Genomic DNA, 54,992 nt, shown 5'->3' on the forward strand with positions numbered 1-54,992 from the left:
GTCTTATTGCATCATAAATATAAGGATATACAAGGCCAAATGGCATAAGTAAGGAGTGCTCTTAAGAGAGCACCCCAACATTTGACTTAGAACCAGTTTTGAAAATCTAACGCCCCTTTAATGCGGTAAGATTCATCATCACGAAATGTCCCTTCTGAATCCGCGATATCAATCATTGCCTTGAATTCTTCTTTTGAAAAAGAATATTGTTGCTTTTCACCTTTTGATAATACTTTTGTAATCGTATCAGTTAGCCAATTTAAGATAACCGTAATGGGTTTAAAAATGATTACAGCTGCTTTAATCACAGGATAAACAAGATAAGAGACTCGATCTGGAAATGTAGCTGCCACGGATTTAGGAATCACTTCAGCGACAATAATAATCGTAATCGTTAAAATGGCTGTCGCTATCGCAACATCAAACCCATATTGGATCGCCATGGTTGTAACAAGTGTTGGCAAGATAATATTTGAAATATTGTTACCGATTAAGATTGCCGTAATAAATTCATTCGGCTTCTGCACCAGTTTTAATAATTTTTCGGACTTTTTATCTCCTTCTTGGGCTTGTGTTTGCAATTTCATTCGATTCGTTGCTGTAAGAGCCGTTTCACTCCCAGAAAAGAAAAATGAAACAAAAATTAATGCAATGATTGCGAAAATCAATAGTTGCGCCTCCTTATGTATCATCAAACTGATGTATCTATTCCCCAAATAGATACACTCATAACACGATTAACTCCTAAAGTTTTGAAATAAATTCATAATTTTATTTCAAAACCTATCTCAGTTATCTCATAAACCTTGTTATTTATGAAATAACTTGATGCAATTATCTCATAAATAAGACCACTTTTTTCAAAATTTTTGTGAACAAACATTAATTAACTAATTTTTTGTAAAGTGGAAAGAAAACAGCAAAAGCAATTAAGCCTGTTATCAAAAAAACTAAGACTTTTGACATAATAGTTGGTTCACCAAACATTAATTCCCATACATTTTCAGAGAAAAAGCTAACGTTCAACCATTCAAAAATTCCTTTTATAAATATTCCTGTCATCACACTTAATACAACCAATAGTGCAAATCCTGATTTTTTCACCCCAACCACACTCCATCAATGAAATATTTATTTCTTAGAATTTTGCCGTTTTGCTCCTAATTAATCTCTTAACACTATTTCGTCTTCAGGCGCTTTAATCCCTCTTAATTGATAAAATTTTAAAGATTTCCTCTTACCTATTTAATTTTTTGAAACGTCATTCACATTATAGCCCGGGAAATAACCCTGCCTACTATTCGCTAACTTATTAAAATTTAATACATAATAAAAGCTTGGCACAATGCCAAGCTTTTACTCTCATACACTTACTATTTTGCGATTAAGACGGGTACATTTGATTCGTTAGCCACTTTATTACTGACACTTCCCATCACAAGTTGACGAAGACCACTAATACCACGGTTTCCTATAACAATTAAATCCATTTTCTGATCATCTGCATATTGGACAAGCGTTTTAGCGGGATCACCTACTAATGTTTCATAATTGACTTCTTTAATATCATCAGAAACCTTGGTAGCTACTTCATCCAGTAGCTTTTGAGCTTCACTACCAATCGATTCTTTGTTTGCGGTTGGGTTAAAGTCACCGAATTGGACATATGGCACATAATTGGTCGTATTATGCATCATAGACGCTCCGTGTGAGAAAACAGGTTCTGAATTCATCGTTGCTTTCGTTCGTGTATTTTGATCATGAACGTATACGACGTTCAAGGAAGCGTTATGCGCTTTTGCTAAACTTTCTGCTTGACGAATTGCTTTCATACTATCGCTAGAACCGTCATACGCAACTAGTATCTTTTCATAATCATGATTCATACTATTCAACTCCTTCTAAAGGGTTCTACTTTATGTATATCCTTTGCCGACGACGCTTAAACATTCTAGATCACATGTTCTATCGTTTTATAATACAACATCAACGATCACTGCTCACACTGAACACATCACAAGATTTATAGGAATTTGTTGTGTTACGCTTATTAAGTAATGTATTTATGAAAGGATGAAATATTCATGGTAAGAACCGCTCTAATCACTGGCGCAAGTGGTGGCATTGGTTATGAACTCGCTAAACTTATGGCAAATGATTTTAACCTTATTCTAGTCGCAAGAAGCGAAAATAAACTAGAAGAAGTTAAAGCAGAATTAAGCCCACACACCAATGTGACGATTATTCCATTTGACCTTGCCAAACCCCAAGCTGCAAAAGCTCTTTATGATCGTGTTCATCAAGATGGGCATCATGTGGATACCTTAGTGAACAATGCTGGATTTGGAATAGAAGACTTATTCCTCGAGACTGATCTTGACCGTCTTAATCAAATGTTACAACTTAATATGGTCGCGCTTACTAATTTAACGTATTATTTCGGACAGGATATGGTACATTCTCAATATGGAAGAATTTTAAATATCGGCTCCATCGCTTCCTTTGTCCCTACCCCAGCGATGAGTGCGTATGCAGCAACGAAAGCTTATGTCTTATCATTATCTGAATCTCTTAACACCGAACTTCAGAAAAAAGGCGATCTATCCGTCACCGCTCTATGTCCTGGACCAACCGCAACGAATTTTGCTAACGAAGCCAATATGCAATCCATGGGAGAATCATTTAACGATATAGCAATGTCACCCGAAAGAGTTGCTTCAATCGGTTATCATGCCCTTTTCAAAAAGAAAAATGTATCAGTCCCTGGCAAACGATATAAATTCCTGATTGCATTTACGCGTATTCTATCTCGAAAAATGGTTCAGCGGCTCCTAGCAAAATCATTAAAATAAAACATTAATCACCCTACGCTATTAATCATTAGCGTAGGGTTTTCTATTGAACATTCTATTTATTTAATTTCCGCTATCTTTTATTAAATTTCTGGTCGAATTTATCTCATAAATCAACTTGATTATTTAATAACTAAACATTTATCTCATAAATCAGAGAATTTATTTCATAAATAAGCGTACTAATCTCATAAATTAAAGGATTTATCTAATAAAGATTCTGACCATATAAAAAGGAGAGGATCTCTCCCCTCCTTTCACTTTTATCCTTCTAATTGTTTTAGCGCTTCACGATTAAAGGCTGGTAAATCATCAGGTGTTCGGCTCGTTACAAATTTACCATCGACTACGACCTCTTCATCTACTACTTTAGCCCCTGCGTTACGTAAGTCATTGCGCACTGACACAAAACTTGTTAGTGTCTTGCCTTTTAGTTCATCAGTATCAACTAGGAACTGTGGTGCATGACAAATCGCAAACACTGGCTTGTCTGATTCAAAGAATTGACGTGCAAATGTCGCGTTCTTTTCATCAATACGTAATAAATCAGGTGAAAAACCGCCTGGAACTAATAATGCATCATAGTCACTTGGGTTAACGTCATCAACCCCATAATCAAGCGTCATTTCTTGGCCGTTTTTGCCTTTGATCGTTTCACCTTTTCCTTTGCCAATCAAATCAACTTGATGTCCAGCATCTCGTAATTTTTCTGCTGGATCCGTTAATTCAATTTCTTCTACCATATCTGTTAGTAATGCTGCTACTTTTTTACCCATAAATTAATGACCTCCTTTTTGAATGTCACATTCTTTGGTATACCCAATCAACAACTAGTCTTAAACCTACTCATCAAAAAATTCCCCGACATTGTTTGACATTATATCCGACTATGTTATTATAAACTTTGTAAAGAAAAAATTTAACGTTTTTAACAACTAAAAGGATGGTGATTTATGGCAAACTATTTATCGACGTATTGACACGTCATACCTAATGTTGAACAAACATTCAGAATCATGTATGCTAATCAACATTGGTTGTAATCACTTTGCCAACATAACATCAACTTTATTTTTAACAATCTGAGGAGGAACAACACATATGCGTTTCAACAAAAAAGCATTACTACTTATCCTTACAGGAATGGTTTTAATCGTCCTAGCAGCATGTGGCGGCGGGGAATCATCTGAAGGATCAGACCAATCAGAAGGTAATAACGAAGAATCAAATGAAGAATCAAATAGTGAAGGTAGCGAATCTAGCGAAAGTGATGTCAATCAAGAAACGATTGAAATGGGCCAAATCAACTGGGCTGAAAACATCGCTGTGACAAACATGTGGAAAGTTATCTTAGAAGAGCAAGGCTACAATATTGAGCTTGTTAACTTAGACATGGGACCGACAATGGAAGCTCTAGCTAATGACGAATTAGACTTAGGACTAGAAGTTTGGTTACCTGTTCAAGACGCTAACTATTTAGATCAATATGAAGATCAAGTTTTCTTCTCTGAAGCAACTTGGTATGATAACGCAAAAGTAGGTCTTGTTGTACCTGAATATATGGAAGACATTAATAGTATTGAAGATTTAAATGAAAATGCTGAGAAATTCGATGGTGAAATTACTGGCTTCGATTCTGGTGCTGGTACCATGGAAGTAACTGAAGAAATGATCAAAGAATACGGTTTAAACTTTGAACTTATGCCAAGTTCTGAGCCTGCTATGATCGCAGCAATCGATAAAGCAATTAAAAATGAAGAACCGATTGTGGCACCACTTTGGAATCCACATAGTATTTTCGCCAAACATGATCTGAAATATTTAGAAGATCCAAAAGAAACTTATGGTGGCGTTGAGAAAATTCACTTTGCAACACGTCAAGGATTCGGAGATGAATATCCGCAATTCACTCAATGGTTGAAGAACTGGAAGATGAATGATACGCAAATTGGTGAGCTAATGTCAGCTGTACAAAATGCTGAAGAGCCAATTGAAGGTGCTCGTACATGGGTAGAAAACAACCAAGAATTAGTTAACGAATGGATCGAACAATAAACGATTAAAAAGCTTGGACCTATTAAACAGGTCCAAGCTTTTTTCGTTTATTTCGTCACTAAAACAGGACAATGAGCATCATTCGAGACTTTGTGACTGATACTACCCATGACTATTCGTTTTAATCCACCTAGACCTCTATTACCAATCACAATCAAATCAATATCATTTTCCTCAGAGTATTGGATAATACGTCGTTCAGGCGGCCCTGTTAATACATCAAACCTTACATCAATATCTTTTGACACTTCAGACTTAGCTTGTTCCATGACACGATCAGCTAATCTTTCGCCATCATCGTAAGAATTCATTTGAGATTTGTTCGGAATGTTTTTCTCAGGATCATTAAGCGCTTCATTATCATATGGAGTTGGATGATTATACGGGTCATGTCCTTCAACAAATACTAAGTATAAACGGGCATCGCTTTGTTTAACGATTCCTTCTGCAATCTGCAGTGCCTTTTGACTGTCAGGAGAACCATCATACGCCAATAAAACATGATTGAATAAAGTTTTCATTACAACAACCTCCTCTTAATTTTCAAAGCATTTCTCCTATGCTTCCAATTTAGCTTAAGAACTAAACTGTCTTTCGGAGGATCTGAGTGAAATAATTGGTCAGAGCATAAGTCAATTATGAACAAGATCTCTATATCATATAATGGTTCATTCATCCTCTCATTATTCATATACACCTTTTTCGCCCCAACTAAACCTATTGTCCTAATAAGTCATGTAATCGTCACAAATAAAAAGCCGCAGCTATTATTAGCTACGACTCATTAGGTTAACTTTGTTCGTATTGATTCACTTCATATAGATCGATTAATTCTATTTCTGGATGACGATCCTTAAACAAGTTTAACGAAAATTCATTTTTGAATAACACGACCGGATTATTTTCCCGATCACGGACAAGCGTGCTTCGGCTGTCAAAAATGGATTCATCAACCTGATCAGGTCTCAACCATCTCGGTACTCGCTCTCCAATGTCCTCTAACATGACTTCTGAATTATACTCATTTTGCATGCGATATTGGAACACGTCAAACTGTAATTGACCGACTGCACCAATAATAAATGACTCTGTATGATACTTCTTGAATAACTGAATAGCGCCTTCTTGAACAAGTTGTTCAATCCCTTTATAAAACTGTTTCGACTTCATTACATTTTTCGCCGTCACCGTCTTATATAATTCAGGTGGGAATTGAGGTAGTTCGTCAAACTCGAACAGCGTCTTGCTTTCAGTAATCGTATCACCAATATGATACACATTCGGATCGTAGATGCCAATAATATCACCAGCATAGGCTTCTTCAATCGTTCCCCGCTGTGAGGCGACAAATTGTTGTGACTGATTTAGATTGATCGTCTTACCTGTTCGCGATAGCTTCACACTCATATCACGGGTGAACTTCCCTGAACAGATACGGACGAACGCGATTCTGTCACGATGATTCGGATTCATGTTAGCTTGAATTTTAAAGATAAATCCAGAAAACTCTTCCTCTGTCGGCTGAATAACGCCATCTGTTGTTTGGCGAGAACCTGGTGCTGGGGCCATTTCGATAAATGAATCAAGAAATGTTTCTACACCGAATGGCGCAAGCGCACTACCGAAGAAAACAGGTGTCTGCTCACCAGCAAGAACTGAATCAAGGGAAAAATTTTCGCCTGCTTCATCTAATAACGCAACTTCATCCTGAGCCATCTGAAACTCTTCTCGCTGACGTAACTCTGCATACTCATCTGCCTCTAATTTATCATATGGCACGCGCTCTTCCTCACCATTTTGTAAATAACGGACGAATTCATTTGATTGACGGTCAAATGTCCCTAAGAAGCGTTTACCCATGCCTGCTGGATAATTCATTGGATACGTTTCTATCTCTAAGACTTCTTCAATCTCTTCCATTAAATCAAGCGGTTCACGGCCTTCACGGTCAACCTTATTGAAAAAGGTGAAAATCGGAATCCCTCGCATACGACAAACTTTAAACAGTTTCTTTGTCTGCGCCTCGATCCCTTTCGTTGAGTCGATAACCATGACCACGCTATCAACAGCGGTAAGTGTACGGTACGTGTCCTCACTGAAGTCTTCGTGACCTGGTGTATCTAAAATATTAACTTCATAACCTTCATAAGGAAAGTTCATCACACTTGATGTCACGGAAATTCCACGTTGTTTTTCTATTTCCATCCAATCAGATGTCGCGAATTTGCCTGACTTCTTTCCTTTTACAGTACCAGCTTCCCGAATTAGATTACCGAAAAGCAACATCGTTTCTGTTAACGTTGTTTTACCTGCATCAGGATGCGAAATAATTGCAAATGTCTTACGCTTTTGTACTTCTTCTTGTATCGACATATATTAACCCTTTCTATCTTAACTTAGCCTTTCATATCCTAACATAAACAAATAACTCATTGTAGTGAAAAATCCCGAACGACTTCCTCCAACAATACTAAACCTTGCCTACAAAGAAAGCCCCTCCAATATTGGAGAGGCTTAAAAACAATATTATTCAGTATACATAATTGGTGAACCAGGACCTAATTCAAGACCTAGTAACATCCAAACGATTAACATTAATGTCCAAATCACTAAATATGCGATTGAATAAGGGAACATAACAGAAATCAAAGTACCAATACCCATATTCTTAACATATTTCTGTGCAAAGGCAATAATAATCGCAAAATAAGTCATCAGTGGTGTAATAATATTTGTTGATGAGTCAGCAATACGATAAGCCATTTGTGTTAGTTCTGGTGAATAGCCAAGTTCCATTAAAATTGGAACGAATACAGGCGCTAACATAGCCCATTTGGCTGACGCACTACCGATAAATAAGTTAATAAAGCCGACAACTAGGATAAATCCTATAATTAATGGAATTCCAGTAAAGTTGGCGGATTCTAGAAATTCAGCACCATAGACACCTAATACAAGTCCCATGTTCGTTTCATTAAAGTAAGAAACGAACTGACCTGCTGTAAATGCTAAGACAATGAACATTCCCATGGACGCCATTGTATCTGATAATTGATCAGCAACGTCTTTATCATTCTTAATTTCTTTTGTCACGATTCCGTACACTAAACCTGGAATAAAGAACAGAATCATAATGATCGGTACCAGTGAATCCATAAATGGCGACTGAATGATGTCACCATTATCCGCACGCAGTGGAGCATCTGGTAATAATACAAGTAACGCAAAGCCGATTGACGTTACTAGAAGGGAAATTCCAGCCCAGATTAGACCTTTCACTTCAATCTTCTGTAAGTTTGTTAACTCCTCGCGATATTCGCCTTTATATTCTCCTAGGCGAGGTTCAACAATTTTTTCAGTGACAAACCAACCAACGAGTGTTAATAAGAATACTGACACAACAATGAAGTAATAGTTCATTGCAATATTCATTGTATCTGCATAGTCTGGATTAACAATAGAAGCTGCTTCAATCGTAATCTCACCTAGCATCGCATCAGTAGCAGATAAGAACAGGTTAGCACTAAAACCAGCAGATACACCTGCGAAAGCTGCAGCCAGTCCTGCTAGTGGATGACGACCTAACGCTGCGAAAATAAGAGCGCCTAATGGTGGTAGAACAACATAACCAGCATCAGAAGCCACACTTGACATAATACCAGCGAATACTAAACCGCCCGTAATTAAGAAATTAGGGACAGACATAACAAAGCCACGTAATGCAGCACTGATTAAGCCTGAACGTTCAGCAACACCAATTCCTAGCATGGTAGCTAGTACAACGCCTAGAGGCGCGAATCCGATAAAGTTTTCGACCATACTACCGAATAAATAGCGTATGCCTTCTTTATCTAATAAATTATTGACGGTAACTTCACTACCGTCACCAGGGTGTTCTACTGAAATTCCAAGCGATGACACAATCGCCGAAATAACAACAACTAGAACAGCTAAGATCGCAAATAACGTAATCGGATGAGGTAGTTTATTACCGACACGTTCAATGCCATCCAAAAACTTTTGGAAAATACCACGACGTTTTTGTTCCATGATGTATAACCTTCCTTTGTGTAGTAATTTAATAATATTTAGACAATTATAGCCTTTAGACAAAAGTCATTATATATGAGAAGTTTGGTGATTAAAAGAGGAAATATAATTGTCCCAATAGAGTTAAAATTAGTAATATTATTGTCTGCGTTGTGGCTATTTTTTGCTTTTCCTCGCTTCTAGGGGTTACACTATAGCTATAGTCGTAAAAGGAGTGAGAGTATGAGTCAGAAATTGGAAGGTAAAGTCGCTTACATTACGGGGGCAAGCCAAGGAATTGGACGCGCTACAGCCATTGCTTTAGCACAAGAAGGTGTCCATGTTGGTCTAATTGCTCGACAAGAAAGCAAACTTAATGATGTTGCTAAAGAAATTGAACAATATGGCGTTAACGCAGAGATTGGCATTGTTGATGTTTCTGACTTAGAAGCTGTCGAACAAACCATCAAAAACCTTGTTTCTAGGCTAGGTACACCTGATATTCTCATTAATAATGCAGGCATGGCAATGAGTGGTAACTTCTTAGAAACTTCACCAGAAGACTGGCGACGTGTTTTCGATGTTAATGTCTTTGGTATGTATCATGTAACTCGTTCAGTCCTACCATACATGATGGAACAAGAACGTGGCGATATAATCAATATTTCATCAAGTAGTGGATTAAAAGGAACAGCTGGCACTTCTGCTTATAGCGCTTCTAAATTTGCTGTCCAAGGTATGTCAGAATCGCTTATGCAGGAAGTAAGACCTTATAATATTCGAGTGTTTACTATGAATCCAAGCTTAGTCGCAACAGAACTACCGTTTGGTGAGCAATTGGATGAGAAAAATGATCCTGAAAAATTCATTCAACCTGAGGATTTAGCTGAATACATGTTAGCTCAACTCAAACTAAACCAACGCATGTTTATCAAACAATCACTTCAATGGGCAACCAATCCATTCTAACTAACAATCCCCGCTTGTAAGAACAAGCGGGGATTAATTTAGGTTTCAATTAACTCAACGTGGAAGTCACCTACATTACCTTCTACATATAAATTTGTAAATGACGTATAATAACGATGAATCGTAGCATGTTGATCGATTCCCTCACTAGGAATCTTAACTCGAAAATCATTTTCATAAAACAAAACCGTTATATCATGATAATCTTCATGTGTGACTTGGAAATCAAGTTTAATTAATTGTTTGCCTTGATGTTGCGTCACTTCACATTGATCAACATCGATAAAGACATCATTAATATCGACTTGCATAATTGATCCTCCTTCTATAAAACGATGTATTAATCATAGCTCAACATAAACAAAACCGTAAAATTATGTGTTTTGAATTTATATTATGGTGAATGAGATCAAAAAAGCTGACGTTCTAGTTAACGCCAGCTTTCTATCATTATTATCTGGTTAATTCTGCACATGACCCGATTACTTCTAGAACCTTATCATTGTGCATAACAGGCTTCAATTGCATGATAAAAGAAATTCCATTTAGCGTTGATTCAAAGTGTACATCCTCACCATGCCATGCTGACTCATAATAATAAGCAATCATCTTAGCTTTTTCTATCGGTAAAAAGTCATATAATGTATAACCAACCACTTCTTCTGACTTATAGCCGAACTTTCGCATCAATTCTCCTTCACATAAAGTGTGCACATATCCACTTTGGGTTTTAATATATTTAAAAGTCATGCCTAATTGACGCTCAAGTGTATTCTTCAAATCATCTTGAGCCGCTTTTAATTCGGCTTCCATTTGTTTCTTCCTCGTAATATCTCGAGAAACGACCACAATTTGTTCGACACTTCCATCTTCACTGAAAACAGGACTTCCATGGGCTTCTATCCAAATAATTTTACCGTTATTCACATTTAGCCGAAGTTCCGTTGATTGCGCTACCTTCTCATCAAAAACTTGATCAAATACATCATATGTATGACCGACATCCTCTGGGGCGATAAACGACATAATATTTTGTTGTAAGATAACTTCTTGTTTAATTTGAAAAGCATCTTCATTTGAAGGTGAAGCGTAATCGATGCTCCCCCCTCGATTCACTACCACAACTAAATCTGACATGTTCTCGGTAATGAGTCGATATTTCTTTTCGCTCTCGATTAACTTTTGTTCTAGTTCTTTTTGCCTTGACATATCTTTGATGACACTATACACTCCGACGATTCGTTCTCCTAATAACATTGGAAAACAAACCGCATTTGTCGGAACATAATGACCATTACTATGTATTAAATCTAACTCGACTGCTTCAGGTGTTTCACCGTTTAGTACTTCCTTAAAATGTCGCATTGCTTTAAATTGATCGGAGTCTCGAATGAAGGCAGCTAAATGTGAATCCATAACGTCTTCCTGCTTAAGACCAAGCATATGTTGGATGGTCGGATTTACACTAATGATATTCCCCTCTAAACTGAACGAACAAACAAGATCGGGGTTCTGCTCAAATAGTGATTTAAAGCGGTGGTCATTCATTTGAGCGGACTTAACATTTATATGTTTTTCTAATCGATAAATGAGCTCTTTAGAATAGGATTCTGTTTGTTTAATCAATGCTTGATAGTCATCAAGTGACATCGGCTTACTAAACAAAAACCCTTGTGCTACGTCGCAGGAATGTAAAGATAAAAACGTCACAACCTCTTCCGTTTCTACACCTTCTGCTACTACTTCTAAATCTAAATTATGAGATAGCTCAATCATATTTTTAACGACAGTTGATTCTTTTTGGCTATAAGGTATATCTTGCATAAATGACCGATCAATCTTAACCGTTGTAATTGGAAGATCGCGAATGTATCTGATCGTAGAATTGCCCTTACCAAAATCATCGACGGCGATTCGGATTCCAGTACGCTTTATTTCTTTTAACGTTTCAATCGTATGATCGATATGATTCAACATCACATTTTCAGTGATTTCAATTTCTAACAGATTCGGATCTAATCCAGTCTCATTTAACGTATCAAGAATCAATTGGTATAATTCTGTTGATTCAAAGTCAAGCGGTGAAATATTAACGGACATAACAGTCTTAGGAAAACCTTGATCATGCCAGGCCTTATTTTGCCGACAAGCCTCACCTAAGACCCATTTGGTTATATCGGTTATAGTCCCACTCTGTTCCGCTAATGGGATGAAGTCAGCTGGTGAAATCCATCCGTATTCTGGATGATTCCAGCGAATGAGAGCTTCAACTCCTACTACGTGACCTGTATTCAAACTTAATTTCGGCTGGTAGACAAGCGTGAATTGCCCTTGTTCAATAGCATGTTGGAGATGATCTTGTTCTAGTGATAAATTAAGCAATCCTGTCACCTCAAATTCCACGACACTGACTTAATCAAATTTATGAAACATAGTTTAGTTATAATCTACATTCATTATTAAGACTTTAGCCGTGTACAATTTAGCAAACTTAAAATTGGTAAGACCAATAATGATAGGACGAAACGATTAAAAACTACTAGTTATTAGTCAACATTATACCAATATTCGACAAAAATAAAAATAGATATCCTATAATCTATTCAATTTTTTACAATTATTTAAGCTTAACAGGTACTGTAGCTTCTTCTTCAGCTAGATCATCATGAATCACAACCTTACCTTCTCCTGGCGTCATGGTTGAAGTGATCGTAAGATTGAGTTCAATCCCAGTCCATTCTCGTTCATTTGTCGGTTGTGTAAACCAATCTTCCTCAATTTGAGTTTCTTCTATCGTATTTCCATCAGCATCTATTAACTCTATTCTTACAGAACCAGCCGCTTCGTAACGGATCATGCCTTGGATAGAAAATGTATCGCTAATGCTTGCCCCTTCCTGCGGCGTTTGAAGTTGAAAATTCTCCGTTCTAGCTATTTGATCAGAAGAATTAGTTGATTCAGTAGGTTCATCATTACTTTCACTAAAGTTGTCCTGTACTGTTTCTTCGTCCTGGCGTTCCTGTTGTAATTCTCTAGTTTTCTTTTCAAGTTCCTCCTGAAGCTTTTCTATTTGTTCATTTTGATCCTGTACTTGCTCCGTTAATTGTTCAACTTGCGCTTCATGATTTGGTTCCTCATTGTTTTGGCAAGCCACAAGTATGATACTTAGACTTATTAAAGAAACCCATTGTTTCAACTACTCATCCTTCCCTTCTCGATGTTTAATTAAATCTGTAATATAAACCACAGCGCCAATCATACCAATGAACCAGAAGATTAAACTAATAATTTGATATTGATTAAGCCATAAGGTGAAAATACTTTCAATCACGACAAATAAAATAGCTCCAATAATAAATGTATATAGCCCAATTCGTCCATATTGACTCGTCGGTTTTAATCGTTCAAACATATTTAGTCTCCTTACATCTCTTCTGAATAAAACTAGATTAATTAATAGTATTATATAGCAAAATATCGCCTAGCCATTATTATCTTCAATTTCGACGAGCTGGGATTGATTGAACTTTTCAGGCGTGATGAATTTTTCGCCGAACACAATTTCAGCTAAATTCGTCACAAATCCTACGCTGCCCACCACATAGACCTCATCCGTGTCAGGCTCCCAGTATGCATTGATATTGATCATATCTGGTTCTCCATTAGCTGTTTCATATTCTTCATCTAAACTCAACGCTCGAACAGACGAGCCATTATGCTTAATTTGATAAATTTCTTGTTCTTCAAATGGAATTGTGAATGTGTAATCACCAAACTCAAAAGCCGCTTCACCATCACCTTCAATCGCCTTGGTGTCCTCCATATGCCTTAATTCTGTTAACGTAATTGCCATTGAACCTGTTACATCAGACTGCTCTAAGTCCAAATTCAATTTACTGGCTAAGGCTGTTTCAAAGTCCGCTTGATCTTGATTATGTTCCAATAATAGGTTTTCATTAATTTCAGCACCAAATTGCCACCCTGTATTATTTACATCAGTTAAAACATTAAGCGGGTCCGAATAAGCATCTACAATGGTTAAGCTCCCCCAAACTAATCCAAATGAAAGCGAAAAAATAGTAAGTATACGATAAACCATAACTGTAACTCCTCTTTTAAATTCCGAATTAACTTCTATTGTAACAAGTTTTATATTCAAATGGGGAGGGTTTAAGTCGTTTAATCTTATACAAAAAACCACTTTAAACTCTATCGTTTAAAGTGGTTATCAATCTAATTATTCACTCAAGGCATTCGTAATGGCACGAGCGTTAACTTCCATCATTTCGTAGTAAGTGTCAATTGAGCTATCGATTGGTAAGCCATCTGTATACAATCCTTGGTCATAGATTGGCACACCTGAATCATGTGATACTGACTCCATATGCACTGGATTAGCCGTCGATTCTAAGAACACATAAGGTGCTGAAGTGGTTTGTAAACGATCAACTAAATCAGCTACCTGACGTGGTGTACCTTCTGAGTGCGAGTTCAACTCCCAAATACCTGCAGTTTCGTAACCATAAGCATCCCCAAAATATACAAAGGCGTTTTCACTTAATACAACGGTGCGTTGATCTTCAGGAACAGATTCGGTTTGAGCTTGAATATTTTCATCTAAAATATCTAGTTTTTCTTTATAAATAGCAGCATTTGATACATAGGTCGGAGCATTTTCCGGATCTATTTTAGTCAAGTGCTCGACAGTCTTATCGACATATAATTTAACATTATCTGGATCCAACCAAGCATGAGGGTCATGGACACCTTCAGAGACCTCAATCGGTTCAACCTCTTCAGTTAATTCAACAATTGGTGTATCAGAAACATTCTCAACAAGAGATGAAATCCATTGTTCTAGATTTAATCCATTAACAAAAAAGACATCCGATTCACTGACGCTTCGTAGATCACTTGGTACTGGCTCATACTCATGAGGATCTCCTCCGTTTGGAACGATGTGATCAACTTCTGCCTTATCACCTGCAACATTCTTCACTATATCTGCCAAAATAGAAAAACTTACTGTAATACGAATCTGATCCTCATCACTTTTTTCTGCTTGATCTGGTGGTGAGCAAGCTGTAAACACCATCATTAATAAGGCCATTAAAACTATTATAATTTTACGTTTTACCATAACGATCACCATTATGATGCATGTTGTGCTGAACGGTCGCGAAACCAACGCACAACAAGCCCTTGTTTTGGTGAGAAGAAGAACGCAAGCATAAACATAATAGTTGCCACTATAACCATAGATGCCCCAGTTGCTACATCATAAATATAGGAATAGAAAACACCTGTAACAGCAGAAATAACACCGAATGTGGCTGATAACACCAACATAACAGGTAATCGATCAGTTAATAAATAAGCTGTTGAACCAGGCGTGATTAGCATTGCGACAACCAAAATAATACCAACTGTGTTAAGTGAAGCCACTGTCACAAGTGATAACACAAACATAAGCAAGTAATGAATTAATTTGGTTGGTACACCAATTGCTTTCGCCATCGTTGGATCAAATGTACTAACTAGTAGTTGTTTATAAAACAAGAAGACGAACGCAATAACAGCAATCGTGATTCCAAACGTCATCCACAAATCACCGACAGATACGGCAAGAACATTACCAAACAAGATATGCCAAATGTCCACTTCCATACTTCCAATAGCGGTAATTAAAATAACCCCTATCGCAAACATACCTGACAATAAAATGCCAATGGCTGAGTCATCTTTGATTTTACTATTTTGCGATATATAACCTATTCCAAGTGCTGTTAAAACACCTGTTATGACCGCGCCGATAAAAAAACTGACACCAACCATATAAGCAATCACAACACCAGGTAACACAGCGTGCGAAATGGCGTCTCCCATGAGTGCCATTCCACGCAAGATAATAAAACACCCAACAATCCCGCAAACAATTCCGACTAGAATGCCTGCCATAAGCGCATTTTGTAAAAACGGATAGTTCGCTACTCCTGATATGAAAAATTGTATATTTTCCATTATTTAACCACCACCATATCATCATTATTATTTCCTTTAATAGTGGCGACTTGCCCTTCATAGGCTTCGCTAATCAATTGAGGTGAAAACACATCCTGAAGTTGACCAAATCCAACTAACCGTTGATTCAGTAACATCAAACGATCAAAATACTCTTCTACTTTACTTAAATCATGATGAACAATAAATAAAGTCTTACCTTGATTACGAATTTGGCGCAATAAATCGATAATAATCTGTTCAGATGTTAAATCAATACCTGCAAATGGTTCATCTAAAAATAATAAGTCAGCTTCTTGGGCTAATGCTCGCGCAATGAACACCCGCTGTTGCTGACCACCGGATAATTCACCAATTTGTCTTTTACGATATGACTCCATCCCTACTTGGCGCAAGCTTTCAATCGCTTTTTCGCGATCTTGTTTACCAGGACGTTGCCACCATTTCATATGTGGATAACGCCCCATAATCACTACATCTTCTACTAATATAGGAAAATCAAAATCAATCATATTACGTTGTGGCACATATGCAATATCTGAACGGACCTCATCAATAGGTTGATCAAACACACGAATGGTTCCCTGATTCACACTCACCATTCCCATAATAGCTTTCATCAACGTCGATTTCCCTGCACCATTCGGCCCGATAATCCCAATTATTTCTTCTTTAGGGGCTTGAAATGATACATCTTTTAATGCCCATTCACCATGATAAGCCACTGATAAATGGTTAATATCTACTGAACTACTCATTATACTTGCCTCCTTTGGCGTTAAATCATTTATTTTGTATACATGCACAATTTTTTACCTAGGGCAAATTCTTAATATATTATAATGCTGAAAAGGTAAAAATAGCAACCATTTTGCACAAATTTTTTCTGGCAATTTTGAAAGCTTGACACAAAAAAACAGCTTGTTCTTAAGTTGATTGTAATCCTATCAACCGAGAACAAGCTGTGGTTTTTTGATTAATTTTTAAAACTGACATAGGTTATAATATACGATTTATTTCGATTGCATCCCAACACAATTATTTTGACTGTTTCATTTTATTCCACAAATTATATGCTACAATATAACCAATCAAGCCACCAATAAGCATACCGATCCACCAAGACCAATCAAACTCCTCTGTGAAAACACCCCAGATAAGAAAAACAGCCGTAAATCCAATTAAAATACCTAATAGAACTGTGTGCTTCATCATATCACCCCATTCGTTTAGAATATGATCATAATAATCTTTCAATAAGATATATAGCTGATAGTGCATTTTTACTTTGTAAGTTTCACTTAACAATTCACCAATAAATACCAGTTATTTATTGGTGGTTGATGCTATGAACGATATTGATCTAGGAGGAATTAAAATGGACCTTTTAACACGCTTTCTCACAGCGATCTTATCAGCCGTTATTTTTTCAATTGGAACGACCTTATGGTTAACTGATTGGGTTAATCCCTTTTGGATGGAGGCATTTATTGTAGGGGTATATGCCTTGGGTTCTCTACTCATTGCCGGAATTCCTTACTCGTATTTAGCCGATTGGATTATGTCGAGACTAAATCGGTCTACTTACTGGGGGAATCTATTACTCTATGCACTCGGCGGTTTGATCACGAATCCTTTTTTACTACTTTTAATGATCGATCAAGGTTTTGTTTTTGATGCTAGAATATTCGCAGTTTTAGGTGTAATTGCAGCTCTCATTTTCTATCATGTAAAAATCAGCCTAACGTGGGCTATGGGAAAATTAGGTTCTGAATAATAACTTGTCACTCTAAAGAACGACTTCACCCCATCATTTATCGTCTCATCCTTGTTCCTTTGGATCGAAATCAACTTGAGATAACACAGTCTGCTGTCCTAATAAATGGCGCGAGATTTCCGCTCCAATAAATGGTCCGCTTGTCATACCAGATGCCCCCAGTCCATTTGCCACGTAAATTGATGGGTTGTGAGGTAAAAAGCCATAAACAGGCCTATTATGATTGGTTTGCGGTCTAAAGCCGACTTTAGCATCAATAAAATGCGCTTCCTTTAAACCAGGCGCAAATTTGAATGCAGCTTTTAAAATCTCATGAATACTCGATGCATCAACTGTCGGGTTAAAATCATGATTATCACGATGTTCAGCCCCGACTGAGACGATTCCGTTTTTAAAACCTACGATATACTTATTATTCGGAAGCATCACGACAGGCCAGTCTTCCGTTTGATACCCAGGTAGTTGAAGCTGGACGATTTGTGTTTTCGTCGACTTAATATCTAAATGATTTTCAGACTTATTCAAGAATGAAGATGCCCATGCGCCGTTCGTAATAATCAGTTGATCAGCCTCAATTCTTTGACCATTAACTGTTACTGTAGCCCCATCATTGTTAAGGATTGCTTCACCTTTGATGATATCTGCTCCATGAATTTCAGCACCGTTTAATAGCGCATCACGAAAAACAGCTCCATTGACACGTCCGCCACCGGAAATTTTTATACCGCCCATATTTCTAGTCATGACAGGCGTTGATTCGGCTACAACTTCTTCTGATAATTGCTGGACATCTCCTATTTCTGGAGCGTCTTTTTTCCTCGCAATCGTGTCATCCACCATCTTCGCCAATTTATCTTCACTTTTATGTAAATGAATGGATTCGACTTGTTTGTAACTCGTATCTTGAATACCGAGAGTGTTTAATTCAGCGTTAAGCTCTTGATAATAGGCTGCACCATGCTTTAATAATTGATATAACGTTTCATTTTGTTTTTGGGATAACCATGGGCTAATGATTCCTGCCGCTGCACGTGTTGCTTCGCCATTATTCGGATAGTCAATAATCGTGACTTGTTGGTTTGCTTTAGCTAAATGGTAAGCAACTGAAGAACCTAAAATACCAGCGCCAACCACGAGGTAATGCGTCATATTTATCTCCTTTGCATCTTATGTCTTGTTTTAGTTTAACAGGATGGAAGTCATCCTAAAAGTCAATAACCCTTCATCTATGTTATGATAGCCGGAAATACATGAACGAAAGGACAATCCAACATGACAGAAGCCCCAAACCGACTACGGAACAATAAACCATTTTTACTCGTCTGGTCCGCCGGGATCTTTGCGATGCTTGGCTTTGCGATGTTGTTTTTAACGACGTCGTGGTTTGTCATCGATGTTTTAGAACGTCCAGCGCTTGTTGGCGTTGTCCTTATGATGATCACTATACCACGCGTTTTGATGATGATTTTAGGTGGGGTTATTGCAGACCGTATCAAGAAATCACAAATTATGTTTATCACAAACTTGCTACAAACCGTGTTAATTAGCGCGATGGCTATCTTCATTAGTCTTGATCAACTCGGAATCTTGGGCTTGTTTGTTATCACTTTTTTATTTGGATTTTTAGATGCCTTCTTCTACCCTGCTGTGACAGCTTTAATTCCTAATTTGGTAGGTCATCAAAATATTCAACGTGCTAACTCACTCTTTCATGGATCAATTGAACTCATGTTTATGTTTGGTCCTGTCATTGCAGGCGGACTTCTCACGGTCTCTACATTTGGTGTGACTGTGTCAGTTGCAGCTTGTTTCGTCGCTTTATCAGTTATATTTGTCTACCCTGGTTTTATCCAAGACGCTAAACCTACCGGCCAAACTGAATTGCGTGAGGTTAAAAACGATTTTATTCTAGGGTTGCGCTACATAAAAGATTCACCGATTATTTCATCAGGGATTATGACCATTAGTGCCGTTAACTTATTTGTAATTGGACCTATTATTATTAGCTTTCCGTTAATTATTGATTCAATTGGTGGCTCAGCCTTTCAATTAAGCATGCTTGAAGTTGGTTTATCAGTCGGAACATTCTCTGGCAGTATTATTGTTTACCGTTTAGCAGCAAGCAGTCGACGTGGTCGAATGATATTATTAACTCTAGTCATAACAATGATTGGCTTTCTAATCTTTAGTCAAATGACAATTTTACCTGCCCTAATGATTTTAGCTGCGGTCGCTGGTTTTACGGCGATGATTGTTTACTTACAATCTTTGAGTGTTATTCAAGAATATACGTCCTTTGATAAACAAGGTCGTGTGATGAGTATTGCTACCGTTGCTTCTGAAGGGGTCGCCCCTGTTGCATTTGCCTTTGTATCGCTGTTTGTCGGCTTTGGTATATCCATCCACACTGTTCTAGCCGCAACAGCCATTATTGGTCTATTAACTAGTGTTATTCTCGTCGTAAAAGCCACTTCATTAAAACAAGCGCGTTAACCTAAGTTAACGCGCTTAACATAGCTTCTCTTGTATTTGGTCCATAGATTCGATCGACTTCATTCGGAACAAATTTACTCTGAAATCGTTCGATCGCTTTTTCTGTTTTCGGTCCATAAATACCATCAATAGGACCTAGGGAAAATCCTAATTCATCTAATGCCGATTGGATTCGTTTAACTTCACCGCCTTGACTCCCTCTTTGGTAAATCCCATTAGGAAGTATTCGATTGCGATTTAAAACATCACGCGTTTCTGGGCCAACGATGCCATCCACTGTGATATTTCCATCCTGTTGCAACGATATAACAGCATCTTCTGTTTCACTTCCAAATATGCCGTCAGTTCCATATTGAGACAAATCATAACCTCTATTAATTAATGTCACCTGCAACTGTTTTACCGCATCTCCTTGGTCACCTAAACGCAATAACCTAGATGTTTGTCCATTTCTCAAACTCGAACGCACTTCATCCATATTGATCCCAGGGCATTGTGTGCCTCCACCTGCTAATTCACGGTGTCCAACAATGACACTCACTTCAAGTTCGAATTGATCCATCAAAGTGTTTACCCGTTCTTCAAATATACGCTCCTGCTCATCAGTAAACTGACCTCGTCCTACTAGACAAATATGATACGAGTCACTATTATGTCCTTTCACACCATTTGCGATCACATTCCAGTCATAACACCTTTCAACAGTACCATCCCTCAAAATAATTTCATGATAGCCACCCGTTTCCCAACCTTTCGAACGCCAATAGCGCTCGAATGTATTCACATTACCTGAAGTGGTCGCACTATGATGGCGCACAATATGATTAACTACGTCACGTTTGGTATTTCCACCCATTGTTTGGCCACGTAAATCACGTATTTTCATATTTTCACCCCCATAGCTTTATTTATGCTAGTCAATCAAAATTGAAACAACGTTAGTCTAGCTATTCTCAAAATGTTGTCCCATATTATAATCGAACTATAAAGTGAATAGGTTATAATATTATTGATTTTAAACAAAAAAAGAGCCTGCTCTGTTACATAATGTAACAGTGTTAGGGGATTTAGCAGGCACATCAAAAAGTATTCGATTGGCTTACAAATCACTTGCTGGGGGTGATCTGTATATTTATAATATCTGGTTAAGTGTAATTTTTCCGTTAACTAGTTCACAATAAAGAACGATTTTCGAATTATTTTATTATTTTTGATGAAACATGCTAAAAATATACTTAATTTGATATTTTTTGTTCGTTATATGATTATTTTAAGATATATATTAGCTTTTTAAGGAGTTGTGGAATAACCAGGCTTTATATTCAAGATTATTGTATAATTATACTTATCAAATGATTTAAAGGGTGGGGAAAATGGAGTATAGTAAACTGTGGTACTTATCAAGAATTGGCTTTTTTGAGACGTTGCCATCTGAGATTGCAGAAGAAGCTCTAGAGTGTATTCACCATAATTACCTCAAACGTTACACAATTATTCAACGCCCAGATGATCCGGTGAAAGAACTCTATTTTATTAAAGCTGGAAGTGTGAGAATTTATTCAATTAATGAAGAAGGACGACAATTTACTTACTCAATGTTAGGGCCAGGCAGTACTTATGGAAAGATTAATACTTTCTCTCTTGGAATTGAAAATGTTTATATTGAAACGTTAGAACCTACTCATCTTTGTAGTATTTCGGAATCAGCGTTTAACGAGCTTTCAAAAAAACACCCAACATTATTAAATCGAGTGATCGAATTACTAAGTGAGCGTTTACAAGAACGTGAGGAAATGATGAAGTATATGGCCTTATATGATGTCCGTGAACGCTTAATTTACTTATTACAAAATCTATATAATCGTTACGGCCACGAAACAGCTGATTTGGAGTACTGTGAAATTGAGTTTCCACTAACTCATCAAGAACTAGCCAATATGATTGGTGTTACTCGCGAAGCCATTACAGGCACCTTAAAAAAGTTAACGACTGAAGGTTTAGTACGGTTACCAAAACGGAAAAAGATCGAAATTCATCGTAGCCTTACCGAAGAAAATCCTCTTCCAGCTTACATTCAAACCATGTATTCAGCAGAATCATAACAAATGAGTTTCTCGAAATTCAGTTGGGGTCATCCCGACAGTTTTCCGAAATTGAAACGTAAAATAACTAGGCTGAGAAAAACCTAAATCAGTTGCGATATCTCGGATTGACTGAGGTGAGTATCTCAGCCTTATTTTAGCTTCATCAATTCTCATTTGAGACACGTATTCTGACAATCCGATCTTCGTTTCTTTTTTAAACAGAGATGATAAATAATTAGGATGAACATGGACTGCTTTAGCAATTGTTTTTAAACTGAGATCATCAGTAAGATTTTGTCGGACATAAAGCATGCTGCGCCGAACGGTTTCGCTGTAATGAATGTGTAAATGTTCTTGAACAAGACCTAAAAAATGAATAAGTAATGCTTGTTGCAATCTCTTTAATTGATCTTCTGTTTCCTTTTCCTCAACTAAATTAATCCAACTATCACTTTCTAAATACATTTCTTGGTGATCAATCCCTAGATTAATCATTCGCCGTGTCAATATAGCACATGCAACGATCAGCTTATTTTTACGACTGCGAAGAATATCTCCATTGGCTAAATCAGAATCATCAAAGTCATCAAACTCTTGTGCTAATTCTAGACAGGCAGGGTCACCTTGAAGAAATAAATCGAAAAATCGTTCTTCCTTTTCTAATGAATGAAATTGCTTTCGGGTTTGGCGACCATTCAACTTTAATTGTTCAATTTTAACGGTATCTTCATAACTTTTCACACCTTAACCCTCCCGTTCCTACGTGTTTCGATATTAGTACCATTATATCAGAAAGATTGTCATTTCTAGTTCTTAATGCTCATTATTTCGGTGCACGAAGAAAGACAGGTACAATGAACCTGTCTTTTCATATAGTATGGTGATTATTCATTAACTCTCTTCCCTTGAACAATTAATCGAAAAGCATTGGAACCATAAGGGTGACAGGTAACTAAAGTTGCTAAATCTTCACCATTTTGAATGCCTAGAGATTCTGTTTCATTCGGACGAATGACATCTGTTAGAACAACACGGTAAGTTAATCGACCGCTGATACTTTCAATATGAAACACATCTCCTATGCTTAATTGATCTAAGTGTCGAAACATAACTTTTGTAGCCATACCCCTGTGGCCTGCTAACACCGTATGGGTATCTGCTCCACCTACTGGCATAGATGACCCTGGCACCACTCCTACACCATTTGCAAGCGACCATCGATTGGAATCAGGATAAATCGGTAATCTTAAATTTAATCGAGGAACGTCAATAACGGCATAAGCATTAGAAGTATTAACTTCTTCACCTCGGTCTCGCCAATCATCTTCTGTACCATTTGAACCTGTAGTCAGACTATCTTGAGCAGAGTCAGTGAAATCAATATTTTCTAAGTCTGTACCGACACGCCCCCTTTTTTTAATTTCTTCATTATATTCATTCGCTTCTTCTCTTATTTCTGTCCGGCCTTCTTTTGACAATTCATTCCATGTTTCTTGAACTTCATGTACCTTTGCCTCAGCCACTTCATCATTAATTAATTGCATCACATGTGGATATAACAAAACGGCTAAGCCTATGAGAAATATGATAACCAGCCACCAATTTTTTCTCATTATTCATCCACATCCTTTCGTCTTTTATGTCGGATGTAGAATATGCCACTTATCATCCCTGTTATAATCACCGCACTCATGACATACCAGAAGTAACCTTGTTGTTCTTCTGACAATTGTGTCAGTTGCGGCGCTGCCATCATTTGTTCTACATCATGATAAGGCACTCGTTCAGCGTGTAATAATAAGCGATGAGTATTAATCATGTAGGGATCACACGTAATAAGTGTCATGAGTTCCTGATCGTCTTCATACGTTAGCCAATCTGTTTCGTGCGGTAAAACTATTTGGGTTTCATAGACTTCATATGCCATCTTTTCACCTAGTGATGATACATAAAACTGATCTCCAACTTCCAACTCATCTAAATCGCGGAACATTTTAGCGCTCGGTAAGCCACGATGTCCCGTTAGTACAGAATGCGTCCCTAAACCACCAATTGGTAAGGAAGTATTAGACAAGTGACCCACACCTGCTTGCAACACATCTTCATCCGTTCCGTGATAAATCGGGAGTTTTACATTTATGTCGGGAATTTCAATCGTTCCCATTGATTCACCAATATCAAGCATTGAGTAATAACTCGGGAATTCCTCCTGGTCATGTGAAGGATTAGATTCATCGAATGGATCCGAAAATGAGACCTGCCCTCGCATCATGTCCTCATTAAATGCTTCAGCTGCTTCTCGTTCGTTCGAAATATCGTCTGGGTTCGCCGCTTCAAGCGCAGCTTCACTATTTTCAATCACTTCATAATGTGTTTGCGTCGCCATCCAATTCCCTACAATCGGATAGGCAAAAATACTAAGACCGATTAAAAATATAGCACTTAATAATAGTTTCATTTTCACCTATACCGACCCCCTCCTTGTTCTATGTAATGAGAAAGAGAGCCGAAGCCCTCTTTCTCTTAAACTATTAGGCTAATTGATGACGTCTTCTGAAATAAATGACAAGCGCAATGATCATTAATGTTAAACCAATCGCTGTGAACAGTGACGTTCCGATCCCGCCTGTGGCTGGTAGTTCGTGATCACTTTTTACGTTATCAATCGTAATCGTCACATCACCTTCATCACCCGATACTTCCACACTAAACATTTTCTGCGGAAGTTTATAACCATTAGGAGCTTTCACTTCTTCTAAATAGTATTGACCGTAATCAAGGTCATCCCAGTGAAATTCACCGTTGTCACCTGATTTAACATCTTCAATTTTATTTTCACTGTCACCCCATAATTGGAATTCAGCGCCGTCTAATAATTTTTCATTCTCAGAATCTCTTTTGAACAGTGTGATAGAACCAATTGTTGGCGTTACTTCAGTTGTATTGGACTCTACAGTACCATTCACATTATATTCATTTTCGTACTGAACTTCTGCACTGTTTTCGATTGCTGATTCATTAGCGTCTCCATTAATTTGAACAGTGAAATTTATTTTCAGCTCATTTTTACCATCCAACATATTAAAATCAGTAGCATTCCATTTTAAGGTAGAATTAATTTCCGACGATTCAAAAGCTTCACTTACATCTTCACCATCAGCTGTGATATCGCCGAAGCCTGAAAAATTAAGGTTTTCATCTAGCTCATCAACAATTTCAAATTGTTCATAGCTCGCAATATCCTCTGGAATATCGATCGTTAACGTATAATCGAAGTCTACCCCTCGATTAATACCACCTTCACCAACATCATTTGTTTTCGTGATCGTCGTTTCTGGGAAGTTTGTGACCATAACATCTTCAATTTGACCCGACGGATCAACATTCACAATAGATCCTGATTCGGTGATACTAAATTCATGTTGATGATCACCTGTGCCAACATACCCAGAAGGCGGGGCATCTTCGGTAAAGTAGTAGTCACCATATCTAAGACCATCGACTTGAATGACACCAGCTTCATTCGTAGTGAATTGTGTTCCTTGACCTTCATCTAAATTTTCACCGTGTAGAGTAAAATTCACACCAGCCATCGGTTCACCAGTTTCGTCGACTTTCTGTAATTGAACAGCTCCTCTAATCAACTCGTTTTTAGGATAGATCACCACGTCATAATTAACACTCGATCCATCTTCACTTGTCATCGGAATTTCCACAGTGAACTCTTCTGGATTTAAGTTGACATGGTCTGGACCAGAATGTTCAACAACAGTGTATCGACCAAGCGGAAGATTTTCGAATGATGTCATGCCATTGACTGTTTCATCAGAATAGTCTACGAATGGTTCATCAAAATCATCTGTCCATACATTTTGACCAGGATCAAATTTGTGGGTTTGTGTGATTTTAAAAACGACTCCATCAAGCTCTTCCGCTTCCTCAGGAACTCCTTGTTCAGGCTCACCCGTACCTGGTTCACCATTGTCTAACTCATCATTTTCTAAAGCGTATTTGTAAATCGTTAGACTCCCTGTTTCTCTAACACCATCTTCACCTTGACTATCCGCACTTAACGCTCCGAACGGCACCAACAACGTGAAAACTAACGCAAAAATCATCGACACTGAAAACCATTTTTTCGTCATTTTCTTCCCTCCCAAATTTTCAATCAAGTTAAGGTACAACGACTGATCATTTACTTGCTTATTCATGAGCTTGTCGCTTTCTACGCCAAAGGACAAATCCAGCTGCGAGCATCAATAATGTACCAACCAGATAGAATCCATTGGCTCCGACGCCACCTGTCTCAGGGATCTCCCAACCGTTTTCGTTATTGACAACATCTAACTTTTGATGTTCTTCATCTTCTTCGTCATCAGATATTGTGACCTCAATTGGCGTCTTGTTCAGTTGATAACCTTCAGGTGCTTTGGTTTCCACTAACCAATAATCACCGAGTTCTAAGTCTTCAATTACAGCGACACCATCTGTTGTTGTGGCCGTCGCAATCACTTCATTGTCGCCATTCTTCAATTGAAATTCAGCTTCGCCACTGGTAATGAGCTCACCATCTTGATCCACTTTATTGATGGTCAAGCTGCCGATAACCTTTTCATAAACGTATGTGACGGTTTGTTCATCGGCTGTGAATTCACCTGTTGGTGGAGCGCCAGTAACTTCTACAAATCGATAACCATCAATATCTTTTTGTTCCGTTTCATACGTTTCACCGAATAGACCATTAAATGACTCTGGGTCTGCTATCGCGTTCCCGTTTTGATCGACATATCCAGCCGTGACCGTCCCACCTTCGAGATCACCTTCAGCAACATAACCGAACCAGACAACTTCATGTGGCTCTGAAGCTAATAGCTCAACATCTGTAGGATCATCTCCAACAGAGAACTGATAGCTATTCACTTGCTGTGGAACAACGTTATAACTTGTGTTGAATGGTAAAGCATCACTATTATTCTCCTGATGAAACACGTTGTATAATGATTCTGCTAAACTAGGATTTCCTACGACATTCCCGTTCGCATCAATCGGGTCGCCATCAATATTGACGCGATAACCCTTAACCTCAATTGTTCCTGGTCCAATTGAAACTTCAGGTACATCAAAATACTCTGTCGCCGATTCATCATGAATGTTTGTATAGTTAAGTGGAGTGTCTCCATTGGTTGGATATAAAGTATCTGAATCAGGATTCTTCGCAAGATCCATTTTCACTTTATATTTCATCCACGGAGGGTCAGCTTCAGTTATAGTGCCGATATCCCATGTGAATGTTTCAGTGTTCTCATCAAATGACACAGACCCTTGAGAGACTTCGACATCTGTATTCGGGTCAAATCCATCAGCTATATCAAAATAATCACCTAACGGATCTGTCACAATAGCATCTTGTGCTGCATAGGCAATATCAGACGAAATGTCACTAAACAATGAGCTTAAGTCATCGTTTCCACCGACATAATAACCCGCATTTTGACTATCTTTCAGCACATTTTCAGCATTGTTGTTACCCCCGACGCCAAAGCCGATTGAATACATGGAATACCCTTGATTCATCGTGTGACGTGCTTCGGAAATTGTTCCAATGCCATTGGTTTCGACAGCATAACCGTCTGCATAATAGGCGGGACCGTTACAAAAAATCCCAAAGAAACAATCACCAAGACTGTAACTACTACCACTACCAACTCGGTCATTATAATTAAATCCTGACAACTCAAAGTTATAGCTGCTGTGAGTCCATGAACTGCTGTTAGCCGTACTAGCTTCATAACTGTAAGTTGGTTCACCGTCACTTAATAACACAATCACTTGTTTATCAGCTGAGCTATTATTTAAAACATCACGAGCTGATTTAATCCCGGCTTGAATATTCGTACCGCCGTAAGCACTTAAACTATTAATCTTTGATTTCAGATTGTTTTTCCCGCTAAATCCTGTGAGACCCGTTTCAACAGTCGAACTTTCGCTAAAACTAACGATCGAAATTCGATTATTTGATCCTTGTAACAGTAAACTATCGACGAATTCATTAGCCGAAGCTTGCATTTGGTTCATACGATTGCCATCGCCCATACTGCCCGATTCATCTAACACGAGCACGATATCAGAAGAGGAAGATAAGTTACGTCCTTCGATATTCAATTCCACTTCCCATTCTGCATCGTTACCTGTCGGGCTAGCCGTTTTATCTAAATTAAGCTCACCCGGCTCCAGATTGTGCGGGTTAAGCATTTGTGATTCGAAACTTCGCATCATACCCGAAGGCGGTCCACCTGGAGGTCCAACTTCGCTATGACTTAACATGCCTTCTTCTTTAAATCCTGGTGTGCGAGGAAGTTCGCCAGCATCCTCTCCGATTATAGTTAGCAGTTGTTCTTTCTGTTGATCATTCAACCCTTCGATTCGTTTAACATCTTCATCACTTAACTCATCTACGGAGAGTTTAGCTATACGTTCAAAAAACGCTTCAAGCGATTCATTCGATTCCTCTTCTAATGATTCATCTGATTCTTCCTTCGACCCATCATCAGGCTTTTCACCTTTAGAATCTTCTTGGTCATCAATAGACGCCTTATCATCATTTTGGCGATCATCTTTTTCCTCATCTAATTCATCTTGTTGTTCCTTAGCTTGTTCTGAAGAATCATCATTTGAGTCAGATGAAGATTCTTGTTGTTCTTTGGATTCAGTCTCATCAGCATTAGATTCGTCTTCTTCATCACTCGGTTTCTCTTCATCTACCGCTGGGTCAGGGTCAGAATCTTCTTGCGATCCTTCTTCTCCTGATTCACCTGCATCATTGTCCTGATTAGAAGTGTCTTCTTCCTTAGGTGCCATATAAGTATGTGTAAAGACATTTCCATTTCGTTCAGTTTCGAAATTGTCCACTGGCAAACTGACTGGCGAATATTGATTCAAAGTGCCATCCGTGGTATATTTCGATAAACTCGAAAACGTAAAGCTTGATTCACTACCAGAAATCAATTTGTCTTGAGTCACATTTCCGCTAGCATCATGAACTTGGTATTCAACATTTGGTAAATTGAAGTCATCTGGAACGCCAATCCATTTTTGTTGAATAGTTAAATCGACGTTGATATCTGGCACAATTTTGACTTCATCGAAAGCTGTCACACCTTGATAAGAGCCATCAACTTTGAATTTGAAGTTCGCCACTTCTTGATTGGTAATGGCTGTTGTGAATGTCATTTGATAAAGCCCTGGATCTACAGGTAATTTAACTTGATAATCTGATCCAGATTGACTCACATCAAAATTAGAAGTTGAGCCATTGAACGTTTTGGATACTACTTGACCAAAACTCAACCCATTACCAAAGTTGATTGATGCAGTTGAACTGTTTTCAGATCCCTCCTCCACTAGCATTGTGACTTTCCACTGAATGGAATCTTGCGAATGGTCTACCTGTTGAATCGTAAATTTATTCCCATCTTGCGAAAACATGGAGTTAGCCGATGCGGTGATAGAAGGCAAAATAGGATTAGCAAGTAGTAGCAAGATCGACATCAGTGAAACAATTTTCACATGCTTCATTTTGTTACCTCCTTTCGAATTTTGAATTTCTTCCCCCTGATAGTTCTAAGTTTAGAATTTTCAAAAAATATAAGTTGTAACATCCGACTATTTTCGTGTATAATAAGACTATAATTGTTGCAATATTATGAAAATAAGAACTTGAGAGTTTACATACATAGAGAGGTAAGGAGGTGAATCTTGGATAAGATTGGCTCGGGTGATCTTCATAGGGGAAATACACAGCGTGTTACGAGGTGACGAACATTATGAAAGACTTAATGTCACTAGACACAGTGAACCAGGATTCGCAGCTTTTTCAATTGCTTGCCTTAAAAGAAGCAATTGAGGAATTCGACCCAAAAGTCATAGCCTGTCTGGAGAAGAAAGATCAGATAGCGTCGGAACATGAATTAACCGAGCTGTGCTTCCAATTGCTGGAGATACCTGAGGAAGATCATTTATTAATATTTAGAATTTATTTCACGAGTCTGATCACTGAGATTATCCGAAGATTCACACTTAGGGGAAGGTTGCAAACAGCTCATTTAGGGAATGGGCTAGCCATCATTGCAATCGTGGAAAATTGGGAAACAGTGGCAGAATTTATGTCCTTAATCCCATGGTTTATCGACAAAGTCATCCATGACATCATAGGATGTGTAGCACTTATTGAATACACTCCGACTATGGGACGAATTTTGAATCTAATAAATGAAAATATCGAAGGAAGCCATCTAACTTTAAAGTGGATTTCCGAGGCTTTAGAGGTTTCAACGTCTCACCTATGTAATATCTTCAAAACAGAAATGGATGAGACGATCGGGTCTTATGTCAATCGCCGAAAAATACAAGAAGCTGCGTTTGACATTAAAGAGTCTCAACTAACATTAACTGAGATTGGTGAAAAATACGGCTTTGGTAGCCAAAGTTATTTTATTCGAACTTTCAAAAGATACATGAATACAACCCCGCTCAAGTATAAAAAACAATACTTCTTAACACATTCAGAAGCTTTATAATCTAGCGAAAAGCCACTTTCATTTTGTGAAAGTGGCTTTTCGTATAGATATTATTAGTTAAAAAAACGTCCCTTCAAACAAATGTTTGAAAGGACGCTTGGCTACTTATTCATATTCTTTTTCGAAATTAAGCGTACTACGAACTGTATCTATATGACGAACTTGAGCTTCGATTTCTTCACGTTTGTCTTCATAAAATGGTGGTAAAGCAAGTTCTTCACCAAGTGTCTCGTATGGCTCATCACCCATAAATCCAGGGCCATCTGTTGCCAGTTCAAATAAGATTTGTGGTGCAACACGGGCATAAAGCGACTGGAAATAGAAACGGTCGACAAGCCCTGAGTTCGGCAGGCCAACTTGGTTATAGACATCAAGCCACTGTTTAAGAGCATCTTCGTCAGGGACACGGAATGCCGCATGGTGCACGGTGCCATACCCTTGACGTGCTTTTGGCAATTCATTATTATGCTCGATAAACACTTGAGCACCATTACCACCTTCACCCACTTCGAATAAATAAAAGCCATCTGCCTGAGCTATTTCTGCGAATCCATAAACACGCTCAAGCACAAGTTTAATCCGCTCAATTTCCGAAACACGAACATGTAAAGGGCCAAGTCCCGTAATCGCGTATTCTAACGGAATAGGTCCATCTTGCCATGGTGTCCCTGATACAACACCTTCATTGTGCTCATCGGAAATAAGCTGATATTGCTGATCATCGAAATCTACAAACGGCAGTACTTGCTTACCGAATTGTGTTTGGATCCCGTCATGCTCGACACCTAGTCGATCAAACCGCTTCACCCAATAATCAAGCGCTTCATCACTTGGAACACGGAACGACGTTAAGAAAATTTCATCCGTTCCATGTTTCCCTTTTGGAACACCTGGGAAATCAAAGAATGTCATATCCGTACCTGGACTTCCTTTATCATCAGCAAAGAATAAGTGATATGTCTGGATATCATCTTGATTCACAGTTTTTTTGACTAATCGCATGCCTAATGTGTATGTGAAAAACTTATAATTCTCTTCTGCACTGCTTGTAATCGCTGTAACATGGTGCATGCCACGCAAACCTTCCATAGGATTGAAGCCTCCATTTCAATTTATCTTGAATTTAAAATAATTATAACAGGTATTCCCTCTGTTTTCAAAACATAACCTCGTCCTATTTATCATAACTTATACTATACTAGGGTGAAAGGGTGGTTGCATGGGGCTGAAGGTACTTAACCTGATTATGCTATTGCTTATGCTCGGATTTAATGTATTCGCAAATCTCCTACCATTAAATGGACAAACTACTGGAGAAATTTCTGATCGTTTAAATGTGTTATTAATACCTGCTGACTATACATTTGGTATATGGGGGTTAATTTATGGTGCGTTAATTGTCTGGGTAATCATGCTGTTTATCAGTCAAAATGGTGATCGCGTCACACAATCACTTGGCTATAGCTTAATTGCTAGTCATATTTTCAATATGACTTGGCTCGTTTTCTTTCATTATGAATGGTTTGGCTTAGCGTTACTTGCAATTATAGCTTTATGGTTCAGTTTATTAGTAAGTTACCGCAGAATTTCCAACACTAATGTAGGAGAAGCTTGGCGAGTGCCAATATCAATTTACTTAGCTTGGGTTACGGTTGCTACCTTAATTAGTATTGCTATTGTGATTAACGTGAATGATTGGTTTACTTGGGTTTCACCAGTCATTGGAACACTATTTTTCATTTGGCTCGCAGCTATTTCTGCTATTATCGGTTTAGGTCGAACAGGTGATATTTGGTTTCCGATCGTTATGATTTGGGCACTCATAGGAATCACGATTAATCGATTAGAATATCCAGTCATTGCTTACAGTTCACTCTGTATTGCTGGTTTACTAGCCGTTGTGATTATTAGCTTCTATTTCACACAACAAAATGCCAGCCGCAACGAAACGACTGACTTGAGTTAAAGAATATTCGTTAGCAGGATTGTGAAATATCCTCGTCTTACTAACAATCCTGCTTATTTTTTAAAGGCTCTGTTATAGTTTAGTGTTAACAAAGTATTGAGTTGTTGAATTGTGAGTAGCGTTGGTGTCGACATTAGTCTTCTGGGTCGTCGATGGTATAGAGCGTGTCTCGAGATCCCGCTGTGACATAGTGATACAGCGAAAAAGGCGCATGATACAGCGCAATTGGTGCTCAATACAGCGAAACCTCATCATTATACAGCGAAAACATGCCTATATACAGCGAAACCATCACTTGATACAGCGAAACTCCCAACACATACAGCGAAACTACACTATACACCGTTAGCGGTTCACAATATCAACAACGGGCTTTAATAAAGCTTTTTTTAAAAACTTAACGCGCGTCCTTCTCGACTTGACCGTCTTTCATAACATAGCGAATATAATCATGATCCTGTAGTTGGTCCAATTCTTCAACTGGATTCCCCTTCGTGACTACAACATCGGCAAGTTTACCAGCTTCTAGTGTTCCCACTTGATTGCCCCAACCTAGACATTCAGCAGCATTTTTCGTGGTCATGACGATTGTATCCATCGCATCCACACCAGCTTCGTTCATTAAAGCTAATTCGCGCAAATTAGTACCGTGTTTCATCACGCCTGCATCGGTTCCCATTGCGATTTTGACACCTTTATCATAGGCAAGCTTAACGCTTTTACGATGAGATTCGATGACTTCCTTCGTCTTATCAACCGCGGATTGTGGCATCCCCTTCTCATCTGCTGTTTCTAATACGGATACTGGAGCTAGCAATGTCGGCACTAAATAGGTCCCCTTTTCGACCATTAAATCAGCTGCTTCTTCATCGACAAATATACCATGTTCAATCGAGTGAATGCCAGCATGTACAGCATTTTTAACCCCTTCAGAGCCCTGGGCGTGAGCCATAACTTTTACACCATTACGGTATTGACCTTCTTGCACAATCGCTTCTAACTCTTGTGGTGAGAATTGAGTAAATGTCGGGTGATCTGTTGGACTTAACACCCCACCTGTTGCATGAACTTTCAACACTTCAGCTCCAGCGCGTAACATTTCTCTCGCCTTTTTCCTTACTTCAGCAACGCCATCACAGCGACCATCTGGCATCCCCCGAAAATCTGATGGTTGAATATCAAGGACATCACCATTCAATTGTGTTCCGTCACCATGGCCACCTGTAATTGTTAAGGCGTTAATACTTAATTGCATTCGTGGCCCTGCAACCAATCCGTTTTGGACAGCTTTTTTAACACCTAAGTCTGTACCAAGTGCATCACGAACTGTTGTCACACCAGCATTCAGTGTTTCTTTCATATATTCTTGAACTTGGAAATATCGGTATGAAAATGGCGTTGTCAGTCGCTCAGATAAAGGCGAATATTCCATCATCATGTGGACATGTGTATCAATAAATCCAGGTAAGATAGCTCCTCCTTCTGCATCAACGACTGCTTCATCACCTGTAGCTTGATAGTTGGATTTTGGACCTACATAGTCAATTTTATTGTCATTAACGACAACGACTTCTCCTTCACGTGGAGCACCTCCGTGCCCGTCAATAACCAATCCGTTTTCAATAATTGTTTGAGCCATGATTATTCCTCCTTAAAGTGTTTGAATGAGAATGCCTGCAATAACGACGGATGCCATCGTGACGGTAGTAAAGCCACCAATTAACATCGGCGAAAGCAACTCATCAAATATCATTTTCTCTTCTTCTTTGTTACGTGCGGTACTTCGACTTACTTCCTCGCAAACGATATAGTCGCCAGGGAAACCAAATAAGGCTGTAAGCGCCACTGGCATTCCCTTAAATGGATGCCAACCAACTAATTTCGATGCTAACCAACCGCCAAAGGCAATGCTCGCTGTACCAACTAGTAAAATCGTTAAAATAGCAGGTAGATTTTCTACGACTTGCATTGGTGTCACGTCAGCCATAGTTCCGATGACGACGAAAATAATAGCAATCATTGTCATCGTAAATGAGTTTGCATGACGCAATGACTCATGTTGATAAAAACCGACTTTCAATCCTATGATTCCGATCGCTAGTGACCATAAACTGTAATGAATCGGTGTTAGTTCGCTTAAAGCAATGGCGATTGCACCACCAACAAAGACACTGAATAATCGTATAACTTGAGATTTCCCTACAGCTGATGATTCCTGATCACTCACACTGTCGCCTTCTTTTTTCACGGGAACAAAAGTCCCTGCGTCGATTTTTTCTTTGATAATAGTTGCATAACGACGCATAAAGTTAAGTGCTAATGGCATTCCGAGTACCCCTTGGAAAGCCACAACCAGCGCAGGAATAACAACAATAGCGGATAAACCAATTTCGGTTAATTTTTCGGAAGTAATAATAAGTGCAACGACGCCTCCGCTAAGAGGTCCAACTCCTGCAACAGCCGTTTGATAATCAAATATTAAGGTAACGACGCTGATGACGATCACTCCGGCAATTGCTATCCCCGCAAGTGCGATAAACACAGCTCTATATTGAACTTTTAAGACTGACAATGGCATCAATGTTCCCATATGTACAATTGCAACAGCAATCAGGATATTACCAAGTCCCGCAAATTGTGATCGGTCTAATATGTCTTCTGGAAAAACCCCTGTCCAAACGAGTAATAAATAACCGACCATAGCGGTTAATAGCATTGGTACCCGTGCCCGTGTTTTAATCGATAGCCATTCACCGAATGCAATGAGTGCGAATACGAGTGTTGTCGCAATAAGTGGTTGATTTAATAGTTGTTCCAATATGAATCCCTCCTGATGTTTTAAAGATGACTATATCACTCGTCTTCACGGGTGTCTAGATTGTTTTCAGATTATTTATACAAATCTAAAAACTGAATAATAATTCATTGTTGACAACTTTTCGCTTGTCGCGTGAACGTAAACGCTTACACACTTTGTAAATATTCGCAATTTTCAATTAAATAATTTAGTAAAAAAACACGCCCCTAACGGACGTGTTTAGCTTATAAATTGGATAATATATCCACCGACAACACCCAGTAGTACAATCATCCAAGCTGGTACTTTCCAAATGTTTAATAGCGCAAATAAAATGACGGCTAACGCGAAGTCAGGTGCATTCATGATTGAACTGCTGACAACGGGATCATAAAACGCAGCTAATAGAATTCCGACCACACTTGCGTTGACACCCATGAGTACGCCTTGAAATGATGACCGTTGACGTAATGTGTTTAAAAACGGCAGAGCAGCAAGTAATAATAGAAACGATGGCAAGAACATTGCAATCGTTGCGACTACTGCCCCTGTGACACCTTCCATAATTGTTCCAAGATAACTTGAGAATGTGAACAGTGGCCCTGGAACAGCTTGTGCCATACCATAACCAGCTAGGAATTCATTCGCTGATAGCAAACCTTGGGGAACAACTTCTCGCTCAAGCATTGGTAAGACAACGTGACCACCACCGAAAACGAGCGAACCAACACGGAAGAATATATCGAATATGTTTAGGAATGGATTATCAATTGCACGGTTTAGTAAAGGCGTCACGATTAAAATCGTCATGAGTGTACCGAGCGACGCAATTCCTAATTTTTTCGAGATGTTAAACGAAAATGGTTGAACTTTGGATTCAGCTTTGTCTTTGAAAAAAGTAAAACCAATCAGTGCAGCCGCTAAAATGACAAGAATCTGCATCCATGCTGATGGATATAGAAGCATAATCGCTGCGGCGACAATTGCAATCGCTAACCGTGATTTATCTGGGGTTAATTTTTGACCTAGTCCGATAAGTGCGTGTAACACCACTGCCGCGGCGACAATTTTCAAGCTTGCGATAAATCCTGCATCATCTAAACTGAATGTTTGGTACATAAGTGCAAAAACAATAAGTACGATCACAGATGGTACTGTGAAACCGAACCACGAGACGAGTCCACCAATAATACCACCCCGGAGCATTCCGATCGATATTCCTACTTGTGAACTGGCAGGTCCCGGTAAAAACTGACAGAGTGCAATAATATCGGCATACATCTTATCATCAAGCCATTTTCGTCGGTCGATATATTCGTCTTTAAAATAAGCCAAATGCGCAACTGGTCCTCCGAATGAAGTTAAGCCAAGTTTTGTTGAGATTAATAGAATTTCGAGCCACGTTTTTATTCTGCTCCTCTGTTCTTGCATATAAATACCTCCCTTTATTTGATTTCTTTAAATAGTTCGTAGGCTTTCTCACGTGCTTCTTGTAAAATGTAAGCCCCTTTGTCTGTCGTTGTATAATACTTGCGGATTTTTCCCTTTACATTACGTTCTTCTTTAGTAAGTAGCCCGTCTGCTTCCATCGAGTGTAAAATCGGATAGAGTGTGCCAGAACTAATGTCGTAACCATGTTCTTTTAACTCTTCTACCATCCACACTCCATAGATCGGATGTTCTGCCGCATGATGCAAAATGTGAATATGAATAAACCCAAGAAACAATTTACGCAAGACCTTGTCTTCCATGGCAACCCTCCTTTTATGGTTGGTATCGAAATCCGATATCGATATTATATAATGGATGTATGGATTGTTTCAACACGATTTGTTGAAACTTTACATGATCTTTACAAAGTTCTATTTGGTCGATGGAAAAATGGATGGTGGCGATGGTAAATGCCATAAACTCGATGGAATCCTATCAATTTCGTTTATAGATTTCTCGATTTAACAAAAAAGAAGCCAAACGAACGCATTCGTTTGGCCCCATCTTGCAATTTATTTCATTATTTCCTTAAGCTTTGAAATAACTTCCCCTATTTATTTCGAAACCTAATCTATTTATCTCATAAATACAGTGATTTATTTAATAATCATCACAGGACACTCGACGCGCTTAGCAACTTTGTGACTGACACTACCTAAAACGAGTGTCTGTAATTGATTCAACCCGCGACTACCGACAATTGCCATATCATATTCGCCACTATTAGCAAATTTAACAATCTCTGGACCTGGTTCACCGTGAAGCATGCGTACGTCATAATCGACACCTGCTTCTTCCAATCTTGCTTCAACTGGTGAAATCTTCTCACGACGACGTTTATCAATCTCAAATTTATTCGCGTGGTGCAGTACATCTTTTTTCGATGCATCACCATCAATAACAAACACAACATCGATCTTGCCTTCACTACTCATAGCTAAATGTATGGCATGTTCCGCTGATCTTAGTGAATGTTCAGATCCATCAGTCGCAAGTAAAATTCGTTTATACATATTGTTCACCTCTACCTTTAATGACCAGATGCGTTAGATAACTCACGCATACGATCTTTTAGCGCTTGGCTATCGTTATTTAAACCTGTAAAAATAACCTTCGTTCCATTTTGCGCAAATTTACCTTCAATCTTATCCAACGCTCCAACAGCTGAATCGTCCCATAAATGAGCTTGTGAAAAATCAATTTCAACGACTTCAAGTGTTGGATCTTGAGGTGTAAGTTTTGTCTGTAAATCCGTAACTGAAGCGAAGAAAATTTGCCCGTTCACAAAGTATCTCATCTTATGCGCTTCTTCGTCCATTTGTTCAGTAACTGTCACTTTGGAAATTTTCGCTGCAAAGAAAATCGCACTTAAAACAACACCTGCTAGCACACCTTTTGATAAATCATGCGTCACAACGACTGTCACAACCGTCGTTAACATGACAGCTGCATCCGATTTTGGTACTTTATGAATGTAACGAACACTCGACCAATCAAATGTACCAATCGAAACCATGATCATCACACCGACGAGGGCAGCCATTGGAATCTGCACAACAAGTGGACCCAGCGCGATAATAAGGAACATAAGGAAGACACCAGCAACAAGTGAAGACAATCGTCCGTTACCACCTGACTTCACGTTAATGACAGACTGTCCGATCATTGCACAACCAGCCATTCCACCGAAAAACCCTGTCGTCACGTTCGCAATACCCTGTCCACGACTTTCTTTATTTTTATCACTTTCGGTGTCCGTCATGTCATCCACAATGCTTGCTGTTAATAATGATTCAAGTAAACCTACCATCGTAAGTGCTAATGCATATGGGAAAATTATTTGTAACGTTTCAAACGTAAGTGGAATATCCGGAATTAAAAAGATTGGTAATTCACGTGTTAAGCTTCCTAGATCACCTACCGTTTTAACATCAAAGCCCATATAAATAGCAAGGCTTGTTATGACAACGATCGCTATAAGCGGTGATGGGATTGATTTAATGAAGCGCGGTACAATATAAATAATAGCTAAAGCTAAACCGACTAATGCATACATCATCCAACCTGCACCTTGAAATTGTTCGATTTGTGACATGAAAATTAAGATTGCTAGAGCGTTAACAAACCCAATCATCACTGACCGTGGAACAAACTTCATAATCGTTGCGAGTTTAAACACACCGAATAATATTTGTAGAACACCTGTTAAGATGGTAGCTGCAAGTAAATATTCTAAACCATGCTCTGCTACTAGGGTAACCATTAAGAGTGCCATCGCACCAGTGGCGCCCGATATCATTCCTGGTCGTCCACCAATAAAGGCGATTACAACTGCTATACAAAACGATGCATACAATCCGACCATCGGATCAACACCTGCTATAATTGAAAAAGCGATGGCTTCCGGAATTAGTGCTAATGCTACGACAATTCCAGCTAACACATCGCCTCGTACATTTCCAAACCATTCCTGTTTCACTTTTGCTAACACTTTATTCGTCCTCTCTATCTATAAATCCAATTGTGTCTTGTTTTTGACACAAAACCTTTACTAGTCTATCACAGAGAGCACGAATCACCTAGCTCCATGTAAGCGTGTACATTGGAAGCACACTTTAATTTGCATTTATATACATCAAAATTCGCTTATTTGCTCGAATTTTGCCTAGTCTAATTTAGTTTTAAATAAATTCTTCAAGTATTGAAATAACTAGGTTTAGTCATTTCAATACTTGAGACACTAATCTCAAAAGTCCGTAGATTTATTTAATAAATCAGGATATTTATTTCAAAAGTGATCTCCACGGATACTCACCAGGTGGATAGCTTTTGAAAAAGCGTTCATCCTTCTGAGTCGGATGTTCAATGCCTAACTGATGCGACCATAGCGCTAGTTGCTGACCAGGTTTGTTCACTTTCACCCCGTATTTCTGATCACCATAAAGAGGACAGCCGATCGTACTTAGTTGAACGCGTATTTGATGCGGACGACCTGTTATTAAATTTACTTTAATGAGTGATAAGCCATCTTCTTCCGCTAAAACATCATACTCTAACACGGCCTTTTTGGCACCTTTTGCGTCCGATTTAGCAATATACACTTGATTTTTCGACTGATCTTTTACTAAATAATGTTCTAAACGCCCATGCGAATCAGCAGGGCGACCACGCACCACCGCGTAATATTCCTTCGTCCAGACATTACGACGAATTTGATCAGACAATCTCGAAGCTGCTTTTGATGTCTTGGCAAACACCATTACCCCACCTACAGGTCGATCTAAACGATGGACAAGACCAAGATAAACATTCCCAGGCTTGGCATCACGTTCTTTAATCATTTGTTTTAAATGACTCAACAAATCAACATCCTTTGACTGGTCCTCCTGCACAGGCATATTCACAGGTTTTTCAACAACCAATAAATGATTATCTTCAAATAGTATAGGTATAGTCATCATAAATCTCCTTTTATTTCTTTCATTTCTTTCTATCATAGCACAAAGCTAAACTAGCACTTATAGGCTTGTGCTAATTTTTTCCTATTGCTAAACTTAATACAAAACTGACACAAAAGACAATAACCATCGTCTAATCAAGTGAATTTAGAATCGGAGGCAATAGACATGTCTAAACAAGAAATCGTTTCCGACTGGTTTTACCAATATAATCATGATGTCTACCATTTCCTTGTCTACTATACAGGCAGACGAGATCCAGAAGACCTGGTACAAGAAGTATTTATCAAAGCATTAAAAGGTTTAGATAAATTTAGTGGCGACTCGAGTCCAAAAACATGGTTATTTAGTATAGCCCGTAACGTTGCAATTGATGAAATTCGTAAACAAAAACGACGTGGCACAGACCAACAGGTGAATTTAGACGAAGCTTATAACATCGGTCATAATGAAACGCCTGACCAACTCGTTTTAATTGATGAACGTCACCAGGAATTATATAACGCTATTCAACAACTAAAACCGAGCTATAAAGACGTTGTGATGTTACGCGGTATTAAAGAGTTGTCTGTCGATGAAACGGCTAAAGTACTCAATTGGTCGAATCAAAAAGTACGGACAACATATTCACGGGCCCTAAAAGCGCTTGGACAGATCCAAGGAGGATTTAACAATGAGTGAATTTGAAGATAAAAAAGTAGAAAAACAATTAAAATCCTTCCCAAAACAAGAGATGTCAGACGAACAAGTCGAACGCATGCATGCAGATTTAATGAAAGCGGCTGCTAGCGAAGACCAAAAAGATAAAAGGAGAATGCTTATGCGTCGAATCGTAATTGGTGGCACGTCTGTAGCGGCGATTGTGTTAATTGCTTTTCTCAGCATGATGATCATGAATAACAACCAAGCACAAAATCCTGAATCATCAAGTATGGATCAAGCAAATAAGCTACAAGAGGATGAATCATTTGAAGCTAACGAAGAAAATAGAGATAGCCCTGGAAATGAAGAAGGTTCCACAGAAAACAGTGAAGCCCAAAATGGCTCTGGTGGGGCACAAAGTGATGAAGAAGCTAGTAATAATGGAGACAATAGTGACATGACCTCTGAATCTGAAAGCTCAGAAGAGTCGTCTAATCAATCACCTGAAGATTTTGTCTTGGAACGTGCCGATCAAATTATTGATCAATTAGCGAACAGCAATTATGAAGCTGTCGCAGAACATGTTCATGAGGATCAAGGCTTACTATTCTCACCTTATGTGAATGTGAGTGATGAAGATTTAGTATTCGAAGCTAATGAAGTCGCTCAATTTGCATCTGATGAATCAACTTACAATTGGGGTAATCAAGACGGAAGTGGAAAACCAATCGAACTAAAGCCAATGGACTATCATAACGACTATGTATTCCCTAAGAACTATACGTCTTATGATGAACGAAACATTAATAAATTCAAAGATCGTAGTGGCTCTACGATTAATAATATCAATGAGCAATTCCCAGATGCTCACGTTGTAGAATATTATGTAGAAGGCAGTGGCGAAAGTGCAGATATGAACTGGAATGCCATCAACCTTGTATTCGAACAAAATGATCAAGGCGAATGGAAGCTCGTCGCCATTGTCAATGACCAGTGGACAATTTAAACGTTAATGAACTTGGCTCAAACGCCAAGTTCTTTTTTTATGCTCGAAAAGCTTTGCATAAAATATTATTTATATTGCATTATAATCATGTTTCTTTGAATCAAATTTTATGTAACTTACCCCAAAATTGATTAATCCATCAAAAAAGAGGTACTTCATATAGAAGCACCTCTTTATGGGAATTTGTCACACTCGCGCTTGCACAGCGTTTACAACTTCATCAGTCGACATGCCATGGCAGTTCACAACTGGTGCACTCGTCGTTTTGTCACTCATGCCCATCACATTGTTATCCTGCCCTGACACACAGCAACAATCGCATTCAGGAACTTGTCCACCTTCAAGCGCGACAACTTCATACCCTTCTTGTGTAAGCGCTTGTTCTAAATCCGACATGCTTTGTTCAACAGCAATTCGCGGCATTTTCTCACCTCCGTTTAAGCAAGCTTAGTCTTAAACAGAAGGTCTTTTTTTATGCTCCACTCACCCGAACTGCGTTTAAAATTGCTTGTTCTAACGTATCACAAGCTAAATCCGATACAACATTAACGTCATACTTTTCATCACCTGTTCCAAGTGCAAATACCGTATCACCATCTAACATGGTGTGTGCAGGCGACATCGTACGAGCGATTGCATTTTGTGCGACTTGGGCTACTTTTGTCGCTTCTGCTTTCGTCAAGCTAGCATTTGCTGCGATCACAGCCAGTGTCGTATTTGTTCCAGCTAAGCCGCTAGGATCAGGCTGTTCTCGCAACACTTGTCTGCTATTTAGAAATTCACCTGTTTCTAGATTACGGGCACCCGCAACAATCGTATCTGTCGATGGATTGACGACGTCACCAAATGCATTAACGGCTACAAGTGCTCCTACGACTAACCCATTATCAAGTGTGATCGATGCACTACCAATACCACTTGGGCTCGCCGCATCAAATCCAACGACTTTACCCACTGTAGCACCAGCCCCTGCACCAACAGATCCCTGAATAACAGGAAATTCCGTCGCTCGTTCAGCTGCTTCATAACCCATTGCTGCATTCGGCCTAACAGATGGGTCCCCTACTGCTAAATCAAATAAAATCGCGCTCGGGACGATCGGAACTTTCGCAACTCCTACATCCATGCCGACCTCTTGTTCTTCTAAGTACTGCATGACGCCTCCCGCTGCATCAAGACCGTATGCACTACCGCCGGCTAAACTAATGGCATGGACTTGATCGACGAGATTAACTGGATCTAATAAATCCGTCTCTCGTGTTCCTGGAGCAGATCCACGGACATCCACGCCACATGTCGCCCCTTTATCTGTCACAATCACTGTACAACCTGTTTTGGCTACTTGATCATCAGCATGGCCAACACGAACACCTGGAACTTGAGTAATTGTCATGCTTCATCAACCTCCAACTCCAAAACCATTCGTACTGTTGATAATGTATGGCCTGCGAATACTTCATCGAATTCTTTCACTACTTTAAAACTTTTCGCTTCGTAAAAGCGCATTCCGACTTCATTCTCTTTTTCCACATCGACATAAAGATAACGAAGCGACATTAATTGTTGGATTCCAGTCTGCAATAACATACTCCCAATACCTTGCCCGATATGGTCAGGGTGCATATAAATGGCGACTAGATCCGCATCCCCTTGTTCATTGACTGGTGTGAAATTCGAAAAACCAATAATCCCATTCTCATCTTCAGCAACCCAAAAACCGCCCCGCATCAAGCGTTGCTGCATATTATAATCGCTGTACGCTTCGGTTAAAAATGCATCTTGCACGTGACGTGGCAAAATATCCTCATATGTATGATGCCAACTTGCTTGCGCCACCTCACGCACTGCCTGAAAGTCATTTTGGTCTAAAGCTCGTACTGTTACTGACACGGTGCAAGCCCCCTTAAAATCATTTCTACCTAAAATTGTATCACAATTTACATAGAACAGATATAAAAATGTCATTTTTTATGTGAAATTTCTGACTATTTACTTTCTTTTATCTTATAAACCCATTTCATAACAATCATCATAATCCTGCTTTAGCACCCAACTTCGACAGGCGTCACCACGATCGTGATAAATTTCACTTGTTACATCTAAGGTTACACTTCGATCTTGATTTTGATAGCGAGGGGCATTGTTTTCAATCTCTAATGTCTCATCACCAACCCAATTCATTTGGAAGTCTTGTTTGGCATCACTATAGTAAATGATTTTCGTTTGATCATCGTTTGTATGGTTAACAACTTCAACCCAAACATTCACTCCCCCTGCAGCTCCACCGTATGGTTCGTAATAAGCATTGGCCGAATATGTATCATCTGGTGAATCAATTGGGCCTGGTCCATCCTGTACATGAGCCTGATTAATTTCTTCAAACGTAAAGAAATAACGCTCATAAATGATGGTTGACCCCAGTAATAAAGCGCATGACATCGTTGCAATAAGCATTTTTCTAGGAAAAGGCTTATTTTTAATAACGGAAACGACAATCATGATCATTAATGTAAGCAATAATGTAATTGTGATAACTGCCATGAACAATGCTAGTAAAATAATCATATTTTAACCTTTCAACAAAATTTTTGACGACGGATTGGTTGGAAATGTGATGACAACTGAGAAACATTCCACTTTATGTAATAGTGATGACGATTCATCAGCGGTATTCAGTGGTTTTCCATCGAGCTTGTTGCACTTACCATCGACTCAGTTTGCGTTATCATCGAGTCTAGTGCACTTTCCATCGAGTTAGTACGCGTTTCCATCGAGCTTGCATAGTTTACCATCGACATAAGAGGATTTACCCGTGAGTTCGCACGTTTTACCAGCGAGTTCATAATCCGTACACAATAACCCCGAAATCAAGTTGAGAGTTTATTCCAATTAAGACGACAATCAAGAGAGATAACACCAAGTTAACCCAAAATGTTGCTCCTCGTCCGTTTAATTTGGCTCGATAGGCCTCAAATAGAGTGGTAACCAAAATAGACATAAACAAAAATGTATACCCTAACTTATAAGCTTCTTCTAAAAATAAAAAATAAATAGTCGCTCCAATTAATCCAAATCCAATAATTAGATAAAATGTTTTTATTTTAGCATTCGGCGATATATTTTCTTCACTCATAAAGAATACATTCCTTTCAAAAACTGAACTTTTTCAGCTTGGTACATGCTTCATAATGAGTCACCTTTACTAGGTTTTTACACGCTAACCTACGACCATGATACTGCTCTTTCCCTATATCTAATTTCATTAACTTTATTACATAATTTTCTCTAAACCATCAAATATAAATACTGTTGGCGAATCTTAACGGCACTTACGTTAAGTACCATTAACACCAACAGCATAACGCACTTATTAAGTCTTTTTATCACGAATTCGCACGATTTATCAGCGAGTTTAATCCCGTTTATCCATTAATAAATCCACAATCTCATCTGAATCCATCTTATAAATATATAGATCAATTTTTACTAATGGTTCACCTAAATAAAACACCAGTTGATTTTGCTTTTGATCACTCATCAATTCTAATGTAATATTTGATTGTACCACTGGTTGATAATAGCGACGTAACTCGACTTCTGACAACGTATCTAATATGTCTTCTATTTCATCCTCTTCTTCTAACTCTGTTACATAAACATCATCTGGACTAAAACTCGTTTTAATGGTCATACTTGTAATATCTTCTTCACTAAGCTCATCTAAAAAAGCTTCATCCATGGTCGTAAAGCCTTGTAAATAAGTGAACAGTCCCGTTGAGCCAATAACTACGATACTAATGATTGTGAGCCATTGAATTAAACGTTTACTTTTCCCGTCTATGTATATACGAATAATAGTAGCAATCACGGCTAATCCTAACGAAATCGGTAGCCAAGTAATAAGAATATCTGTGATCATAAATCGACCCGTTACATAAACCACTCCAGTCAAAGCAAAACCTAACACCAGTATAATCGTCATAAGTGGCGACCACCACCATGCAAGATTATAAGACATAGCAACTCCACCGAATAACACAAGCATTAACGACAAGACAACCACCGAATCAAATTCAAGTAACACACCAATTCCCCCAAAATTTTCAAACTTGATAACCCTTATTTTACCGATATAATTTGTAAAAATCAAAATCTTTTCCAATTAAATGTCAATTAATCGTAAGGCTATTCATTATACGTTATAATAGAATGAGAAATTATGATTGAGGTGAAGATCTATGAAGCGAGTATTAATGATTGGACTTATTTTATTAACAGCTGTTTTAGCTGGATTAAACCGTTTTTATCATCAACCTTGGTTATTTTGGGCTTCTTTAATTACGATTCTGGTCACATTAGCTATTGTAGTCATAACAGGTGTTAAACGAAATAAAGACGTTAACGACTGATTTTCTGTTCAAAGAAAACCTCTTCAACGTTAGTTCCGTCAACACGATTATTAAACTGAATGCCTTCTTGTTCCAAATGCACTTCTAAAGTACCGTTATTTCCATAGCGATCGGAATCGTAATCAAATGCTCCCACTCCATCCTCTAACCCTTCTAAAGGACCAAGTATCGATTTTAAAATACGGCCATCATGATCTATTAAATCATACTGAATTTGGTATTGCCCCTCTTCTTCGAATAATTGAATTTGCTTATATGAGGTCCCTTCCCCTGAATAAGTTGACCACGTCCCCAAATACTCTGATGGATGATCAGGGTTTCCTGCTTCAAACGGCTTTAAAGCTTCAGCCATTTCATCTACTTGCTCAGCTGACTCGTCATTTTGTTGACAAGCTCCAATTAACAACAAGCTACAGATTATGATGATACTTAATCGTTTCATGTTAACTCCTTCCTTTCTGCCCTTATTATAGATGATACCTACCTAAAAGCATATCCGTCACGAAATTTTCACCCACAATCTAGCCATTTTAATTAAAAAAAACGGACAAAAGGCGTACAATGGAAGGAGAATAACGAAAGGACGTTGTCGATGTCGCTATTAAAATCCTATGTGTCCCGCTTAAGTCTCATTCAACTCATCGGTGTCCACTTATTATCAGCCACGATGATTGTACTGCAAGCTTTTCTCATCGTTTACATTATTAATAGTATCTTCCTAAATAATGCGTTATTTTTAGATGTGCTGTTTTATTTAATTGGACTCATTATGGTGATGTCTCTTCGGGCGCTATTGTCTTACACATCTGGACACATTGGGATTTCGCTTGCCAAAAACGCCAAAGCGAAATTACGAATGCAATTAATCAATCATTATACGAAACAACCAATCGAGTTGGCATCGCAAGGGCGTTCGGGTAGCAAAGTTTCGACATTGTTAAATGTTGTCGACCAAACGGATGCTTATTATCGTGAGTACTTACCTCAGATGGTCCGTGCTTCCATCGTGCCACTGGCGATCTTAATTATTATGTTTACTCAAAATTGGGTGTCTGGCGTTATTGTTTTAGTTACGGCGCCATTCATCCCGATTTTCATGGCCATTATTGGACTTAAAACAAGGGATAAATCTGAAGAGCAATTAAATGCGTTATCCAACTTTTCTGGACAGTTTCTTGATTCAGTACAAGGTTTAACAACACTTTCCTTATTCGGCCGGGCTAACAAAGAACAAGATTTGATTGAAAAAAGAAGTGACCAGTTCCGTGACGCGACACTTGGAGTGCTTAAGGTCGCCTTTACATCAGCATTTATGATGGAATTAATCTCAATGTTAAGCATTGGACTAATTGCTTTAGAGTTAGCTGTTGGTTTGATTATTTTTGATTCGATTCTATTTACAACGGCTTTCTTTGTTTTATTATTGGCGCCTGAATTTTATATCGCTTTGAAGGATTTGAGTAGTGCTTTTCACTCTGGACGGGAAAGCATTACAGCAGGTAAAAAGCTTGAAGATGCTTTAAATGAACAGGTTGAGTCAGTTAATTGGGGAGATCAAACGATTGTCTCTGTCCCACCACGAATGACGTTCAGCCATGTAACATTTGCTTATCATTCAGAACCAACTTTGAACAACATTTCAACGACAATAGAGCCAGGTGATAACGTAGCTATAGTAGGACCTAGTGGCGCTGGTAAAACGACATTTTTACATGTCTTAGCCGGATTATTGCCCGTTCATAACGGGACGATTTTTATCAATAACTTAAAACAACATGATTTACGTGAGGACGTTTGGTTCCAACAGTTAAGTTACATTACGCAATCACCTTATGTATTTGCTGGTTCAATTTACGATAATATCGCCATTAGTAAGCCCAATGCTCGTTTCGATGACGTGCAGCAAGCAGTAGATCGCGCCAAATTAACACCTTTAATCAATTCTTTAGAGAATGGACTTGAAACAGTGGTTGGTGATGGAGGTCGTGGACTTTCTGGTGGGGAAAAGCAACGCCTCGCCTTAGCACGTGCATTTTTAAAACAGCCTTCACTGATCTTGTTCGATGAACCAACGACAGGACTTGATTTAGAAACAGAACGGACCTTAAACGAAGCCATTGCTATTTTAAGTGAGAACGCAACCGTCATTACGGTAGCCCATCGTATTCATACCATCCAATCGGCTGATAAAATTCTAGTCATGGAGAATGGCGAATTGACCGCAGAAGGTACAGATGAAACGCTTCAGCAATCAAGTGCAACGTATAGAGCATTACTCGGTCGTCATGGAGGTGTTAACGCATGACAGGTCTAAAGTCGATCATTAAACAACTTTTAAAAGAAAAACGTGACATCCTATTATCCATTTTATTTGGATTTATCGGGGGAATTGCTGCTGTCGGCTTATTTAGTGCCAGTGGATATTTAATTTCACAAGCAGCTCTTGGAGTCCCAATTTATGCTTTAACAGTCGTCATTGCTACTGTGAAGCTGTTAGGTTTCACACGTGCTGGTTCGCGTTATATTGAACGGCTTGTCTCTCACCGAGCAACCTTTACGATGCTTAAACACATTCGTGTTCATTTCTTTCATCGTCTACAACAACGATCACCAGCCAGACTTGGTCGTATGAAGTCTGGTGATTTATTATCTCGTGCTGTTAATGACGTTGAGTCGCTTCAAAATCTATTTTTACGTGTTTTGTATCCACCGATTGTCATTTTATTAGTTTTTCTAGCGACAATCCTTTTCACGGCCTATTTATCAGTATGGATGGCGCTATGGCTATTGTTCGGGCTGAGCTTATCACTTATCATTCTCCCAGCCATATTTGCCTGGTTGCAACATGAAACAGATGAAGCAACCACTGAACAAGCAAGTGCTCTCTCAGCTGAAGCTACAGAAACATTGTATGGGTTTCAAGATTTAACGATTCATCAAGCTATCGATACGCGTATTCAAACATTTAGTGATTTAAACGATGACTATGAAAATGCTGTAGCGCGTAGTCGAATACGCGAACTCGTTCACCAAACGCTTGATGGCTGGATCGGCTTTGCGATCACATGGGGTGTGTTAGCGATTGGTAGTTATCTTAGCGCAGCTGGTGAGATGGAAGCTGTTTGGTTGGCTATGTTTATGTTACTTTCACTAACGGTTTTTGAGAACACATCACCTATGGCAGCATTTCCACAATATTTTCGTGATAATAAACAAGCAGCTGATCGTTTATATGCTCTAGATCAACCAGAGGCATCAGGTGAAGAAACATTGGACGATCAACAAATCGGAGCACAGTTTGATCAAGTATCATTTACGTATCCAAATGAAGAACGCCAGACATTAAAGAATATATCATTCTCTATAAAGCCAGGGTCTAAAACAGCCATTATTGGGGCAAGTGGCTCAGGTAAATCCACTATTCTGCAATTGTTATTAAATCTTGAACAAGTAAATGACGGAACCATTTTCATCAACAACCGAAATATCGACAATCTTATTCCGTCAACGATATGGAATCAAGCAAATGTCGTCATGCAAGATGATACCTTTTTTGCTGGAACTATCAGGGAAAATTTATTGTCAGATGCAAATGAAAATTCGTTACATGAAGCATTAAATAACGCATCATTAGAATCATTTAATTTAGACGACCCTGTATATGAAAAGGGTGATAACTTATCTGGCGGTGAAAAGCAACGCCTAGCGATTGCCCGCGTGTTACTAAGAGAAGCACCCCTTTGGTTATTAGATGAACCGACTTCTTCACTGGACCGAGTTACCGCTGAGCGCATCATGAACCAAGTCTACACACAAGCCCAAGAAGATACAGTGGTTGTCGTTAGTCATGAGTTAACTGGATTAGAAACATTCGATCAAATCATCGTACTCGACCAAGGTAAAATCGTAGAAACGGGTGATTTCGATACTTTAATGCTTAAGCAAGGTTATTTATATGAGCTCAAACAAATTGAAAAGGCTGTGCTTTAAAGCACAGCCTTTTCTTGTATCTTACATCACATAATTAAGTTTTGAGTTTTGTTAATCTTTCCCACCTGGTAGAGCGACCCAAAAGGCCATACCTATGGCGCCTATAAGCACTAAAAATGGTGCATAAGTGATAAGAAAATCAGTCATGGTCGATCACCTCTCATTATTTTTTACCAGCGATATATTGATCATCAAACAAGAATAGTCTCATCAGCAGATACAACGATGGCAATAATAATAGTAAGCCAGCAACGAATGCCACAATTAATGAAATTGCCATGGCATCGTTTGTTACACTATCTGATACCGTTAAATGTGGATAGAGTAAATACGGATATTTCGAAATGCCATACGCAAAGAACGCAAAGGCAAATTGACCAATGAGTAAAATAAACGCTAGCCCATAATTCTTTTGTTTCCAAATTAACCAAACACTTCCGACAAAGAAAATAAACGAAATCGCAAACATCCACCATAGATTCATGAGAGAGTCAAAATGCTCTGGGTTGTGTGAGCGCAATTCATAAATAATCCCACTCGCTGTAATAATGGTAGGAAGCGCCCAAATAAGCGCATATCGCCGCAACAACGACGCTGCCTCCGTATCACCTGCGCGGTTGGCATACCAAGTTAAAAAGACTGAGGAAATATATAAGACCGCAATAATACTCAAGATTACAATGCTCCAAGTGAGCGGGCTTGAAAATAACGCCCAGTAATCCAATTGAGGTCGACCATCCATGATATCCACGAATCCACCTTCAGATACGGTTAAAACAACAGAAAGAGATGCTGGAATCACAAGCCCTGTCGCCCCGTACATAAAGGCATAACCACGGTGCCCCTGGCTTCCATAATTTTCAAAGGCATAATAAGAACCGCGAATGGCTAATAGAATTATTGAAATACTGACTGGAACTAACAAAATACTACCGTAGAAATAAGCTGTTGAAGGGAAAAATCCAACAATTCCTACGAAGAAAAAGACTAAGAAAACATTCGTTACTTCCCATACAGGGGATAGATAACGTTGAATGATCGCCGTTAAAATTCGATCTTTCCCTGTCAAAATACTGTATGCATTAAAGAACCCAGCGCCAAAGTCGACAGATGCTACAATCACATAACCAAAGAGGAACGTCCATAAAACAACCATACCGATAATCTCATAACTCATGAGCGATCACCACCTTGTTCGCCGAGTTCTAGTTCAACTGGGTTGTCTTTGAAAATCTTAGTTAAAACAACAGCCACACCGACACCTAAAATGAAATAAAGACCAGCAAATGCGACAAACATATGCCCCACATAAGCACTTTGTGTCGCTGCTTCATCAACTGTCATAACACCTCGTAAGATCCACGGTTGTCGGCCGAATTCTGCCATCCACCAACCCGCTTCAATCGCTAGAATAGATAGTGGACCGCCTGCAACAATTAACCAGCGCATTGGTCTCGAGGATGCGACAGACCAACCACGCCATGAAGCGAACCAATAAATAAGTGACAAGCCTATCATGAACATACCAATTGTAATCATCGTATCAAAGAAGTAATGCACGAATAACGGCGGTTGCTCATCAGCCGGCGTTTCATTTAGCCCTTCTACTTCTGCAAATGGGTCATTATGTGCCAGAATACTTAAAGCATAAGGAATTTCAATCGCATATTCAGGTTCATTACCTTCACCTAGTACCCCGTATAAAACAAGTGGAGCTTCTGCTTCTGTTTCGAAATGCCACTCAGCAGCCGCTAACTTTTCTGGTTGATGTTCTGCTAAATATTTACCAGAAAAATCACCAACAATCGCTGTTGCAACTGCAAAGACAAGCCCAACTTTCATCGTTAAATGAAGGGCCTTTTTATGATAGTCATGATTAGAACGACGTAACAGTTTGAACGCCGCTACTGCTGCCAGAACAAAGGATGATGTCATAAAGGCAGTCGCAATCACGTGGGTGACTTTTGTCGGAGAAGCTGTATTAAACATCGCTTCGATCGGGTTAACGCCTGTCATTTGACCATCAACAATACTAAAACCTTCTGGTGAATTCATAAACCCATTGACTGTCGTAATGAAAAAGGCTGAAATTGCTGCACCAAAAGCAACTGGAACAAGAAGCAATAAGTGCTTTTTCTGATTCTCGAAACGATCCCATGTATATAAATAAATGCCTAAAAAGATAGCTTCAAAGAAGAAGGCGAAAACTTCCATGAATAACGGTAGTGCAATTACATGACCTGCTAATTGCATAAATTCAGGCCAAAGTAGTGAAAGCTGAAGACCAATTGCTGTACCTGTTACAACTCCAACAGCAACTAACACCACAAAACCTCGTGCCCACCGTCTAGCTAACATAATATAATGCATGTCATTTCGCTTAATTCCTACCCACTGCGCAATCATAATCATGAGTGGGATACCAACACCCAACGTTGCAAATATAATATGGAACGTTAAGGTAAGTAACGTTAACATTCGGCTACCAAAAACCGGATCTTCAAATAATGGCATGGTTCCCCCTCCTCTGAAAGGAATTCAATAATAAAATCTCCTAAATGTATTGTACCCTATTATAACTCACTCAAAGCTTATCAATCGTGATAAATTTTTGGCGAGCGTGTGAGGATTTTGTGAAAATCTTCACAAAATCCTTTTTTACTATTTATTAGACAATAGACGACAAAATCTGATGCCGAAAAAACAATTCATTCTACCCATTTTCTGCAAATTTTAGATAAATCACTAGATTTATATATTATGTTGTCTTATGATAACGATACAAGATAATTTGACGTTTTGACAAATAAGGAGGCATTTTGTGAAAAAGCTTTGGGTTAGTATGACTATTTTCTTAAGCTTTACCATGATTATTTTTGTTAATCCTGCCCACTCCTCAGAAACGACTGCCTATCAAGGATCATCGCATGAATCACTCACCCATGACTTGCCGAACAAACCAGCCATTACCCTTACAGCAGCTAAGCCGGAAATTACATATGATATTGACGAACACTCTGGAGAATACCGAGCTAAAGCGGAAATCAATTTAAATAGCGAACCCCATACTACTTACGAAACAAACATCGAACTTTCTTCTAATCAAGTGGTTAACGTGGTTGGTAAAACAGAAATCAACGACACAATATGGATACAGATAAGCATCCATGATGAAACTTATTGGGCTCGTGATGCTTTTTTAGATCAAGTGTCAACTCAACAACCAGATCATACTCCAGAAACTAATCAGAAAACTGATCATAAAGCTAAGACAGATCAGAAAGAGAATGATGATTCTGAACAGCAGAAACCGTCTAGTAACGAAACCGAAAAGTCATCTACTTCTGATGAAAATAAGTCTAATGCAGAGCAAGCTAAACCAGATTATCAACCTATGACAATTTATTTTAATGGACAAGCTGTATCTTATCGAAATGGCGGACGAGCAAACGGGCAATCCATCATTAATCAGCAATCCGTCGCTTCGACATGGGGCGGTGTTGAGACATTCAGTGGTAAAGACGGCATGAACACCCATTTTATTGGTCATAATCCAGGTGTATTTAGTTCTGTTTGGAACGCTCGTTCTTTTATAGTGACAGATGCTATTGGCGAAGCTTTTCGTTATCAAGTAACTAGTACTTATCAGGTGAATAGAAAAGGAATTGGACTTAATAACGGAAAAGATTATTGGAACCGCATCACTGGCACATCAGGTGGTGAAAGAATCACATTACAAGCTTGCTTTACTTCGGACGGCTCGATCAACTGGATTGTTGAAGCTAGATTAGTAGAATAAATGTGACAGGCTATTTTATTCCTTATATAATAGAAAGAAATGATTTTAAGGAGGCATTACATGGCTGAAGGAACTTTTGCAACAGCGATTAATTGTATGGATGGTCGAACGCAAGAACCCGTGATTAATTGGATGAAACAACAATATGGCGTTGACTATGTCGACCAAATCAATGAAGCAGGACCCAATAAAGCATTGCTTGAAGGCGACAAAACCATGATTGACTCAATAAAAAAGAAATTAACCATTTCTAATGATGGTCATGGATCGAAAGCTCTTGCCATCATCGGTCACCATGACTGTGCGGGTAATCCTATCGATAAACGAGAAAAAGTAGAACAAATTAAACAAAGTGTCGCACTAGTCCGTAGCTGGGGCTATGACATGGACATTGTTGGATTATATGTAAATGATCAGTGGCAAGTTGAACATGTAACATCCTAATGCGCTCACAAAGAAAAAGAAGCTGACGTCATGTCAGCTTCAGCTTGTAGAGAAACCCCAGGTTTTTCTGCAAGCTTTTTTATTTCTATAGGGGTAATTAATCTTACTAAATCAAAATAAAATGATATATATAA

55 protein-coding genes and 1 pseudogene are annotated in these 54,992 nt (G+C 38.7%); 15 read left to right on the forward strand and 41 right to left on the reverse strand.

Annotated features, from left to right (window positions below; genetic code table 11):
• Positions 1 to 95 precede the first annotated feature (95 nt).
• From FHR85_RS12500 to FHR85_RS12510, 3 genes and pseudogenes are all read right to left on the reverse strand, one after another.
• Positions 96 to 668, reverse strand: a pseudogene (locus FHR85_RS12500) (CNNM domain-containing protein); the annotation flags it as partial.
• A 214-nt stretch (positions 669 to 882) separates the two neighbouring features.
• A complete protein-coding gene (locus FHR85_RS12505; protein ID WP_167263766.1) occupies positions 883 to 1,104 on the reverse strand; it encodes a hypothetical protein in 222 nt (73 codons plus the stop codon).
• Positions 1,105 to 1,373: 269 nt separating this feature from the next.
• Entirely contained in the window at positions 1,374 to 1,886 is a 513-nt protein-coding gene (locus FHR85_RS12510) for a universal stress protein (RefSeq protein ID WP_167263768.1), read from the reverse strand.
• Between the two features lie 198 nt (positions 1,887 to 2,084).
• Between FHR85_RS12510 and FHR85_RS12515 the strand changes: the two genes are divergently transcribed.
• Entirely contained in the window at positions 2,085 to 2,852 is a 768-nt protein-coding gene (locus FHR85_RS12515; protein ID WP_167263770.1) for an SDR family NAD(P)-dependent oxidoreductase, read from the forward strand.
• A gap of 263 nt (positions 2,853 to 3,115) precedes the next feature.
• On the opposite strand, the gene FHR85_RS12520 is transcribed toward FHR85_RS12515, so the two are convergent.
• Positions 3,116 to 3,628: a type 1 glutamine amidotransferase domain-containing protein gene (locus tag FHR85_RS12520; protein WP_167263772.1), complete on the reverse strand. Its 513-nt coding sequence runs from the start codon at positions 3,626 to 3,628 to the stop codon at positions 3,116 to 3,118.
• 325 nt (positions 3,629 to 3,953) lie between these two features.
• Between FHR85_RS12520 and FHR85_RS12525 the strand changes: the two genes are divergently transcribed.
• Entirely contained in the window at positions 3,954 to 4,907 is a 954-nt protein-coding gene (locus tag FHR85_RS12525; protein WP_167263774.1) for a glycine betaine ABC transporter substrate-binding protein, read from the forward strand.
• Positions 4,908 to 4,954: 47 nt separating this feature from the next.
• Here the strand turns inward: FHR85_RS12525 and FHR85_RS12530 are convergent, their stop codons facing one another.
• The 3 genes from FHR85_RS12530 to FHR85_RS12540 all read right to left on the reverse strand — a co-directional run bounded on the left by FHR85_RS12530 (position 4,955) and on the right by FHR85_RS12540 (position 8,957).
• The gene (locus FHR85_RS12530; protein WP_167263776.1) at positions 4,955 to 5,428 is read right to left on the reverse strand and encodes a universal stress protein; all 474 of its coding nucleotides are present in this window, start codon (positions 5,426 to 5,428) and stop codon (positions 4,955 to 4,957) included.
• 268 nt (positions 5,429 to 5,696) lie between these two features.
• Complete coding sequence (locus FHR85_RS12535; protein WP_167263778.1) at positions 5,697 to 7,280, reverse strand: peptide chain release factor 3; 1,584 nt, start codon at positions 7,278 to 7,280, stop codon at positions 5,697 to 5,699.
• A 153-nt stretch (positions 7,281 to 7,433) separates the two neighbouring features.
• On the reverse strand, positions 7,434 to 8,957 hold the full coding sequence (locus FHR85_RS12540; RefSeq protein ID WP_167263780.1) for an AbgT family transporter: 1,524 nt from the start codon (positions 8,955 to 8,957) through the stop codon (positions 7,434 to 7,436).
• A gap of 222 nt (positions 8,958 to 9,179) precedes the next feature.
• On the opposite strand from FHR85_RS12540, the gene FHR85_RS12545 reads away from it, so the two are divergent.
• Positions 9,180 to 9,905, forward strand: coding sequence for a 3-ketoacyl-ACP reductase (locus FHR85_RS12545; protein WP_167263782.1), 726 nt, complete (start codon positions 9,180 to 9,182; stop codon positions 9,903 to 9,905).
• A gap of 38 nt (positions 9,906 to 9,943) precedes the next feature.
• Here FHR85_RS12545 and FHR85_RS12550 read toward each other — a convergent pair whose 3' ends face one another.
• From FHR85_RS12550 to FHR85_RS12590, 9 genes are all read right to left on the reverse strand, one after another.
• Positions 9,944 to 10,216: a DUF3219 family protein gene (locus FHR85_RS12550; protein ID WP_167263784.1), complete on the reverse strand. Its 273-nt coding sequence runs from the start codon at positions 10,214 to 10,216 to the stop codon at positions 9,944 to 9,946.
• A gap of 142 nt (positions 10,217 to 10,358) precedes the next feature.
• Entirely contained in the window at positions 10,359 to 12,287 is a 1,929-nt protein-coding gene (locus FHR85_RS12555) for a sensor domain-containing phosphodiesterase (protein WP_167263786.1), read from the reverse strand.
• Between the two features lie 235 nt (positions 12,288 to 12,522).
• On the reverse strand, positions 12,523 to 13,101 hold the full coding sequence (locus FHR85_RS12560) for a hypothetical protein (RefSeq protein ID WP_167263788.1): 579 nt from the start codon (positions 13,099 to 13,101) through the stop codon (positions 12,523 to 12,525).
• Positions 13,102 to 13,317 (reverse strand): hypothetical protein, encoded by a 216-nt coding sequence (locus FHR85_RS12565; protein WP_167263790.1) that lies wholly within the window; start codon positions 13,315 to 13,317, stop codon positions 13,102 to 13,104.
• Positions 13,318 to 13,386: 69 nt separating this feature from the next.
• Complete coding sequence (locus FHR85_RS12570; RefSeq protein ID WP_167263793.1) at positions 13,387 to 14,004, reverse strand: hypothetical protein; 618 nt, start codon at positions 14,002 to 14,004, stop codon at positions 13,387 to 13,389.
• Between the two features lie 138 nt (positions 14,005 to 14,142).
• On the reverse strand, positions 14,143 to 15,045 hold the full coding sequence (locus FHR85_RS12575; RefSeq protein WP_167263795.1) for a metal ABC transporter solute-binding protein, Zn/Mn family: 903 nt from the start codon (positions 15,043 to 15,045) through the stop codon (positions 14,143 to 14,145).
• An 11-nt stretch (positions 15,046 to 15,056) separates the two neighbouring features.
• Positions 15,057 to 15,926, reverse strand: coding sequence for a metal ABC transporter permease (locus tag FHR85_RS12580; protein ID WP_167263797.1), 870 nt, complete (start codon positions 15,924 to 15,926; stop codon positions 15,057 to 15,059).
• Positions 15,926 to 16,684 carry a metal ABC transporter ATP-binding protein gene (locus FHR85_RS12585; protein WP_167263799.1) on the reverse strand — a complete coding sequence of 253 codons (759 nt, stop codon included), beginning with the start codon at positions 16,682 to 16,684 and terminating at the stop codon, positions 15,926 to 15,928. The genes FHR85_RS12580 and FHR85_RS12585 overlap by 1 nt, the downstream gene beginning before the upstream one ends.
• Before the next feature lie 280 nt (positions 16,685 to 16,964).
• Positions 16,965 to 17,138: a tRNA U-34 5-methylaminomethyl-2-thiouridine biosynthesis protein gene (locus FHR85_RS12590; protein WP_167263801.1), complete on the reverse strand. Its 174-nt coding sequence runs from the start codon at positions 17,136 to 17,138 to the stop codon at positions 16,965 to 16,967.
• 166 nt (positions 17,139 to 17,304) lie between these two features.
• Here FHR85_RS12590 and FHR85_RS12595 point away from each other — a divergent pair, with 166 nt between their 5' ends.
• A complete protein-coding gene (locus tag FHR85_RS12595; protein ID WP_167263803.1) occupies positions 17,305 to 17,703 on the forward strand; it encodes a hypothetical protein in 399 nt (132 codons plus the stop codon).
• Between the two features lie 45 nt (positions 17,704 to 17,748).
• On the opposite strand, the gene FHR85_RS12600 is transcribed toward FHR85_RS12595, so the two are convergent.
• Positions 17,749 to 18,852, reverse strand: coding sequence for an NAD(P)/FAD-dependent oxidoreductase (locus FHR85_RS12600; protein ID WP_167263806.1), 1,104 nt, complete (start codon positions 18,850 to 18,852; stop codon positions 17,749 to 17,751).
• 123 nt (positions 18,853 to 18,975) lie between these two features.
• Between FHR85_RS12600 and FHR85_RS12605 the strand changes: the two genes are divergently transcribed.
• Positions 18,976 to 20,196, forward strand: a complete 1,221-nt coding sequence (locus tag FHR85_RS12605; RefSeq protein WP_167263808.1) for an MFS transporter — start codon at positions 18,976 to 18,978, stop codon at positions 20,194 to 20,196.
• Position 20,197: 1 nt separating this feature from the next.
• On the opposite strand, the gene FHR85_RS12610 is transcribed toward FHR85_RS12605, so the two are convergent.
• Complete coding sequence (locus FHR85_RS12610) at positions 20,198 to 21,082, reverse strand: peptidoglycan recognition protein family protein (RefSeq protein ID WP_167263810.1); 885 nt, start codon at positions 21,080 to 21,082, stop codon at positions 20,198 to 20,200.
• Between the two features lie 487 nt (positions 21,083 to 21,569).
• Here FHR85_RS12610 and FHR85_RS12615 point away from each other — a divergent pair, with 487 nt between their 5' ends.
• Positions 21,570 to 22,298 carry a Crp/Fnr family transcriptional regulator gene (locus FHR85_RS12615; RefSeq protein ID WP_167263812.1) on the forward strand — a complete coding sequence of 243 codons (729 nt, stop codon included), beginning with the start codon at positions 21,570 to 21,572 and terminating at the stop codon, positions 22,296 to 22,298.
• On the opposite strand, the gene FHR85_RS14580 is transcribed toward FHR85_RS12615, so the two are convergent.
• From FHR85_RS14580 to FHR85_RS12640, 5 genes are all read right to left on the reverse strand, one after another.
• Positions 22,293 to 23,021 (reverse strand): helix-turn-helix domain-containing protein, encoded by a 729-nt coding sequence (locus FHR85_RS14580; protein WP_167263814.1) that lies wholly within the window; start codon positions 23,019 to 23,021, stop codon positions 22,293 to 22,295. The two genes, FHR85_RS12615 and FHR85_RS14580, sit on opposite strands and share 6 nt — an antisense overlap.
• A 143-nt stretch (positions 23,022 to 23,164) precedes the next feature.
• Positions 23,165 to 23,893 (reverse strand): class C sortase, encoded by a 729-nt coding sequence (locus tag FHR85_RS12625; protein ID WP_167263816.1) that lies wholly within the window; start codon positions 23,891 to 23,893, stop codon positions 23,165 to 23,167.
• The gene (locus FHR85_RS12630; RefSeq protein WP_243864249.1) at positions 23,893 to 24,738 is read right to left on the reverse strand and encodes a class C sortase; all 846 of its coding nucleotides are present in this window, start codon (positions 24,736 to 24,738) and stop codon (positions 23,893 to 23,895) included. The genes FHR85_RS12625 and FHR85_RS12630 overlap by 1 nt, the downstream gene beginning before the upstream one ends.
• 73 nt (positions 24,739 to 24,811) lie before the next feature.
• The gene (locus FHR85_RS12635) at positions 24,812 to 26,425 is read right to left on the reverse strand and encodes a SpaH/EbpB family LPXTG-anchored major pilin (protein ID WP_167263820.1); all 1,614 of its coding nucleotides are present in this window, start codon (positions 26,423 to 26,425) and stop codon (positions 24,812 to 24,814) included.
• Positions 26,426 to 26,483: 58 nt separating this feature from the next.
• Positions 26,484 to 29,855, reverse strand: a complete 3,372-nt coding sequence (locus tag FHR85_RS12640) for a MucBP domain-containing protein (protein ID WP_167263822.1) — start codon at positions 29,853 to 29,855, stop codon at positions 26,484 to 26,486.
• Between the two features lie 248 nt (positions 29,856 to 30,103).
• On the opposite strand from FHR85_RS12640, the gene FHR85_RS12645 reads away from it, so the two are divergent.
• On the forward strand, positions 30,104 to 30,856 hold the full coding sequence (locus tag FHR85_RS12645) for a helix-turn-helix transcriptional regulator (protein ID WP_167263824.1): 753 nt from the start codon (positions 30,104 to 30,106) through the stop codon (positions 30,854 to 30,856).
• A gap of 105 nt (positions 30,857 to 30,961) precedes the next feature.
• Here FHR85_RS12645 and FHR85_RS12650 read toward each other — a convergent pair whose 3' ends face one another.
• Entirely contained in the window at positions 30,962 to 31,945 is a 984-nt protein-coding gene (locus FHR85_RS12650) for a ring-cleaving dioxygenase (protein ID WP_167263826.1), read from the reverse strand.
• Between the two features lie 130 nt (positions 31,946 to 32,075).
• On the opposite strand from FHR85_RS12650, the gene FHR85_RS12655 reads away from it, so the two are divergent.
• On the forward strand, positions 32,076 to 32,822 hold the full coding sequence (locus FHR85_RS12655; protein ID WP_167263828.1) for a TspO/MBR family protein: 747 nt from the start codon (positions 32,076 to 32,078) through the stop codon (positions 32,820 to 32,822).
• Between the two features lie 397 nt (positions 32,823 to 33,219).
• On the opposite strand, the gene FHR85_RS12660 is transcribed toward FHR85_RS12655, so the two are convergent.
• The 7 genes from FHR85_RS12660 to FHR85_RS12690 all read right to left on the reverse strand — a co-directional run bounded on the left by FHR85_RS12660 (position 33,220) and on the right by FHR85_RS12690 (position 40,568).
• Positions 33,220 to 34,461: a metal-dependent hydrolase family protein gene (locus FHR85_RS12660; RefSeq protein WP_167263830.1), complete on the reverse strand. Its 1,242-nt coding sequence runs from the start codon at positions 34,459 to 34,461 to the stop codon at positions 33,220 to 33,222.
• A 12-nt stretch (positions 34,462 to 34,473) separates the two neighbouring features.
• A complete protein-coding gene (locus FHR85_RS12665; RefSeq protein ID WP_167263832.1) occupies positions 34,474 to 35,640 on the reverse strand; it encodes a hypothetical protein in 1,167 nt (388 codons plus the stop codon).
• A gap of 219 nt (positions 35,641 to 35,859) precedes the next feature.
• A complete protein-coding gene (gene chrA, locus FHR85_RS12670; RefSeq protein ID WP_167263834.1) occupies positions 35,860 to 37,050 on the reverse strand; it encodes a chromate efflux transporter in 1,191 nt (396 codons plus the stop codon).
• Between the two features lie 14 nt (positions 37,051 to 37,064).
• Positions 37,065 to 37,370 (reverse strand): PadR family transcriptional regulator, encoded by a 306-nt coding sequence (locus FHR85_RS12675; RefSeq protein WP_167263837.1) that lies wholly within the window; start codon positions 37,368 to 37,370, stop codon positions 37,065 to 37,067.
• A 336-nt stretch (positions 37,371 to 37,706) separates the two neighbouring features.
• A complete protein-coding gene (locus FHR85_RS12680) occupies positions 37,707 to 38,123 on the reverse strand; it encodes a universal stress protein (protein ID WP_167263839.1) in 417 nt (138 codons plus the stop codon).
• 17 nt (positions 38,124 to 38,140) lie between these two features.
• A complete protein-coding gene (locus FHR85_RS12685) occupies positions 38,141 to 39,601 on the reverse strand; it encodes a SulP family inorganic anion transporter (RefSeq protein ID WP_167263841.1) in 1,461 nt (486 codons plus the stop codon).
• A gap of 292 nt (positions 39,602 to 39,893) precedes the next feature.
• Positions 39,894 to 40,568 carry an RluA family pseudouridine synthase gene (locus tag FHR85_RS12690; protein ID WP_167263843.1) on the reverse strand — a complete coding sequence of 225 codons (675 nt, stop codon included), beginning with the start codon at positions 40,566 to 40,568 and terminating at the stop codon, positions 39,894 to 39,896.
• Positions 40,569 to 40,736: 168 nt separating this feature from the next.
• Here FHR85_RS12690 and FHR85_RS12695 point away from each other — a divergent pair, with 168 nt between their 5' ends.
• Positions 40,737 to 41,249 (forward strand): RNA polymerase sigma factor, encoded by a 513-nt coding sequence (locus FHR85_RS12695; RefSeq protein WP_167263845.1) that lies wholly within the window; start codon positions 40,737 to 40,739, stop codon positions 41,247 to 41,249.
• Positions 41,242 to 42,216 carry a hypothetical protein gene (locus FHR85_RS12700; RefSeq protein WP_167263847.1) on the forward strand — a complete coding sequence of 325 codons (975 nt, stop codon included), beginning with the start codon at positions 41,242 to 41,244 and terminating at the stop codon, positions 42,214 to 42,216. The genes FHR85_RS12695 and FHR85_RS12700 overlap by 8 nt, the downstream gene beginning before the upstream one ends.
• 186 nt (positions 42,217 to 42,402) lie before the next feature.
• On the opposite strand, the gene FHR85_RS12705 is transcribed toward FHR85_RS12700, so the two are convergent.
• The 6 genes from FHR85_RS12705 to FHR85_RS12730 all read right to left on the reverse strand — a co-directional run bounded on the left by FHR85_RS12705 (position 42,403) and on the right by FHR85_RS12730 (position 46,300).
• Positions 42,403 to 42,639, reverse strand: coding sequence for a YkuS family protein (locus FHR85_RS12705; RefSeq protein ID WP_167263848.1), 237 nt, complete (start codon positions 42,637 to 42,639; stop codon positions 42,403 to 42,405).
• A gap of 49 nt (positions 42,640 to 42,688) precedes the next feature.
• Positions 42,689 to 43,609: a P1 family peptidase gene (locus FHR85_RS12710; RefSeq protein ID WP_167263850.1), complete on the reverse strand. Its 921-nt coding sequence runs from the start codon at positions 43,607 to 43,609 to the stop codon at positions 42,689 to 42,691.
• The gene (locus tag FHR85_RS12715) at positions 43,606 to 44,106 is read right to left on the reverse strand and encodes a GNAT family N-acetyltransferase (protein ID WP_167263852.1); all 501 of its coding nucleotides are present in this window, start codon (positions 44,104 to 44,106) and stop codon (positions 43,606 to 43,608) included. The genes FHR85_RS12710 and FHR85_RS12715 overlap by 4 nt, the downstream gene beginning before the upstream one ends.
• Positions 44,107 to 44,220: 114 nt before the next feature.
• On the reverse strand, positions 44,221 to 44,781 hold the full coding sequence (locus tag FHR85_RS12720; RefSeq protein WP_208379686.1) for a DUF5412 family protein: 561 nt from the start codon (positions 44,779 to 44,781) through the stop codon (positions 44,221 to 44,223).
• Between the two features lie 274 nt (positions 44,782 to 45,055).
• Positions 45,056 to 45,349 (reverse strand): hypothetical protein, encoded by a 294-nt coding sequence (locus FHR85_RS12725; protein WP_167263854.1) that lies wholly within the window; start codon positions 45,347 to 45,349, stop codon positions 45,056 to 45,058.
• A 279-nt stretch (positions 45,350 to 45,628) separates the two neighbouring features.
• A complete protein-coding gene (locus FHR85_RS12730; RefSeq protein ID WP_167263856.1) occupies positions 45,629 to 46,300 on the reverse strand; it encodes a hypothetical protein in 672 nt (223 codons plus the stop codon).
• Positions 46,301 to 46,454: 154 nt separating this feature from the next.
• On the opposite strand from FHR85_RS12730, the gene FHR85_RS12735 reads away from it, so the two are divergent.
• A complete protein-coding gene (locus FHR85_RS12735; RefSeq protein WP_167263858.1) occupies positions 46,455 to 46,625 on the forward strand; it encodes a hypothetical protein in 171 nt (56 codons plus the stop codon).
• Here FHR85_RS12735 and FHR85_RS12740 read toward each other — a convergent pair.
• Positions 46,615 to 47,067: a hypothetical protein gene (locus FHR85_RS12740; RefSeq protein ID WP_167263860.1), complete on the reverse strand. Its 453-nt coding sequence runs from the start codon at positions 47,065 to 47,067 to the stop codon at positions 46,615 to 46,617. The genes FHR85_RS12735 and FHR85_RS12740 overlap by 11 nt on opposite strands.
• A 150-nt stretch (positions 47,068 to 47,217) precedes the next feature.
• Between FHR85_RS12740 and cydD the strand changes: the two genes are divergently transcribed.
• Both cydD and cydC read left to right on the forward strand, forming a co-directional pair.
• A complete protein-coding gene (gene cydD, locus FHR85_RS12745; RefSeq protein WP_167263863.1) occupies positions 47,218 to 48,930 on the forward strand; it encodes a thiol reductant ABC exporter subunit CydD in 1,713 nt (570 codons plus the stop codon).
• Positions 48,927 to 50,615 (forward strand): thiol reductant ABC exporter subunit CydC, encoded by a 1,689-nt coding sequence (cydC, locus tag FHR85_RS12750; protein ID WP_167263865.1) that lies wholly within the window; start codon positions 48,927 to 48,929, stop codon positions 50,613 to 50,615. The genes cydD and cydC overlap by 4 nt, the downstream gene beginning before the upstream one ends.
• Positions 50,616 to 50,666: 51 nt before the next feature.
• Here cydC and cydS read toward each other — a convergent pair whose 3' ends face one another.
• Genes cydS through FHR85_RS12760 form a run of 3 tightly spaced genes read right to left on the reverse strand, consistent with a single transcriptional unit; the run spans position 50,667 to position 53,129 of the window.
• On the reverse strand, positions 50,667 to 50,762 hold the full coding sequence (gene cydS / locus FHR85_RS14640) for a cytochrome bd oxidase small subunit CydS family protein (RefSeq protein WP_411955222.1): 96 nt from the start codon (positions 50,760 to 50,762) through the stop codon (positions 50,667 to 50,669).
• Positions 50,763 to 50,778: 16 nt separating this feature from the next.
• Complete coding sequence (locus FHR85_RS12755; RefSeq protein ID WP_167263867.1) at positions 50,779 to 51,792, reverse strand: cytochrome d ubiquinol oxidase subunit II; 1,014 nt, start codon at positions 51,790 to 51,792, stop codon at positions 50,779 to 50,781.
• Positions 51,789 to 53,129, reverse strand: coding sequence for a cytochrome ubiquinol oxidase subunit I (locus FHR85_RS12760; RefSeq protein ID WP_167263869.1), 1,341 nt, complete (start codon positions 53,127 to 53,129; stop codon positions 51,789 to 51,791). The genes FHR85_RS12755 and FHR85_RS12760 overlap by 4 nt, the downstream gene beginning before the upstream one ends.
• A gap of 307 nt (positions 53,130 to 53,436) precedes the next feature.
• Between FHR85_RS12760 and FHR85_RS12765 the strand changes: the two genes are divergently transcribed.
• Positions 53,437 to 54,414, forward strand: a complete 978-nt coding sequence (locus tag FHR85_RS12765; protein ID WP_167263871.1) for a sortase family protein — start codon at positions 53,437 to 53,439, stop codon at positions 54,412 to 54,414.
• A 60-nt stretch (positions 54,415 to 54,474) separates the two neighbouring features.
• Complete coding sequence (locus FHR85_RS12770; protein WP_167263873.1) at positions 54,475 to 54,858, forward strand: carbonic anhydrase; 384 nt, start codon at positions 54,475 to 54,477, stop codon at positions 54,856 to 54,858.
• The last annotated feature ends 134 nt before the right edge of the window (positions 54,859 to 54,992 follow it).

Origin of the sequence: Alkalibacillus almallahensis (genome assembly GCF_011761495.1) — a bacterium.
In the GTDB taxonomy this organism is placed as follows: Bacteria; Bacillota; Bacilli; order Bacillales; family Alkalibacillaceae; genus Alkalibacillus; species Alkalibacillus almallahensis.

Bases quoted from the DNA above. Each gene is read 5' to 3' on its own strand.
- FHR85_RS12590 (WP_167263801.1), bottom strand. From the start codon at position 17,138: ATGAAGCACACAGTTCTATTAGGTATTTTAATTGGATTTACGGCTGTT.
- FHR85_RS12515 (WP_167263770.1), top strand. From the start codon at position 2,085: ATGGTAAGAACCGCTCTAATCACTGGCGCAAGTGGTGGCATTGGTTAT.
- cydS (WP_411955222.1), bottom strand. From the start codon at position 50,762: ATGACTGATTTTCTTATCACTTATGCACCATTTTTAGTGCTTATAGGC.
- FHR85_RS12760 (WP_167263869.1), bottom strand. From the start codon at position 53,129: ATGCCATTATTTGAAGATCCGGTTTTTGGTAGCCGAATGTTAACGTTA.
- FHR85_RS12680 (WP_167263839.1), bottom strand. From the start codon at position 38,123: ATGTATAAACGAATTTTACTTGCGACTGATGGATCTGAACATTCACTA.
- cydC (WP_167263865.1), top strand. From the start codon at position 48,927: ATGACAGGTCTAAAGTCGATCATTAAACAACTTTTAAAAGAAAAACGT.
- FHR85_RS12615 (WP_167263812.1), top strand. From the start codon at position 21,570: ATGGAGTATAGTAAACTGTGGTACTTATCAAGAATTGGCTTTTTTGAG.
- FHR85_RS12545 (WP_167263782.1), top strand. From the start codon at position 9,180: ATGAGTCAGAAATTGGAAGGTAAAGTCGCTTACATTACGGGGGCAAGC.
- FHR85_RS12725 (WP_167263854.1), bottom strand. From the start codon at position 45,349: ATGAGTGAAGAAAATATATCGCCGAATGCTAAAATAAAAACATTTTAT.
- FHR85_RS12630 (WP_243864249.1), bottom strand. From the start codon at position 24,738: ATGAAACTATTATTAAGTGCTATATTTTTAATCGGTCTTAGTATTTTT.
- FHR85_RS12740 (WP_167263860.1), bottom strand. From the start codon at position 47,067: ATGAAACGATTAAGTATCATCATAATCTGTAGCTTGTTGTTAATTGGA.
- FHR85_RS12595 (WP_167263803.1), top strand. From the start codon at position 17,305: ATGGACCTTTTAACACGCTTTCTCACAGCGATCTTATCAGCCGTTATT.
- FHR85_RS12570 (WP_167263793.1), bottom strand. From the start codon at position 14,004: ATGGTTTATCGTATACTTACTATTTTTTCGCTTTCATTTGGATTAGTT.
- FHR85_RS12675 (WP_167263837.1), bottom strand. From the start codon at position 37,370: ATGGAAGACAAGGTCTTGCGTAAATTGTTTCTTGGGTTTATTCATATT.
- FHR85_RS12625 (WP_167263816.1), bottom strand. From the start codon at position 23,893: ATGAGAAAAAATTGGTGGCTGGTTATCATATTTCTCATAGGCTTAGCC.
- FHR85_RS12720 (WP_208379686.1), bottom strand. From the start codon at position 44,781: ATGATTATTTTACTAGCATTGTTCATGGCAGTTATCACAATTACATTA.
- FHR85_RS12660 (WP_167263830.1), bottom strand. From the start codon at position 34,461: ATGGCTCAAACAATTATTGAAAACGGATTGGTTATTGACGGGCACGGA.
- FHR85_RS12655 (WP_167263828.1), top strand. From the start codon at position 32,076: ATGGGGCTGAAGGTACTTAACCTGATTATGCTATTGCTTATGCTCGGA.
- FHR85_RS12565 (WP_167263790.1), bottom strand. From the start codon at position 13,317: ATGTTTGAACGATTAAAACCGACGAGTCAATATGGACGAATTGGGCTA.
- FHR85_RS12605 (WP_167263808.1), top strand. From the start codon at position 18,976: ATGACAGAAGCCCCAAACCGACTACGGAACAATAAACCATTTTTACTC.
- FHR85_RS12770 (WP_167263873.1), top strand. From the start codon at position 54,475: ATGGCTGAAGGAACTTTTGCAACAGCGATTAATTGTATGGATGGTCGA.
- FHR85_RS12510 (WP_167263768.1), bottom strand. From the start codon at position 1,886: ATGAATCATGATTATGAAAAGATACTAGTTGCGTATGACGGTTCTAGC.
- FHR85_RS12585 (WP_167263799.1), bottom strand. From the start codon at position 16,684: ATGAGTAGTTCAGTAGATATTAACCATTTATCAGTGGCTTATCATGGT.
- FHR85_RS12575 (WP_167263795.1), bottom strand. From the start codon at position 15,045: ATGGTAAAACGTAAAATTATAATAGTTTTAATGGCCTTATTAATGATG.
- cydD (WP_167263863.1), top strand. From the start codon at position 47,218: ATGTCGCTATTAAAATCCTATGTGTCCCGCTTAAGTCTCATTCAACTC.
- FHR85_RS12735 (WP_167263858.1), top strand. From the start codon at position 46,455: ATGAAGCGAGTATTAATGATTGGACTTATTTTATTAACAGCTGTTTTA.
- FHR85_RS12645 (WP_167263824.1), top strand. From the start codon at position 30,104: ATGAAAGACTTAATGTCACTAGACACAGTGAACCAGGATTCGCAGCTT.
- FHR85_RS12695 (WP_167263845.1), top strand. From the start codon at position 40,737: ATGTCTAAACAAGAAATCGTTTCCGACTGGTTTTACCAATATAATCAT.
- FHR85_RS12600 (WP_167263806.1), bottom strand. From the start codon at position 18,852: ATGACGCATTACCTCGTGGTTGGCGCTGGTATTTTAGGTTCTTCAGTT.
- FHR85_RS12520 (WP_167263772.1), bottom strand. From the start codon at position 3,628: ATGGGTAAAAAAGTAGCAGCATTACTAACAGATATGGTAGAAGAAATT.
- FHR85_RS12650 (WP_167263826.1), bottom strand. From the start codon at position 31,945: ATGGAAGGTTTGCGTGGCATGCACCATGTTACAGCGATTACAAGCAGT.
- FHR85_RS12550 (WP_167263784.1), bottom strand. From the start codon at position 10,216: ATGCAAGTCGATATTAATGATGTCTTTATCGATGTTGATCAATGTGAA.
- FHR85_RS12525 (WP_167263774.1), top strand. From the start codon at position 3,954: ATGCGTTTCAACAAAAAAGCATTACTACTTATCCTTACAGGAATGGTT.
- FHR85_RS12580 (WP_167263797.1), bottom strand. From the start codon at position 15,926: ATGGAAAATATACAATTTTTCATATCAGGAGTAGCGAACTATCCGTTT.
- FHR85_RS12640 (WP_167263822.1), bottom strand. From the start codon at position 29,855: ATGAAGCATGTGAAAATTGTTTCACTGATGTCGATCTTGCTACTACTT.
- chrA (WP_167263834.1), bottom strand. From the start codon at position 37,050: ATGCAAGAACAGAGGAGCAGAATAAAAACGTGGCTCGAAATTCTATTA.
- FHR85_RS12755 (WP_167263867.1), bottom strand. From the start codon at position 51,792: ATGAGTTATGAGATTATCGGTATGGTTGTTTTATGGACGTTCCTCTTT.
- FHR85_RS12690 (WP_167263843.1), bottom strand. From the start codon at position 40,568: ATGACTATACCTATACTATTTGAAGATAATCATTTATTGGTTGTTGAA.
- FHR85_RS12710 (WP_167263850.1), bottom strand. From the start codon at position 43,609: ATGACAATTACTCAAGTTCCAGGTGTTCGTGTTGGCCATGCTGATGAT.
- FHR85_RS12705 (WP_167263848.1), bottom strand. From the start codon at position 42,639: ATGCCGCGAATTGCTGTTGAACAAAGCATGTCGGATTTAGAACAAGCG.
- FHR85_RS12535 (WP_167263778.1), bottom strand. From the start codon at position 7,280: ATGTCGATACAAGAAGAAGTACAAAAGCGTAAGACATTTGCAATTATT.
- FHR85_RS12610 (WP_167263810.1), bottom strand. From the start codon at position 21,082: ATGAAAATACGTGATTTACGTGGCCAAACAATGGGTGGAAATACCAAA.
- FHR85_RS12635 (WP_167263820.1), bottom strand. From the start codon at position 26,425: ATGACGAAAAAATGGTTTTCAGTGTCGATGATTTTTGCGTTAGTTTTC.
- FHR85_RS12700 (WP_167263847.1), top strand. From the start codon at position 41,242: ATGAGTGAATTTGAAGATAAAAAAGTAGAAAAACAATTAAAATCCTTC.
- FHR85_RS12540 (WP_167263780.1), bottom strand. From the start codon at position 8,957: ATGGAACAAAAACGTCGTGGTATTTTCCAAAAGTTTTTGGATGGCATT.
- FHR85_RS12530 (WP_167263776.1), bottom strand. From the start codon at position 5,428: ATGAAAACTTTATTCAATCATGTTTTATTGGCGTATGATGGTTCTCCT.